The organism is Achromobacter pulmonis (genome assembly GCF_002885955.2).
GTDB lineage: Bacteria > Pseudomonadota > Gammaproteobacteria > Burkholderiales > Burkholderiaceae_B > Achromobacter > Achromobacter pulmonis_A.
This window is the reverse complement of the sequence record NZ_POQS01000002.1, coordinates 912,905-966,514: the sequence shown is the minus strand read 5'-3', so window position 1 is coordinate 966,514 and position 53,610 is coordinate 912,905. Positions and strand designations below refer to the sequence as shown.

Sequence of the window (53,610 nt, the reverse complement as noted above, 5' to 3'; positions counted from 1 at the left end):
GGCAGCCTGTGGCGTCGTCGTAGGGGATGTCGGGGTGGTAGTGCAGACCGCGGTCCGCGGCGGCGCGGCGGGAGCGCTCGAATACTTCCGCGGCGTAGGCGTCGCCGCCGGGAAAATTGGCGCGCGCAGGCGCCGGACGAGAATCGAAGGCCATGGTTTTCCTCGTGGTCAAGAACGTGCAGAAACCCGCGCAGGCCTTGCGGCCACGCGGCGGGACGATGGGGCCGGCCTGTGCGGACGGCCCTCTGGCTGGCGGTCTTGCGGCAGGAGGAGAGCGGCGCGCCGTGGAACTGCCGGGCGGCGCCTTGCCGTCGATGACGTGACGGTATTTTAGGCTTGAAGCATATGGCGGGCAAGACCGCGGTCCGGCTCAGAACACGTAGCGCATGCCAACCCCGAGCGCCCGGATGTCATCGCCGCGCGCCGCCGGCGCGACCGCGGTATCGCTCGACAGCAGCGAGAAGGCGGCGTTTGCGCCGTTGTTGACCATGCCGTAGGACGCGTACAGGGAAAAGCGCCGCGAAAGCGCGTGGATATAGCTCAGGCCCAACACCGTGGCCTCGCCAGGCCGGCTTCTTCCTGGCACGTCCTGCCGCATGCGCTGGACGTTGAACGCCAGCACGCCCGCTCCCAACCGCAAGGACGCGCCTGCCCAGATGTCGCTGCCGTCGCCGCGGCGCCCCGGATGGCGCACCCGGAAGTAGCCACCCGCCACGGTGTAGTCGCCGCTGGCGTACTTGAGCCCGACCAGCATGTCGCGGCGCAGTCCCGTGGCGCCGGTGTAGGCGGCCGGCGAGCCCGCGATCTCGGGCAGGCGCAGCAGCTGATAGGCGCCGTTGAGCGTCAGCCCATCCTGCGTGTAGTCCACGGATGCGCCGATCATGCGGCTCGCGCTGCGGGGCGGGCCGTCCGACGCGCTGCGCGCGGCAGCGGGGCCCAGGCTCGCCATCAGCCGGCCCCGCAGTCCGGCGACGCGGGGCGAGGTGTAGAAGACGGCGTTGCTGGCGCGCCCGAACCGGTCCGAGCCCGTGCCGGACAAAAGCACGATCTGCTGCATGTTGCCGTAGGACCCGAGCTTCAGCGGGTCGCTATCCAGCACCGCCCAGTACAGCGGCGTGTAGTCGCGGCCCAGTTGCAGCATGCCGTAGCGGCCTTCCAGGCCGACGAACGCGCGGCGGTTGAATCCCTTGCCGGGTGCGCCATTGGGCGCTTGCGCAGTGGCGCTCGACGGATCGCCGAAGTAGGGCTTGTAGGCGCCGGAATTGGATTCGAAGCTGGCCTCGAGCTGGAACACCGCGCGTAGCGAACCGCCCAGATGTTCCGTGCCGCGCAGGCCGAACTGCGATCCGCTGATGATGCCGGACTTCATGGAGGCGGACCTCGCCGATCCGTTGTCGATCAGGTTCAGGCCCGCGTCCACGACGCCGTACAAGGCCAGCCCGGGTTCCGCATGGCTGGCCGCGCCGGCGGCTGCGAAGGCGAGCGCCGCGATTCTCAGGACGCGCCGTTTCATGGCCTGGCGCCCGTTTTGCTGGCGGCCGGCATCAGGCCGCCGCGGGCCGGTAGCCGCTGTACTGTTCGCGCAACTGCTTCTTGAGCACCTTGCCTGTCGCGCCCAGCGGCAGAGAGGGCAGGAACAGCACGTCATCGGGCATCCACCACTGGGCGATGCGCCCTTCGATGAAGCGCAGCAGTTCCTGCTTGCCGACGTCGGCGCCTTCGCGCGGCACCACCAGAAGCAGGGGACGTTCGTCCCATTTGGGATGCGCGATGGCGATGCATGCGGCCTGCTGCACGCCAGGGTGTTCCATGGCGGCGTGCTCGATCTCGACCGAGCTGATCCACTCCCCTCCGGACTTGATCACGTCCTTGCTGCGATCGACGATCTGCATGTAGCCGTCGGCGTCGATCGTGGCTACGTCGCCGGTGGCGAACCAGTCCGCCCCGGTCGCGGCGGCGCTGTCGTCGTCGCCGAAGTAGCGCTCCATCACCCACGGACCTCGCACCAGCAGCTCGCCCCGGCTCTTGCCGTCCCAGGGCAGTTCGCCGCCGCCGCCGTCCACGATCTTCATGTCCACGCCGAAGACGGTGTGCCCCTGCTTGCCCAGAACGGCCAGCCGTTCGTCCTCCGACAGCGCGAGGTGCCGGCGCTGCAGCACGGCGGTCGTGCCCAGCGGCGACAGTTCCGTCATGCCCCACGCGTGCAGCACTTCGACGCCGTAGCCGTCGCGCAGGCTGCGCAACAGCGCAGGCGGGCAGGCGGCGCCGCCGATGACCGCGTGGCGCAGGCCCGACAGGCTCAGGCCGTTGCGTTCCGCATGGCCCAGCAGCCCCAGCCACACGGTCGGCACGCCGGCCGCCGACGTTACGCCTTCGTCCTTTATCAGCGCATGCAGCGAGGCGCCGTCCAGCGCGGGACCGGGCAGCACCAGCTTGCAGCCGGCGAGCGGGGCGGCATAGGGAATGCCCCAGGCATTGACGTGAAACATGGGCACTGCAGGCAGCACCGCCGTGCGCGAAGAAAGGTTGAGCGCGTCGGGCAGCGCGACCGCATAGGCGTGCAGTACCGTGGACCGGTGCGAGTACAGCACGCCCTTGGGCTGGCCCGTGGTGCCGGACGTGTAGCACAGTCCGCAGGCCGATTCCTCGTTCAGTTCGGGCCAGTCGTAGCTTTCGGGCTGGGCCGCCAGCAGGTCCTCGTAGCACAGCAGCCCCGGCAGGGCGGCGGACGAAGGCATGTATTCCCGGCTGCAAAGGGCGACATAGCCCCGCACGCCGGGGCATCGCGCCGCCACCGATTCTAGGAGCGGCAGAAAGCCCACGTCGAAGAACACGTACTGGTCGTCCGCGTGGTTGAGCAGGTAGGCCACCTGGTCGGCGTGCAGCCTGGGGTTGACGGTATGGATCACGGAACCGGCGCCGGACACGGCGTAATAGAGCTCCAGATGCCGGTAGCCGTTCCAGGCCAGGGTGGCCACACGCTGGCCCGGGCGCACCTCCAGCGCCGCGAGCGCGCGGGCCAGGCGCTGGCTGCGCCGATGGCAGTCGGCGTAGGTGTAGCGGTGCACGTCTCCCTCGACGCGGCGCGACACGATTTCGATCGTGCCGAAGTGGCGGGCGGCGTGGCGTAGCAATTGGGAGACGAGCAGAGGCTGGCGCATCATCAGGCCGGCGAGCGCGGGCGGGGGATTCCGGGTCATCTAGAGCTCCATATCGTGAGGCGGCGCGCAGGCGCGCCTGGGCCGGCGGCATCCGGGCCGGCGCCGGCTTGGCAAAGGAGGGCGGACGCGGCGGGGCCGCGCTTTCAGGGAGGGGGCGGCTGTTCGGCGCGCAGCGCCTCGTAGGGCTCGCGCGAGAGGTCCAGCAGCATTTGCGTGATCGCGGCCGTCTCCCGTCGCATGCGGCCGTAGTCCACCTTGTCGGCAGTGGTGACGTCGTAATTCAGCAGGTAGTCCGGCCCGGTGATGTAGTTGAGCGTGGGCAGGCGGGCGCCACCCCAGAAATACTGGCCCTCGCCCGGCCACGTGGCCGTGTTGGGGCCGCCGTCGCCGTCCGGATTGAGCGGAGGCATGACGAACGCGGGCGCAGCCTGTGCATTGCGCAGCATGGCCGACGCGGCGCGCACCAATGCCGGGACGCGCGGCAGGAAGATCGCGGCGGGCTCGTCGCGGCCCGTCGGCGCCAGGCGGCCGTCGGGTCCGGGCAGCCATTCCGTGGCGCCCAGGTGTTCTATCGTGACGATGCTGGCGATGCGGCCGCGCAGGCCGTCCTGGCGATGCCGCGCCAGAAAGTCCTGTATGCCCACGCCGCCGGCGAAATGGCCGCTGGAGAGCATGATCATGATGCTGCGCGGCAGCGCCTCGCGTGGCAGGCGCGCCAGGTACTGGGCAATGTCGACGATGGCGTTGGGACCGTTGTCCTCGATGCCGTTGGTGCCGTCGGTATGGCTGTTGATGACGGTCAGCTCGCTGCTGGCGCCGGGAATGATGCCGATCAGGTTGCGCGTGACGACAGCCTCGGTATCGGCATCCAGCACCAGGCGCAGCCGGGCGCCGGCGCGCGCCAGCGCCTTCAGGCGGGCGCCGGCCGCCCGGTCCACGTAAACGCCTGGCAGTTTGCGCAGTTGGCGGTCGTACGGGGCGTACAGGCCCGCGGCGATATCGGCGGGTTCGTCCAGGACCGCGACCACGCCGGCGGCGCCCGCGGCCTGCAGCGCTTCCAGTGTCTGCACCAGCGCGTCGATTATCTGGTAAGGACGCGCATAGGGCGCGCCCGGTGGCAGCGTGTTGTCGGGATCGTGTTTGTACAGCGCCATGGCATGGAAGAAATCGCTGGTCAGCGACGGCCTGGGCAGTTCCACCACCACGATGCTGCCCGCCACGCTGCGGTCCGGTCGCCGGCCGACCGGCAGATAGCGTATCGGCGCCACCAGCCCCTGCGCGCCGGTGCTGCCGGAGTAGGGGATATAGCCAGCCGTCGGAATCCGGTCGGCGCCATCGGCCAGCTCCAGCGACCAGCGCCGCGCCGCCCACCGGGTCATGGCCACCGGTTCGAAGTACAGATCCGCCACGCCGGCCTCGCGCAGGCGTTCGTACAGCGCGTCGACGTAGGCCTCATGCGCGGGCGAGCCCGTGTCGCGCAGCCCGCGACGGTCCAGGTCTTCCTGCCATGCGCGCAGACGGGCTTCCGGATAAAACTGCGTCCGGTCCACCTCGACCGCCGCTTGCGGCGGCAGCGCGCCCGCCGGCGCGCGGGATTCCTGACGTGCGGCGCAGGCCGTCAGGCCGGCAATCAACAAGGCCGCGCCCGCCGCGCGGCGCAGGCGCCAAGGCTGCCCTGGTGCGTAGAGCATGCGTGTCTCCGTTGTCTCGTGTTGTTTTCGCTGGCGCGCCGTCGAGGGCGCACAAGCCGATTATTCCCGCCGCCGGCTGTCGGGGGCAGACCTCCAAGGAGGGGTATTGCCCCCCCGAAAGCGGGAATCACAAGTTCCGCGCCGTTCAGGAGGGCGGCGCGATCAGGCCGAGCTTGATGGCGCAGGCGACCGCCTCGGCACGCCGCCTTGCGTTCAGCCGCTGCATGATCTTCTTGACGCTGTCCTTGACCGTATGCGGGCTGCGGCAGATGATGTCCGCGATCTCGCCGTTCGAATGCCCTTGCGCCAGCAGTCCCAGGATGCGCAGGTCGGCCACGGAAAGGCCGTGCTTCTGGGCGGCGAGCCGGTCGAACGCATGCTGCACTTCCTGCAGCATCTCGCCGCCCGCCGACCCAGCGCCGGGGTCGGCGTAGACGAGTTCGGCGATGCGCGCGTACATCGCCATCGCGATGCGCGTGCGCTCTTCCAGCAGCGTCACGCGCTGCGACTTCTCCGTCACCAGCGTCTGCAGCGCCTTGATCGCATTGATGTCCCGGGCGATGCCCTGCCTGCCCACCATCTCGCCATCGCGGATCAGCGCGCCGGCGCGCACTTCCAAGTGCACGACGCCGCCGTCGGGCCGGCGCGCCTCCACTTCGAAGAAGGGCGTCCGTTCCTGGCCGAGCAGGCCTTGCTGGTAATGGCGCGTCGCCACTTTTGCGGACTCCTCGGTCAGGATCTCCGTAAAGTGACGGCCCAGCAGGGCGCAGGGCTCATAGCCCAGCACCTGTTCGAACGCCCGGTTCATGTAGGTGAAGCGTCCTTCGAAGTCCAGGGTGTAGATGAGATCGCCTGCGGCTTCGATCAGCGCCTCGAAGTCGGGCGTCTGGAAACGCCGCGGTTGGCCGGCAAGAGAGCGGGGCTGCGTCATAAAGCGGTTCTTCATGGCTTGTGGCCCGGGCGAAAGCGCGGGGCTGGCGCTACTTGTACCCCAACTGACGTTGCCCGGGCAAAGCACCTGCGATAAATTCGGCGAAACGATATTGTCGGTTTGGCCTGTGAGAAAGGGCTGCAGATCGTTGGAGTCAGCGAATGGATATCCTCGAGACCATCACTTCGCACATAGCTGCACTGAGGCTTCCGCTGTACGCCGTCAGCGCGACCGCTACACAGAAATCGGACACGCCGATCATCCTGATCCTGCACTGGCACGGATTCCACCGTGATGAAAGGGCGGCCGGCGCTTTGCACTCCGTCGCGGGTTCTGCGCTGCAGATCAACCAGCGCTGGCGCGACTATGCCGTCATCGACCGCGCAATGCTGGAGGCGGCATGGAGACTCGGCGCCTGGGATGTGGAGCGTGTGGCCAGGCCCGGATGGTGGCGCCTCAATGCGCCGGTGTCCGAAGCGCTCGCCTGCCGTAGGGCGTTCGCGGATTATTCCGACGCGCGCGAGGCGAACCGGGCGGTCGTCGTCGAGGCTCCGGACCAGCAGGCCCTGCTCGATCTCGCCGCTCGCCGCGGCTACGTCCGCTGGCTGTTCCGGCCTCGCAAGGGCGGCCTGTGGAGTCAAATGGACGGCGACGACCGCACGCTGGATGCCGATGGCGGACGTTCCGCGCCTTGTCCCGTTGCGCTGCTGCCGGACGGACGCGAGCTGCGTCGAAAGGTCGTGTACCGCCTGGGGCGGGGAAGGGATATTCTGATTCATTAAGTTTCATTTTGAATCAATTTCCGCTCTTGAAGCGGCTTGGCGGCGCCCATAATTTTTTTCCGCACCCATCACGGGCTGTACGGCGCACGCCGCCTCGCCATGTCGCTGCAGTGCGCCGGCATTCACTTTTTGATGATCAAGACTTCAGGAGATAGAGTCATGAAGATCCGTCCCCTTTACGACCGGATTATCGTCAAGCGAATCGAACAGCAGCGCAAGACAGCTTCCGGCATCGTCATCCCAGACTCGGCGGCGGAAAAGTCCGAACAGGGAGAGGTCCTCGCGGTCGGCCAGGGCAAGCGCAACGCAGATGGCTCGCTGCAGGCGCCCGAGCTCAAGGTCGGCGACCACGTTCTCTTTGGCAAGTATGCCGGCCAGACCGTCAAGGTCGACGGCGAAGAACTGCTGGTCATGCGCGAAGAGGATGTTTTCGCCGTGCTCACGTCGCAAGACGCTCAACTGAAGAAGGCGGCCTGACGCCGCCAGCCTATGGATTGAGGAGCTAGAAATGAGTGCGAAGGACGTTAAGTTCCACGACGGCGCCCGCAGCCGCGTAGTCAAGGGCGTCAATATCCTGGCCGATGCCGTAAAGGTGACGCTCGGCCCGAAGGGCCGGAATGTGCTGCTCGAACGCAGTTTCGGCGCGCCGGTCATTACCAAGGACGGCGTCTCGGTGGCCAAGGAGATCGAACTGAAGGACAAGTTCGAGAACATGGGCGCACAGATCGTCAAGCAGGTCGCATCGAAGACGGCCGACGTCGCGGGCGATGGCACGACCACCGCCACGGTGCTGGCGCAGGCGGTCGTCCAGGAAGGCATGAAGTACGTGGCCTCCGGCATGAACCCCATGGATCTGAAGCGGGGCATCGACCAGGCCGTCTCCGGTGTGGTGGAGGCGCTGCGCAAGATGTCCAAGCCCATCTCCACCAGTAAAGAGACGGCGCAAGTCGCGGCGCTGTCGGCCAACGCCGACGAGGCGATCGGCAAGATCATTGCCGACGCGATGGACAAGGTCGGGCGCGAGGGCGTGATCACGGTGGAAGATGGCAAGTCGCTGGACAACGAACTGGATATCGTGGAAGGCATGCAGTTCGACCGCGGCTACCTGAGCCCATACTTCATCACGGACCCGGAGAAGCAGGTCGCTCAGCTCGATGACCCGTTGATCCTGCTGTACGACAAGAAGATCTCCAACGTTCGCGAGCTTCTGCCGGTGCTGGAAAGCGCCGCCAAGGCGGGCAAGCCGCTGCTCATCGTCGCCGAGGACGTGGAAGGCGAGGCGCTTGCCACCCTGGTGGTCAACTCCATGCGCGGGGTGCTGAAGGTCACCGCGGTGAAGGCGCCCGGCTTCGGCGATCGCCGCAAGGCCATGCTGGAGGATATTGCGGTCCTCACCGGCGCGACCGTGATTTCGGAAGAAACGGGCAAGCAGTTGGACAAGGCCACGCTGGAAGACCTCGGAAGCGCCAAGCGGATCGAAGTTCGCAAGGAAGAGACCATCATCATCGATGGCGGCGGCAAGCAGGAGGCCATCGATGCGCGCGTCAAGTCGATCCGCAAGCAGATCGACGACGCCACCAGCGACTACGACCGCGAAAAGCTGCAGGAGCGTGTCGCCAAGCTGGCGGGCGGCGTCGCCGTCATCCGGGTGGGCGCCGCAACCGAAGTCGAAATGAAGGAGAAGAAGGATCGCGTCGATGATGCGCTGCATGCGACCCGCGCGGCGGTCGAGGAAGGCATCGTGCCCGGCGGCGGCGTTGCGCTGCTGCGGGCCCGGGCGGCGATACAGGATATGAAAGGCGCCAATGCCGATCAGGATGCGGGCATTCGCATCATCCTGCGGGCGCTCGAGGCTCCGCTGCGCGCCATCGTCGCCAACGCAGGCGAAGAGCCTTCGGTGGTCGTGGCGAAGGTGATGGAAGCCAAAGGAAACTATGGCTATAACGCCGCCACCGGCGACTATGGCGACCTGGTCGATATCGGCGTCGTCGATCCGACGAAGGTCACGCGCACCGCATTGCAGAACGCGGCTTCGATCGCGGGGCTCATCCTGACCACCGCCGCCACCATCGCGCAGGTTCCGGAAGAAACCAAGCCGCAGGCCGCCGCGGCCGAGGCGATGGACTTCTGACGGCGGAATAACGGCCAAGCCATCCAGTCTGCTCTGAGGGCATCGCGCTGGCGGCGCGATGCCCTTTTTTGTCGTTGCAACGGGCCGCAGAAAAAATCTATAGCGCCCGGGACCGCCATTTTTTAAATCAAAGGACCCGGACTCTTGAATCCGCGCGGTTGAATCCTATATCCGCATTGAAGCGATCGAGTGCCGGTCGCTCTTGCGGCGACGTGGCGCGGTCTCGGTCCTTCCAGACGAACTTGGGAGGTAATTATGGCCAACTACCCTTTTAGCGACAGCGGTTTCGATTCTCTCTTTGACGCGGTCCAGGAGCAGATGGACCGGATCTTTCGCAGCGCGGGCTTGCCGGCCACATTGCGGTCGTTGCCACGCGGACGCTTCCCGCCCGTCAACATCGGGGTTTCGGATGACGCCGCTGTGGTCGTCGGTTTCGTCCCCGGCATCGAACCCGACGCCTTGAAAGTATCCATAGAGAAGGGGCTGCTCACCATCAGCGGCACGCGGAGCATGCCGCCCTTGCCGGATAACGGCCGTTACTACGCTCGGGAACGCGCCGAGGGGAATTTCACGCGCGTCATCGAGTTGCCCGGCGACGTCGATCCGGACAAGGTCGAGGCGCGGTACATCGACGGCTGCCTGCTGATATCCATCAAGAAGAAAGAGTCGTCGAAGCCGCGGCTTGTTGCAATCCAGTGATGCAAGCTTCCCCTCATCCTACTCAGGAGGAACGATCATGAACGAGCGTAACGAACTTGTTGAACAGGGCGGCCGTTCCAATGAGCAACGTCCCGCCAATCTGCCCGCGGTCGACATCTTTGAAGACGCTGCGGGCGTCACCGTCCTGGCGGACCTGCCTGGCGTCACGAAGGACAGGTTGAGCGTCAAGGTGGAATCGGAGGTGCTGGTCATCGAAGGCGAAGCCGCGGTTCCGGTTCCCGCCGGTGTCCGGCTGATCCATGGCGAACTGCGCGAACCGCTGTTTCGCCGCTCCTTCAGGCTGGGGCCGGAGTTTGACAAGGAGGCGATCCAAGCCAGCCTGCGGCAAGGCGTGCTGACGCTGCGAGTGCCCCGCATTCGCGAAGCGCAGCCGCGCCAGATTCCGGTGACGATGGCGTGATGCATTGCGCGCGCCGCGGCGGCTCTGCACCGCCGCGGCGCGCCGGAGCCGCTCCATGAATGACCTTGTCCTTACCGAACACAAAGGATTCCGCCTGGGCGTGCGCGCCGTGCCGTTACGCTGCCTGGAACAGCGCGGCACGCTTCCCGAGGGCTTTCTGCCGCTCGTCCAGGTCACGCGCTCCACCTTGGTTCTCGTGGATTGGTGCATTCCATGCCCGCTTACGCCCCGCGATACGCCGGCTAGCGCCATCCAGGAGGGAACGGCCTATCTGAAACTGCTGATCGATTCGGGCAGGATCAGTCAGCGCGTCGCGGCGCCGTAAGGCCGCCCTGCCAAAAACGGCGCTATGTCGCCAACCAGGACGCCGTTCTGCGGTTCGCTTACCGGCCGGGCCAGACCAGGGCGGACGGCCCGCGGTCGTCCGGTAGGCGTGACGGTCGATCCGAAAGGCGCGCTGATCGTCGCCGACGATCTCTCGAACACGTTCTGGCGCATAACGCCGACGCGCAACGTCCAGCCGCGCTAGGCGGCCGAGCGGCCGTCGTTCTTGACGGGGGCTTCGTCGTCCGCGATCAGGCGCAGGCATTTCACGAAGAGACTCCGGTATTCCTCGGGCAGCCGGGCGAGTAATTGGTCTTCCACCGTGGCGTCTCGCGGCATGACGCGGCACAGCAGCTCCACGCCGGCCGGCGCAATGTAAAGCTGATAGGCGCGCGCGTCCGTGGGCGAGGGCCTGCGCTCTATGAGCCCGCCGCGGTGCATGCGCTTGATCATCTCGGCGACGGTGTTGCGGTCCATGGCGAGCCGTTCGGCCAATGCGTTCTGGCTGAGTCCGGGATCTTGATGGAGCAGGATCAAGGCCGCTTTCTGTCTTGGCGTGACGCTTTCGCGGGAAAAGGTGTTGGCGAAGATCTCTTCGGCCTTGAAATGCGCGCGCCGCAGCAGATGGGACGGCACATTTTCGAGCCGGAAGTTCTGCAATAGGACCTGCACTTCCGGCGTGATCATCGGACGCGAAGAACCCGCGCGAGCGGGACGGACTGGATGTTTTGGAGGCATCGTGCTGGGCTTGTTTCCAGGGTGGTGAGCCATATTACGCTGGGACCCAGCATTGTTGCCGCAATCGACTAAAGGGTAACTACCATGTTCCGAGGAAATTTCTCTTTCGATAAGATAGTACGTACACATCTTAAATGGCGGTAGCGTCAGGAAGTCATCGAGTTCCAGCCATCAATTCAAGGAGATTCGCCATGAGCGAAGGAGTGATTGTCGCCGGCTTCCTGGCGCCGCATCCGCCCCACTTGGTGTATGGCGAAAACCCGCCGCAGAACGAGCCGCGTTCGCAGGGCGGCTGGGAACCGTTGCGATGGGCCTATGCGCAGGCACGCGAGAGCATCGAGCGTCTGAAGCCGGATGTGCTGCTGGTCCATTCGCCGCACTGGATCACCCAGGTTGGCCATCATTTCCTGGGGGTTCCCCGGCTTGCCGGCCGCTCGGTCGATCCCATCTTTCCCAACATCTTCCGCTATGACTTCGGCATGGACGTCGATGTGGAGCTGGCCGAAGCATGCTGCGACGAGGCCGCCAAGGCCGGCCTGGTCAGCAAGATGATGCGCAACCCGAAGTTCAGGCCGGATTACGGAACCATCACCACGCTGCACATGATCCGGCCGCAATGGGACATCCCGGTGGTGGGAATCTCCGCCAATAACACGCCGTACTACCTCAACACCAAGGAGGGCCTGGGCGAGATGGACGTACTTGGCCGCGCCACGCGCGAGGCCATTCGCAAGACGGGACGCCGGGCCGTCCTCCTGGCCAGCAACACCTTGTCCCACTGGCATTTTCATGAAGAGCCGGAACTGCCCGAAGACATGACCAAGGAGCATCCGGAGCGCTACGACGGCTACAAATGGGATGTGCGCATGATCGACCTCATGCGCCAGGGCCGCATGAAGGAAACCTTCCAGTTGCTGCCCCAGTTCATCGACGAAGCTTTCGCGGAGGTGAAATCGGGCGCCTTCACGTGGATGCACGCGGCGATGGGGTATCCGGAGCTGGCCGGAAGGCTGCACGGATACGGAACCGTCATCGGCACCGGCAATGCGGTCATCGAGTGGGATCTTCAGGCAGCGGGTCTTTCAAGCCTGCAGCCCGCGGGGCAGGCCGCCTGACGGCACGCAAAGAAAAGGGGAGATCTCATGTCCATCGTATCGGCATTACTGGTTCCGGGCAGCCCGCTGCCGCAGCTGCGGCCCGACATCGCGCCCTGGGGACGCCTTCGAGACGCCTTGGCCACAGTCGGCGAATCGCTTGCCGCATCCAGACCCGATTGCGTGCTGGTCTACTCCACTCAGTGGTTCGCGGTGCTGGACCAATTGTGGATTACCCGGCCGCGCAGCACGGGCCTGCATGTCGATGAAAACTGGCACGAGTTTGGCGAGCAACCGTTCGACATCCATTCGGAGCCCGCACTGGCGCAGCGCTGTATCGATGCCTGCAACGGTGCGGGAATCAAGACGCGCGGCGTGGACTACGACCAGTTTCCGATCGATACCGGCACGATAACCGCCGCCACGCTGATGGGCTTCGGAACATCTGCGCTTCCCATGGTCGCCGCCGCAAACAATCTTTACCACAGCGGCGAGCAGACCGAGCAACTGGGCGCCATCGCCGCCGCCGCCTTGCACGACAAGCGTGTCGCCGTCGTGGGTATCGGCGGTTTGTCCAACAGCATGTTCCGGGAAAACATCGATCTCCGGAAAGACCGCTACGTGTCCGAAAACGACGACGCGTGGAATCGCCGGCTGCTCGCGCTGATCGAAGGCGGCGATGTGGATGCGGTACGCGCCATCCTGCCCGAATACGCCGAGCAGGCACGCCCGGACATGGGCCTGAAGCACTTTCACTGGCTGCTGGGCGCGATGGGCGGCGGTTTCAGGCAGGCTGTCGTGCATGAATATGCGCCGCTATATGGGAGCGGGGGCGCTGTCGTGGAGTTCAGGCTTCCGTAGTGGGTGTCGCATAGGCAAGTTTTAGCGGTACTCATCGGCGTATGTGGGAGCGGGGCCCCGCCCCGGGGCCGGAAACGGCTACCGACCACAAGCTTCTCCGTGCCGCGTACCCCAATTCCGCGGGCCAAGACCGTTACGCCCGTTCATCGCGCTCGCCAAGAAGGTCGCCTTCCTTCAGCCCGCGGCTCGTCCGTCCGCGCAGAACAGAACAAATCGTCGTCCTCCCCATTGGCGCGTCTTCCCCGCCAAAGCCAAAAACGGACTCCAACGAATAACCGACCCCTATCCCACCCCTCAGGGATTTCCCCTGCATCGTTTCGCTTGCGGAAAATCAATGTTCTATAGGACACTTTGTGTCATCGCAAACATGATTGCGGCATAAAGGGGATCGACATGGGGTTCAAGAGCATGGCCAGCGCGCTGGCGCTGGCGGCGGCAGTGGCGGGCGGAAGCGGCGCGCAGGCGGCGGCGTATCCGGAGCGGCCGATACGGCTGGTGGTGCCGTTCGGCGCGGGCGGGATCACGGATATCGTCGCGCGGCAGGTCAGCCAGGGGATGGGCGAAGCGCTGGGGCAGGGCGTGGTGGTCGAGAACCGGCCGGGCGCGGGCGGGGTGATCGCGGCGCAGTTGGCGGCCACGGCGCCGGCCGACGGCTATACGATCTTCATGGGCACGGTGGGCACGCAGGTGGTGAATCCGCTGATCTACCGCAAGCTCGGCTACGATGCGGACAAGTTCGTACCCGTGGGCATGGTGTCCGGCTCGCCGTACCTGCTGGCGGTGCGGGCCGGGCTGCCGGCGGCGACGTTCGGCGAATTCGTGGCCTACGCGCGGGCCAATCCGGCCAAGCTGAATTTCGGCTCGGCGGGCAACGCCAGTTCGCCCCATCTGGGCCTGGAGCTGCTGAAGCTGACGGCGAACGTGGACGTGATGCACGTGCCGTTCAAGAGCGGCAGCGAGGCGGTGAACGCGGCGATCGGCGGGCAGGTGGACGTGGTGATGGACGCCAGCCCGGTGATCATGCCGCATGCGGCTTCGGGCAGGCTGCGCGCGCTGGCGGTGGCCGCCGACCAGCGCCTGCCGTCCGCGCCCGACGTGCCGACGGCGGCCGAGGTGGGCGATCCGGGGCTGCAGATCAGTTCGTGGAACGCGTTTTTCGCGCCGTCGGGCACGCCGCCCGCCGTGCTGGAAACCTTGAACGCGGCCTTGCAGAAGACGCTGGCCTCGCCCGAGCTGCGGCAGCGGCTGGCTGCGCAGGGCACGCAGCTGTATACCGGCACGCCGGACGAGTACCGGCGCTTCATCGCCGGGGAGAAGGCCAAGTGGGCCGAGATCGTCAAGCGCGCCGACATCAGGATGGACTGACCGATGAACCCGATTCCTCATCCCCTGGCGGGCAAGCCGCTGGAGCTGGCCGACACATTGCGCTCCGGCAACGCCTGGAAGGTACGGCTGGCCTGCGGCTACATGGGGCTGCCCATCGTGCGGCGCACGTTCGACATCGTGCAGGGAGACCTGGAGACCGAGGCCTTCGCGCGGCTCAATCCGTGGCGCCAGGTGCCGGTGCTGCTTACGCCGGAGGGCCAGTGGCTGGCCGAGTCGCAGGCCATACTCTGGTATCTGGGGCAGGGCACGCCCTGGCTGCCGGCCGGGCGGCTGGCGCAGGCGCAGGTCAGCAGCTGGCTGAGTTTCGAGCAGACCCAGCACATGCATGCCTTCGCGCAGCCGCGGCTGCTGATCCATCTGCGCCGCACGGCGCAGGTGGACGATCCCGCCATGCGGGCATGGCGCGAGATCGGCATGAAGGCGGCGGCCTGGATGGACGCGCACCTGGCGGGCCGGGACTATCTGGTCGGGAGCGCGCCCACCATCGCCGACATCGCGCTGTTTCCCTATACCAGCATGGCGGCGGAGGGCGGCTACGACCTGTCCGCCTTCACCCATATCGACGCCTGGCTGGCGCGCATGCGCGCCTTGCCGGGCTTTACGCCGTTGATCGAAGCGGCATGACGACTCAATCCGATGGAGCAATGATGGCCGATACGATGCACTTGGGAAAAGATGAACTGATCGCGCGCGCGCAAGCCGAGATGCAGCGCCAGTTCGAGACGCCCGACTGGAGCCTGCGCGAGAAGCTGGCGCTGACGTGCCGCATCCTGTTCGACGGCGGCCACGACTCGGGCCTGGCCGGGCAGATCACCGCGCGTGCGCCGGAGCCGGACCGCTATTTCACGCAGCGGCTGGGCCTGGGGTTCGACGAGATCACCGCCAGCAATCTGCTGCTGGTCGATGAGGACCTGCGCGTCCAGGAGGGCGGGGGCATGCCGAATCCGGCCAACCGCTTCCACTCGTGGATCTACCGCGCCCGTCCGGACGTGAACTGCATCATCCATACGCATCCGTTGCATGCCGCGTCGCTGTCGATGCTGGAGGTGCCGCTGGAGATTTCGCACATGGATAATTGCCCGCTGTACGACGACGTGGCCTTCCTGAAGGACTGGCCGGGCGTGCCGGTGGGCAATGAAGAGGGCGAGATCATCTCGGCCGCGCTGGGCGCCAAGCGCGCCATTCTGCTGTCGCACCACGGCATGCTGGTGGCGGCCGGGTCGGTGGAAGAGGCCTGCGTGCTGGCGCTGCAGTTCGAGCGCGCGGCGCGCATGCAGCTGCTGGCCATGGCCGCCGGCAAGATCCAGCCGATCCCGCCGGCGCTGGGCCGCGAGGCCCACGACTGGATCCTGACGCCCAAGCGTTCACAGGTGGGGTTTTCGTATTTCGCGCGGCGCGCGCTGCGCGCGCACCCCGACGCGCTCGCCTGAAAGCGACGCGGCGGCTCGACGGGCGGGCCGGTTTAGGGCATTCTTTGCGGTTGGATTTTCGCAACCCTTTTGTCCATGATCGACCTGCCGCATCGCCTGCGCGCCCTGCGGCGCCAGCAGTCCCTGTCCCTGGAACAGCTGGCGCAGCGCACCGGATTGACCAAGAGCTACCTCTCGAAGCTGGAGCGGGGCCTGAGCGAGCCGTCCATCTCGACCGTGCTGAGGCTGGCCGAGGCCTATGGCGTGGGCGTGTCCCAGCTGGTGGGGTCGGAGCAGGCCGCGCAGGACGAGGTGGTCAGCGTGGTGCGGGTGGCCGACCGCGAGGCGCTGCAGCGCCGCGGCCTGGGCAGCGCCTACCACTACGAATCGCTGGCCGGGCGCCGCAAGGTCAAGGCGATGGAGCCTTTCGTGGTGCATCCGCCGCGCGAGTTCCCGGACGACGCCGCGGTGTTTCCGCATCCCGGCGAGGAATTCCTGCTGGTGCTCAAGGGCGCCGTCGAAGTGCGCGTGGGCGAACGCCAGTTCCGCCTGGAAACCGGCGATTCCGTGTATTTCGACTCGGAATTGCCGCACCGCATGCGCACCGTCAGCCGGGCAATGGCCGAGGTGCTGGTGGTGGCGGCGCACTGAAGCGTTCCGGTCTGCCGCATAATGCTGATACAGATACAGCAGACACAGGAAATGCCATGAAAAACGATCAATCGCGGCTGGTCCGCATCGATGCCGGCCCCATGAGGAACCCGGTGCCCGGCAAGCCGCGTCGCCCGATCTCGGGCGACGCCGCCTTCCGCACCGTGACCGCCTTCGAAGGCAACGCCGGCAAGGCCGAGGCCGGCGTGTGGGAAAGCACGGCGGGCGTGTTCCAGTCCAACACCACCGGCTATATCGAGTTCGGCTACATCGTCGAGGGCTCGGCCCGGCTGGTCGATCCGGACGGCACGGTGCACGAACTCACCGTGGGCGAGGCTTTCGTGATGCCGGAAGGCTATACCGGCCGCTGGGAAGTGGACCAGTTCGTCAAGAAGATCTATTTCGTCACCCGCATGGCGTAACGCCCTGCCAGGAGAGCAAGCCCCATGACCGCCATCGCCGCTGGCCCGCAACCGGGGGCCGAGCTGCCCGCCGTCACCGTGCAGGTGGACGTTGTTTCGATCCAGTCCCAGGTCGTCTACGGATATGTCGGCAACAACGCCGCCATGCCGGTGTTCCGCAAGGCGGGCCTGCGCGCGATCGCGCTGCCTACCGTCATTCTCAGCAATACGCCGCATTACCCCACGCTGCATGGCGGGGCCACGCCGCTGGACTGGTTCCAGGGGTTGTTGCAGGGGCTGGACGAGCGCGGCGTGACCAAGGTGGCGCGCGCCGTGGTCTGCGGCTATCTGGGCCAGCCGGGGCAGGCCGGCCTGCTGGCCGCCTGGCTGCCGGCGCTGCGCGCCGCGCGGCCCGGGGTCCGCGTGTACATCGACCCGGTCATGGGCGACCGCAACGACGGCCTGTACGTGGACGCGGGGCTGGTGGCGCAATACCGCGACCTGCTGGTGCCGCTGGCCGACGGCATGACGCCGAACCATTTCGAGCTGGAGCAGATGGCCGGCCGCACGCTGTCGTCCATGGACGAAGTGGTGGCCGCGGCGCGCGAACTCATCGCGCTCGGTCCGCAGTGGATCGTGGTGACCAGCGCCGCGCCGATGGCGGCCGAGCCCGGCACGCTGCGGTTGGCGGTGGTCACGCGCGACGCCGTCAGCGTCGTGACCCATCCGGAGATCGCCATCCCGCCGTCGGTGCACGGCACCGGCGACGTGTTCATGGCTGCGGTTACGGCCGGGCTGCTGAAGGGCGTGGAGCTGGTGCAGGCCGTGCGCGATGCGGCCGGCCAGGTCACCGCGGCGCTGCAGCGCACGCGTGAACTGGGGTGGGAGGAGTTGGCGGTGGAGGGCTAAGGTGCACGGGCCTGGCGGCCCGCGCGCGTTACGGCACCAGCGACAACCCGATCCGGAACTGCGATTCGTTGCGCTGGTTGTAGCCCAGCAGCGTTTCGCCGTAGCCGTTGAAGTACTGCAGGTGCAGGTAGCCGTTCATGTTCAGCCAGGTGCGCTGCAGCGGCCAGGCGAAATCCAGCTGCGTGGTGCGGCGCTTCTGGTCGCCCTGGCGGTACAGGGCGGAGACCACGGCGCCGTTGTCCTGGGCCCAGCGCAACTGCCAGTCGACGTGGCCGGCGTAGTCGGAGTAATCGCTGTTTTCTTCGGCCACGCCGAAGTAGGCCTTGACCCGCGGCGCGAAGGTCAGCGTGCTGCCGCCGTCGAAGCGGTAGTGCAGGCGCGGTTCGATGTAGCCGTCGTTCACCGACCGGGAGTCCTCGCCGTCCTTGCCGTTGGAGCTGTGCTCGACGCCGGTGTTCATACCGAAGCGCCAGTTCTGGCTGGCGGAGGACCAGATATTGTCGGACAGCCAGAACGCGCTGGGGTTGAAGGTGGTGTCGATGAAGGGCATGGAGTCTCCCTCCAGGTCCCACAGCGAGGTCTGGGTATAGGCCAGGTAGAAATTCTCGTCCCAGGTCGCGGGCCGTCCGCCCTGGGGGCTGAAGAGGCGGTACTTGGCGCTGATCTGAAAGCGGGCGGTGGTCTGCCCGCGCGTGCCGATGTCGAAATACACCGGCTTGTATTCGGAAACCGAGCTGCGGAAACGGTCGAACGCGGTCTGCTGCTGCACCGTGGGCACCGCGCTGGCGTCGGGCGAGGGGCCGCCTTCGGGCGCCGCGCCGACCGCGGCCACCGCCGCCGGCGGCACCGGTTCGCCGCTGCGCGCGTCCACCACCGGGCCTTGCGCGGGCGTGCTGGCCAGCGTGCCGCTGTCGCGGCCGGTGGCGTCCAGCGCCATCATGGCGGGCTGGCCCTCGATGGACACGGCCTGCAGGCCGTGCGCGCTGGACGGGACCTCGGCCGTCCAGGCGATGCGCGCGAAACTGTTGACCGGCACGCTGAAACTGGCCGGGCCGCCGCGCAGCCTGGCCAGGCTGCGCACGATCTGGCCGTCCTGGCCGCGCCATTGCAGCACCAGCTCGGGCGGGGCTTCCCAGGTGACGCGGGCCGTGTCTTCGTTGAAGTAAACCGCTTCGATGGTGACGGTCTCGCCGGGGGCGGCCGAGGGGCGGTCCAGCCGGTATGACACGCCCGCGGCGGCGCTGCCGGCTGCGCCCAGGGCCAGGGCGGCGGTCAGGGCGCGCAGGAACGGGACGGGGCGTGCGGAACGGCTTGTATGCATAGGGACATGACTTGGTTTTGTGACGAGGAAATGTAGCACCGACCCCCGAAACAGTTTGTAAGGCTGACCAAGCGTATGTAGAAAGCGTAAGCCCCCGCGCGTCGCGGACGACGCGCGGGGGCGGGAAGGCAGGGCGCGAACGCGGCTTATTCGCCGAACTTGATGCCCTGGGCGAGCGGCAGCTGGCGCGAATAATTGATGGTGTTGGTGGCGCGGCGCATGTAGTTGCGCCACGCGTCCGAGCCCGATTCGCGGCCGCCGCCGGTTTCTTTCTCGCCGCCGAACGCGCCGCCGATCTCCGCGCCCGAGGTGCCGATGTTCACGTTGGCGATGCCGCAGTCCGAGCCGGCCGACGACAGAAAGGTCTCGGCCTCGCGCAGGTCGTTGGTGAAGATGGCCGAGGACAACCCCTGCGGCACGCCGTTGTGCAGGGCCAGCGCCTCGTTGAACTCGGTGTAGCGCATGACGTAGAGAATGGGCGCGAAGGTTTCGTGGCACACCACGTCGGTCTGGCCGGGCATTTCGGCGATGGCCGGGCGCACGTACCAGGCGTCGGGGTACTGCTCGGCCAGCACGCGTTCGCCGCCGGTCACCTGGCCGCCCTGTTCGCGCGCCGCCTTGAGCGCGGCCTGCATGGCGTCGAACGAAGCGCGGTCGATCAGCGGCCCCACCAGCGTGGACGCCTCCAGCGGGCTGCCGATGGTCGCGCTGGCGTAGGCCTTTTTCAGGCGGCGCAGCAGCTCGTCGGCCACGCTGGCGTGCACGATCAGGCGGCGCGTGGTGGTGCAGCGCTGGCCGGCCGTGCCGATGGCGCCGAACACGATGCCGCGCGCGGCCATGTCCAGGTCGGCCGTGGGGCCGACGATGATGGCGTTGTTGCCGCCCAGCTCCAGCAGCACGCGGCCGAAACGCTGCGCCACGCGCGGGCCGACCTGGCGGCCCATGCGGGTCGAGCCCGTGGCCGACACCAGCGCCACCGCGTGCGAATCCACCAGCGCCTCGCCGATGTCGCGCCCGCCGATGAGCACTTCGGACAGGCCGGCCGGCGCGTCGCCGAAGCGCTGCGCGGCCTCGGCGAAAAGCGCCTGGCAGGCCAGCGCGGTCAGCGGCGTTTTCTCCGAAGGCTTCCAGACCACGGCATTGCCGCAGACCAGCGCCAGCGCGGCGTTCCAGGACCACACCGCGACCGGGAAGTTGAACGCGCTGATCACGCCCACCACGCCCAGCGGATGCCAGGTCTCCATCATGCGGTGGCCGGGGCGCTCGGACGCGATGGTCAGCCCGTAGAGCTGGCGCGACAGGCCGACGGCGAAGTCGCAGATGTCGATCATTTCCTGCACCTCGCCTTCGCCTTCGGCCAGGATCTTGCCGGCCTCCAGGCTGACCAGGCGGCCCAGTTCGCGCTTGTGCTGGCGCAGGATGTCGCCGAACAGGCGCACCAGTTCGCCGCGCCGCGGCGCCGGCACGTCGCGCCACGCCAGGCTAGCCTGGCGCGCGCGCGTGATGGCCGAATGCGCCTGCGCCACCGTGTGCTCGTGGACCTGCGCCAGTTCGGCGCCGTCTATCGGACTGCGCGCGCTCAGCGTGCCGCCGGCGAGCGCCTCCGGCTTCAGCCCGAGCGCGCGCAAGATGTCTTGGGGATTGTCCATGCTGGTTCCTTCGCTTAAGGGTTATGCCTAGCTGGCGACGCTGGAAAAAAATTTACTATACGAAACTCCAGCCTGAAATGCGAAACCTTTTTGGCCGCGCTCGCCGGCCGCACTTTGCATAGGTGAAACCGTGGCAGAACCCTTGCTGGTTGTCCAGGCAGTCACCAAGACCTATCAGCGCGATGGGCAGGCCCCGCATCGCGCGCTCGACGGCATCGATTGCCAGCTCGGGCGCGGCGAGGTCATGGTGGTGGTGGGGCCTTCCGGCTCCGGCAAGAGCACGCTGCTGCGCACCCTGAACGGCCTGGAAAGCATAGACAGCGGCGCCATCCGCGTGGACGGCGTGTCGCTCACGGACCCGGGCACCGACCTCAACCGCTGGCGCACCGAGGTCGGCATGGTGTTCCAGCACTTCAATCTGTTCCAGCACCGCACGGCGCTGGACAATGTGGCGCTGCCTCAGCGCGTGGTGCGCGGCCGCGGCCGCGCGCAGGCCGAAAGCTATGCCCGCGAACTGCTGGGCAGGGTCGGCATGGCCGACTACGGCGAGCGCTATCCCAGCCAGCTGTCCGGCGGCCAGCAGCAGCGCGTGGCCATCGCCCGCGCGCTGGCCATGGACCCCAAACTGATGTTGTTCGACGAAGCCACGTCCGCGCTCGATCCCGAAACCGTTGGCGGCATCCTGGAACTGATGCGTGCGCTGGCGCGCGACGGCATGACCATGGCCGTGGTGACCCACGAAATGGGCTTCGCCCGCGACGTGGCCGACCGTGCGCTGTTCATGGACGCCGGGCGCATCGTCGAGGCGGGCACGCCCGAAGAGGTGTTTTGCCGTCCCAGGCAGGCGCGCACCCGCGCCTTCCTGGAGCGGATTCTGTAGGGCCGGGCGCCGCGCCCGGATTCACCAGGTCCATTCACCACAAGGGGTTAGACATGCTGAAAATCAAACAATGGCTGGGCGTGGCGGGCTTTGCCCTGGCCGCCGCCGCGGCCGCCGCGCCGGCGCAGGCCGACGAGCTGGCCGACATCCTCAAGCGCGGCGAGCTGCGCGTCGCCGTGCAGACCTCGGGCCCGCTCATGAGCTTCATGGACAAAAGCGGCAAGCGCACCGGCCTGGCCGTGGAAGTGGCCAAGCGCATGGCCGACGACCTGGGCGTAAAGCTGGTGCTGCAGGACTACGAATGGAAGGGCCTGATTCCGGCGCTGCTCTCGGGCAAGGCCGACATGGTGGCCGCCGACATGACGCCCACGCCGCAGCGCGCGGCCCAGGTGCTGTTCTCGGCCCCGATGTTCTACGCCGAGACCGTGGCCGTGGTGCCCAAGGATTCTCCCTACAAGTCGTACGCCGAACTCGACAAGGAAGGCGTGACCGTGGGCGTGCTGGGCGCCAGCACCTATGCGGAAGTGGGCAAGAAGATGCTGCCCAAGGCCACCATGAAGGAATACTCCGGCGGCAGCGCGCCGGTGGGGCAGGCCCTGTCCAGCGGACGGCTGGACGCCGGCATCATGTCGATGTCGACCGCCAACCAGTTCCTGGTGGACTTCGGCAACCTGCGGGTGCTCGACGGCATCATGGTGCGCGAGCCGCTGGCCTTCGCCGTCGGCCCCAACGCCTTCCGCCTGAAGTTCTGGCTGGATAACTGGCAGACCCTGAAGACGGCCGACAACACCTTGCCGGAACAGGTCAAGTACTGGTACTCCACCGACTGGAAGAAAGACCACTAGCCCCATGGACTGGCTGATCGACTTCTACAACTGGCGCATCGTCAGCCAGTACGCGGGCCAGTTCGCCACCGGACTGGCCAACACCCTCATCGCCGCGGGCGCCAGCCTGGTGCTGTCGGTGCTGGCCGGCATTCCGATCGCGCTGGCCCACATGTCGCCGCGCGGCGCCGTCTGGCGCCCCGTGGCGGCCTATGTGCAGTTCATCCGCTCGACCCCGCTGCTGGTGCAGATCTACCTGGTCTATTACGCCGTGCCCGCGCTGGTGCCGGGGGCCAAGGGGTGGAGCGAGATGGCGCTGGGCATCATCGCCATGACCCTGCACCACGCCGCCTACATGAGCGAAATCATCCGCGTCGGCATCGAGTCTGTGCCGCGCGGCCAGATCGAAGGCGCCAAGGCCTGCGGCATGGACTACCAGCAGCGGCTGCGCTACGTGGTGCTGCCGCAGGCCTTCGCCAACACGCTGCCGCCGCTCTTGGGCCAGACCGCCGTGCTGATCAAGGACACCTCGCTGCTGTCCCTGATCACGGTATTCGAACTGGTCGCCGCCGGCGTGCAGATGAACAGCGACCGCATCGTGCCCAACGAAAGTTTCCTCACCATCGCGGCCGGCTACCTGCTGATCTACGGCTGCATGCTGCTCTTGTCGCGCGGCGTGAGCCTGTGGCTGGCGGGGCCCGCCTGGAACACGAGGTAAGCATGCTGGAGTCCTATCTTTCCACCGCCGGCGTCGTGCTGCCCTTCCTGCTCAAGGGGTTCTGGGAAACGCTCAAGATCTCCTTCGTGGCCATCATCGCCGGCTCGCTGCTGGGCTTCGTCATCGGCGTGATCCGCAGCTACCGCATCCGCGGCGTGCATCAGCTGCTGGGGCTGTACATCCACATCCTGCGCGGCACGCCGTTCCTGGTGCAGCTCTATATCTTCTACTTCGTGCTGCCCAGTTCCGGCATCGCGCTGCTGCACTGGGATTCGGCCACCGCCGCCTTCGTGTCGCTGTCGGTCTACACCTCGTGCTACGTCGCGGAAATCGTCATGGGCGCGATCCAGGCCGTGCCGCGCGGCCAGACCGAAGGCGCGATGACGCTGGGCCTCAAGCCCTTCCAGATCCTCAGATTGGTGGTGCTGCCGCAGGCCATGCGCCTGATCGTGCAGCCCATGAGCGGCGTCTACGTCATGCTGATCAAGAGCACCGCCATCCTGTCGGTGGTGGGCATCACCGAACTGACGCGCCAGGGCGAGGTCTTCATCATCACCTTTCCGGCCAAGTCGCTTTTCATCTACGGCATGATCGCGGCGATCTATTTCATCTACTGCTATCCGCTGCTGCGCCTGGCCAACTGGCTGGAGAAACGCCTGACCGGCGGCCTGCAGGGCGCGGGCCTGCACTGACACGGAGCATCATGGCATCCGAGTACATCGACACCTACTATCGGCGCACGCTGGCCGACGCCGGCACCTACTATCCGCCGCTGACGGGGGCGGACAGCGCCGACGTGTGCGTGGTGGGAGGCGGGCTGGCCGGCCTGTCGACGGCGCTGGAACTGGCGCGGCGCGGGCGCGGCGTCACCCTGCTGGAAGGGCGGCGCATCGCCTGGGGCGCCTCGGGCCGCAACGGCGGTTCGGTGTCGCCGGCTTTCTCGGCGGGCGCCGACGCCATCCGCCGCCACGTCGACGAAGACCATTACCGCCAGCTCTACCGGTTGTCCATGGAGGGCGTGGAGATCATCCGCGCCAACATCCGCGAACTGGGCATCGAAGAGGCCCGCAAGGTCGACGGGCGCCTGCGGGTGGTGCGCTACGAAGCCACCGACGCGCTGCGGCAATGGTGCGACGAGCAGCAGCGCGAGTTCGGCCGCGACGTGCGCTTCCTGACCCGCGCCCAGGTCCGCGAGCGGCTGCTGTCGGACGTCTACTTCCAGGGCATCGAGGACCCCACCTCGTTTCATTTCCATCCCCTGAACTACGCGCGCGCGCTGGCGCGAGAATGCGTCCGGCTGGGCGTGCGCATCCATGAAGACTCCGCCGTGGTCGAGGCCCGGCTCGACGGCGCGGTCAAGCGCCTGCGCACCGGCCAGGGGCAGGTCGACGCCCGCAGCGTGGTGCTGGCCACCGGCGGCTATACCGATGGCGTGGTGCCGGCGCTGCGCCGGGCGATGCTGCCGATCGCCACCTACATCATGCTGACCGAGCCGCTGGGAGAACGGGTCCGGGAGGCCATCCGCAGCACCGCGGCCATCGGCGACGACCGCCGCGCGGGCAACTACTATCGCGTGCTGGACGGCGGCCGTATCGGCTGGGGCAGTAGAATCACCACCCGTGTCGACGATCCGCCCGACCTGGCCGAGTCGCTGCGCCGCGAACTGCTCTCCGTCTATCCCCAGTTGAAGGGGGTAAAGGTGGAAGCGGCGTGGTCCGGACGCATGGCCTACGCGCGCCACCTGATGCCGCAGATCGGCCGGCTGGCGCCCGACGTCTGGTATTGCACGGCGTTCGGCGGACACGGCATGAACACCACCGCGATCGGCGGGCGCGTCGTGGCCGAGGCGATCGCGGGCGATACCCAGCGCTACAAGCTATTCGCACCCTTCGGCCTGGCCTGGAACGGCGGCGGCTTCGGCACGGCGGCGGTTCAACTTACTTATTGGTCTTACCAGGCGCGCGACTGGTGGCGGGAACGGCGGTCGCGGGCATGACAGGGTGTACAGATGGAAGGCAACAAACAAAGCGCGCTGGCGCTACGGCTGCGGGCCCTGCGCCAGGCGCGGGAGTGGACCCTCAAGCAGGCGGCCGCGGCCACCGGCGTGTCCGCCTCCACCCTGTCCAAGATCGAGAACGGCCTGCTGTCGCCCACCTATGACAACCTGATCAAGATCGCGGCCGGCCTGGAACTGGACGTGGCCGAGTTGTTCACCGCGCCCGACGCCCACATGGGCACCGGCCGGCGCAGCCTCAGCCGCCAGGGCGAGGGCCGCCAGTACGAAACCCCGTACTACGACCATCGCCTGCTCTGCACGGCGCTGTCGCACAAGCGCATGATGCCGTTCCACACCCGCGTCAAGGCCCGCGCCTTCGAGGAATTCCACGACTGGAGCCGCCACCAGGGCGAGGAATTCGTCTATGTCCTGGAAGGCGAGGTCGAGCTCTACACCGAGTTCTACGAGCCGGCCCGCCTGAAGGCCGGCGAGAGCTTCTACATCGACAGCCGCATGGGCCACCGGGTGATCAGCCTGAGCAAGAAAGATGCGGTCGTGTTGTGGGTCTCCACGCACGCGGACATAGGGGAAGAAGTGGACGCCAACCCGGCCGCCGGCCGCCCGCCGCCCAAACCGTCCGCAACAAGGTAAAATGCGGCGCCCGGACCGCTTCCGGGGTCGCGCGGCAGTAGCTCAGCTGGATAGAGCACGGGCCTTCTAAGCCTGAGGTCGGGGGTTCGAGCCCCTCCTGCCGCGCCAGAATAGTCCTATAGCGCGATCAGGGTGGTTTCTTCCGGTAGCTCAGTTGGCTAGGGCAACAGCGCACCTCTCCTACTGGCGGGCCGCCGCCGCGTACACCTCGATCCGGTTTCGCCCGTTGCGCTTGGCCGCGTACAACGCCTGATCGGCGCAATCCAGCACCGTATCCACCTCCGCGGCATCCTCCGGCCAGAAGGCGACGCCGATCGAAAGCGTAATGTGGCCCACCCCGTCCGGCATTTCGGTGCTCTCGACCGTGGCGCGTATCCGCTCGGCCACGACGGCGGCAATGGCCCGGTCGGCGCCCGGCATCAGCACCAGAAATTCCTCGCCGCCCGCACGAAACGGCAGATCTCCTCCCCGGATGGACTGGCGGATGATCGAGGCCAGGGCGATGAGCACTTTGTCGCCGGTGGCGTGGCCGAACTTGTCGTTGACCCGCTTGAAATGATCCAGGTCCAGGGCCAGCACCGAGAACGGCTGCCGCGTTTTGGGCAGGCGCTGCAATTCCTGCGCCAGGCCGCGGCGGTTCATCAGCTGCGTCATCGCATCGGTCATGGTCTCGGTGCTGAGTGCCTCGATTTTCTGTTCGTGCTGTGCCTGCGCAATCTTCACGGCCTCCTTGAGCAGCTGGGCTTCCGCGTAGCGGCAATCGATGCGATCCAGATCGCCGGGGTCGGTCGTGTTGCCCCGCATGCGGGCGGCCAATTGGGCCAGGGGCCTGGAAATCCACATCGCCGACGCCACCACCAACGCCAGGCCGAGCAGGGCAGTGGGAATCGAATAGAGCAAAGTGCGTTTGAGCAGCAGGCGCTGCGGCGCTTCCAGCACTTCGATCGGCGTCTGGACGACCACTCCCCATTTCCCCACGGTCATGGGGGCATAGCCGGCGAAGAAGCGTTCGCCCCGATAGTTGGTGATGTCCATGGCGCCGGTCTCCCCGCGGGCCAGCGCCTGGACGGCCTCGCCAGCGAGGTTGCGGGTGCCGATCCGGCTGGTGTCCTGATGAGCAAGCACCAGGCCGGTATCGTCCACGACATAAATGGAAGAGCCGTCGGAATGGAAGTGGTCGCTGAGAAGACGGTCGAACGCGCTCTTGCGCTGCAGGAGTATGACCGCGCCGACCAGGCCGGAAAACTTTCCATCGGCCTGGGCGATCGGCTCCGAGAACGCGACCACCAGCTGCCCGTTGGCCAAACGGTAGGCAAGTACATTGCCCGACTGCCGCGTGCTCGTGGCGTCCAGGCGGTTGAGCGTGTCCAACCGATCGGTGAGTTCCGGCGCGGCCGAGGCAAAGGCCATCAAGCCGTTATCCGCATCCACGATCAAGGCGGCGGTGATCCCATCCGATTGGCTGACCAGACGCTTCACTTCGTTCTCCAGCGCTTCAGGCGAATGGAGCAACGCGGGCGCCAGCTTCGCGCTCACCTGCAACTGGCGCTGGATCGACAGCAGGTATTCATCGATCGAGGCGGCGAGCTTGACGGCGTAGGCACGGTTGGCCTCGTACTCGGTGTGCGTCAATTGCTCTTTCTGCACCATATGGCCGACGATCAGCGCATTCAGGAAGGTTGCGCCGCTGGTCAAGGCCGCCAAGGTCAGGATTAGCGCCAGCAAGGTCACACGCGATGATTTCAAGTTGTCCTCGTCGAACGGGCCTTGCACACTTGATGGGAGATCTCAATTTTTACCGCAGCAGGGTCTGACTCATCGATCGGGCGCCGGCAAAGAGTCGGGTATTCGCAGGTTTGTTGCCGTTCCGCCACACCGTACGACGGGGGAGGATTGCGGTTTCTATTCGAATCCGGGCAGGAAATGCCGCTATCATCTGCGCGGACGCCAGGGGGGCAGCAGGGCTGCCGCCAGCCTGAAAAAGGAAAGCACCATGGAATTGCGCCGCGCGCAGCTCGTGCCCGAGTTGCTCGTCTCCAACCTGGAAGCGAGCAAGAAATTCTGGATCGACCTCTGCGGATTTTCCGTCGCTTACAGCCGCGACGCGGAAGGATTCGTCTATCTGGATCTGGGCGGGGCCCAGGTCATGCTGGTCGAAGTGCGCGGCGACGGCTATTGGGTGGTCGCGCCGCTGGAGGCGCCGCGCGGGCGCGGCATGAATCTCGAAATCAAGGTGCCTGCCGTGGAACCCGTGCTCGAGGCCTTGGCGGCGGCGCGCTGGCCGCTGTTCGAAGGGGTTTCGGAACGGTGGTACCGCAGCGGCGGCACGGAATCGGGTGTGCGCGAGTTCCTGGTGCAGGACCCCGACGGTTATCTGCTGCGATTTTCCGCCTTGATCGGGGAGCGGCCGTATCGCGGTTAGCTGAAAACCCTTTTCCCACGATACCGTTCCGCTATCGCCACCCCGTTGTTTCTGTATTAGACAAAGCTCCCCGTTGTTCGCAGAATGCGCGCTGAGTTACCTCGCCGCCATTGCGCAGTGATGCGTCAGGCGGCCGCAATAGATTGCCGATGTAGCAAAGCACTCATGACTGCCAACAAAGCGGGGAGACGAAGATGGGCTTTAGCAACAAAGTGAAGGTGATTGCGCTGGCCGCGGGTTTGTCGATGGCGGGGGTATCGCAGGCGCAGTCGCCCAAGCCGGTGAACATAGGCGTGATGACCGACATGTCCGGCCTGTACTCGCAGATCGGAGGGCGCGGGTCGGTGGTGGCGGCCCAGATGGCGGTGGACGACTTCGGCGGCGAGATATTCGGGCGTCCCATCAAGGTGTTGTCGGCGGACCACCTGAACAAGCCCGATGTGGCCGCGGCGCGGGCGCGGGAGTGGGTGGACCGCGACGGCGTGGTCATGATGACGGATGTGCTGGGCTCGGCGACGGGGCTGGCGGTCCAGAATCTGCTGGCGGAGAAGGACTTCGTCATCATGAACACGGGCACGGCGACCTCTGCCATTACCAACAAGAACTGTTCTCCCTACAGCACGCACTGGTCGTACGATACGCAGGCGATCGCCGCGGCCAGCGCCACGGCGACGCTGGCCGAGCAGGGCGACAGCTGGTATTTCATCACGGCCGATTATGCGTTCGGCCACATGCTGCAGGCCGATTCCACGAAGGTGCTGCTCAAGGGCGGCGGCAAGGTCGTGGGCACGGTGAAGCATCCTTTGAACAGCGGCGATTTTTCTTCCTACATCCTGCAGGCCCAGGCCTCGGGCGCCAAGGTGATCGTGCTGGCTAATACGGGCGGGGACGCCACCAACGCGCTCAGGCAGGCCAAGGAGTTCGGCGTCATCGACGCCGGGCAGAAGGTGGTGCCCCTGCTGATTTTCGACTCGGACATCAAGGCCCTGGGGCTGGATGCCGTGCAGGGCGTGAAGTACACCACCGGCTTCTACTGGGATTTCGACGACCGCACGCGTGAATGGTCCAAGCGCTTCTTCGCCAAGCACAACGCGCAGGCCAGCATGGTGCAGGCGGCCACGTATTCGGCGACCTTGAATTATCTGAAGGCGGCCAAGGCGGTGGGCAGTTTCGATCGCGACAAGGTGATGGCGAAGCTGCGCGAGACGCCGGTCGACGATATGTTCGCGCGCAACGCAACCCTGCGAGACGACGGCCTGCTGGTGCATGACATGTACATGGCGCAGGTCAAGCGGCCGTCTGAGTCGAAGAGCGAATGGGATATCGCCAAGGTCATCAAGGTGATATCGGGCAAGGACGCCTTCGCGCCGATTTCGGAAAGCGAGTGTCCCTACCTCAAGAACAAGAGCTGAAAGCGCGCTGTCCGGATTTCGCAACGAGGAGAGAGGCAATGGAGAAGATAGGCTTTATCGGCCTTGGCCGCATGGGCAAGTCGATGGCGTTGAATCTGCGCAAGGCCGGGTTCGACCTGCTCGTGCTGGATATCAACCCCCAGGCCGCGCAGGAACTGGTCGCCGCCGGGGCCGTCCAGGCCCGGGACGTGGCGGAGCTGGCGCGCGCGTGTGGCATCGTCATCACGATGCTGCCTTCGTCCAAGGAAGTGGAGGCCGTGGTGCTGGGCGAGGACGGCGTGCTGGCGCACGCCAGGGCCGGCGCGCTGATCATGGACATGAGCACGATCGATCCGCTGGCGACCGACAGGCTGCATGCGCTGGCGACGGCGCAGGACCTGCACTGGGTCGATGCGCCGGTCGGCCGGCTGGCCGAGCATGCCGACCGCGGCGAGTCCCTGTTCATGGTGGGGGCCGGCGATGCGCAGTTTCAGCGCGTCAAGCCGCTGCTGGAAGCGATGGGCACCACGATTTATCACTGCGGCCCGGTCGGTTCGGGCGGGCGGACCAAGCTGGTCAATAATTTCGTGGCCGTTTCGCTGTGCCAGATCAATGGCGAGGCGCTGGCCCTGTCGCAGCGTTTCGGGCTGGACATCACCAAGACGCTGCAAGTGCTGTACGGGACGTCGGCCACCAACGGCCAGCTCCGAATGAACTTTCCCAACAAGGTGCTGATCGGGCGGACCGAGCCGGGCTTTACGATAGACCTGGCCCACAAGGATATGTCCCTGGTGCTGGCCGCCGCGCATGCGTCCAGGGTTCCCATGCCGGTGGCGGCCGCGGTGCACGAGTCGTTCAGCCTGGCGCGGGCGGCGGAATTCGGCGGGCAGGATTTTTCGTGTATTGCCGATGCGCTGTGCCAGTTGGCCCATATCGACCGGGCGCGCGTTCCGGAAGGATGGAAGCCGGGCTGATCGGGTTTTCCCTTTTTCCGTCCTCCAGACAGAGCGAAGCCCCGGATCCGGAGATGGACAGACCGGGGCTTCTGGCCGATTCGCGCTTCCTCAGACCCTTGGCAGGGTTGCTCCCTTCGTACTCGCGTATCGGTTAGAGTCGAGCGTAGTTGCATTGCCGCCGCCTGTCAGTTGACCGATATCAAGAAATGGGCGGCTCAGCGGCCTATCGGTCCTAGAAGGAAAACGGCGCCCGAATCATGAGTTTCAACAGTACCCTGAAGGCCTGGGCCAGGCGGATCAAGCGGGATGGCGTGACGCTGTGGTTCGCGGGCAGGCATCCGGATACGCCCTGGTATGCGAAGGCGCTGGGGATTTTCGTGGTGGCCTATGCGCTCAGCCCCATCGACCTGATCCCGGATTTCATACCGGTGCTGGGCTATCTGGACGACGTGTTGCTGCTGCCGGCGCTGATCTGGCTGGCCATCCGCTTGCTGCCGCCGCCGGTGCTGGCGGACTGCCGGCGCCAGGCTGAGGAATGGATGCAGGCCCGCGGTGCCAAGCCGGCCAGCAAGGCCGGCGCGGCGCTGGTCGTGGCGCTGTGGATCGGACTGGCGGTGGCCGCGTGGCGCTGGCTCGGCGCCTAGGCCTTGGGCACAGGCCATGCTGAAACTGCAATATCTCCTTTCAGGAGCGGCCGATATGTCTACCCCCGATCCGCAGGTTCCTTCAAGCGAATCCCGCAAGCGCGCCCGCACTCGCAAGGCGCGCGGCCCCTGGGCCATGCTGGCGTTCTGGCTGGCCGCCGTGGCGGTGCTGTTCTTCGTCGGCGTGCTGGTGCAGTGGCTGCAGTAAGCCGCCGGCGGTACGGCGGTTGCTGACAGGCAATCTCATGTCGCCGGCCGCCGTTCCGGGCGGCCGGGCTTACCGGAGATTGCCATGACACGCCTTTCAGAAATCATGACCGCCGAACCGGCCTATCTCTCCGAAGGAGAGACCGTGAGGCGCGCCGCCGAACTCATGGCCGACCTGGACGTGGGCGAGCTGCCCATCTGCGACGGCCGGCGCCTGGTCGGGGTCATTACCGACCGGGACATCACCGTGCGCTGCACGGCGCGCGGGGTCGCCCCGGATACCGCCAGTGTGAACGACGCAATGTCGGAACGGCCGATATGGTGCTATGACGACGACACCGTCGAGACGGCCAAGGGGCTGATGGAGAGCGAACAGGTCAGGCGCGTGCTGGTGCTCGACCGCAACAAGCAGCTGGTCGGCGTGGTCTCGCTGGGGGACATAGCGGCCAAGGCCGGGGCGGCGGGCAATACGCTGGCCGAGGTGTCGCAGCCGTCGCAGCCGGCGCGCTGAAGCGGGCGGGGCGGCACGTAGGAGCCGCCCCGGGGCCGCTGCCGCGGCTTACTTCGAGCCGCCGGTGTTGGGGTAGCCCGGAGGCGGCGTGGCGCCGCTGCCCGGCGTGGCGGGCACGTTCTCGTTGGGCTCCCGGCGGCGCTCCGATTTGCCATTTTTCATGTGCTTGTCGGACTTCATCTGGTCATGCCTGTCCAGGTTGGGCGGGTTGGTCGGCGTGGTCGAGCCGGCGTTGGGCGCGGGCGCCTTCTGTCCCGGCGGCACCGGCTGGTTGGGCGGCACGGCGGTGCTGTCGTTCGGCGTGTTGGACGGCGAGGTGGGCGTGGCGGACTGGGCCAGGGCCACGCTCGAGGCCAGTCCGACGGCCAGGGCCAGTGCATGGGTGAGAACTCGGATCTTCATGTGTACGCTCCTTGCGTGGGAATGGTCGGCGAAGTTCCGCAAGCGCCATGCCCACCCGCGCCAGCGGCGCGGCATTTTTTGATGCGCGCCATGCGCGGCACGGCGGTTGCTGGTGCGCTGCCCATCTTCGATCCGTCGCGCAATCCCATGGAAACGCCTGCCGTCCATCCCGCCGTTGGCGAGCCGCGCTGCCTGCCCGGCGCCTTCGTCGTGGTTTCGCCGCACCTGGACGATGCGGTCTTCAGCTGCGCCGGCCTGCTGCGCGCGCACCCGGGCAGCGTCGTGATCACCGCTTACACAGGCTTGCCGCAAGCCGCGCACATGTCCACCGACTGGGACCGCCGTTGCGGATTCCCGACCGCGGCCGATGCGATGGCGGCGCGCCTGGCCGAGGACCGCTTGGCGTTGGCGCAGGTCGGCTGCATGGGGTTGGGCCTGGGTTTCGTGGATTCCCAGTATGGCGAGCAGCCGCCGGACGGCCAGGCGCAGTTGGCCGACAGCCTGGTGCGCGTGTTGGCGGGGCTGGGCGCGGATCGGGTGGCGCTGCCGCTGGGCCTGTTCCATGACGATCACGTCCGGGTCAGCGACGCGGGGCTGGACGCCTCGCGGGCCTGTCCGGGCCTGTCCTGGTTTTTTTACGAGGATGTGCCTTACCGTAAGCGGCCGGGCGCGGTGCAGGCGCGGCTGGCGCAGCTGCGCGCCCGCGGCGTGATGGCGACGCCCGCGCCGCTGAAGACCGACCTGGCCGGCAAGGCCGACGCGGTGTCGGCCTATGCGTCGCAACTGCGCGGCCTGGGCGGCCTGCCCGACGCCGGCGCACAGGCCGAGAGCTACTGGCGGGTAGCCGGCGGCGAGGAGCCGCGGGCGTGAGCGACCCGGCCATATCGCCCCGCGTATCCGTCGTGGTGCTGACCCATAACCGCTGCGAGGAACTGTGCCGCAGCTTGCGCCGGCTGCCTGGCCATCATCCGCTGTTCGTGGTCGACAACGGCAGCACCGACGGGACCGCGGCGCGCGTGGCGCAGGCGTTTCCCCATGCGGTGCTGATCCAGGCCGGCGCCAATCTGGGCGCGGCCGGGCGCAACCTGGGCGTGGCGCGGGTCGCGACCCCGTATGTGGCGTTCTGCGACGACGACACCTGGTGGGCCGCCGGCGCGCTGGAACTGGCCGCGGACCTGCTGGACGCGCATCCCGAGGTGGCGGTGCTCAATGCCGGCATCGCGGTGGGGCCGGAAGAAAGAACCGACCCGGCCTGCGCGGCGATGGCCGACAGCCCGCTGCCGGCCATCGCCGGGGTCGGGCCGGAGCTGACGGGCTTCATGGCGGGCGCCTGCGTCATGCGGACCGCCGCCTTTGTGCAGGCGGGCGGCTATTGGGAGGCGCTGTTCATCGGCGGCGAGGAAGAGCTGCTGGCCATGGACATCATGGCGCGGGGCGGTCGGATCGCCTACGCGCCGCAGCTGCGCGTGCATCATTGGCCTTCGGCGGCGCGGGACCGGCCATTGCGCCGCCGGATGCTGGCGCGCAACGCGCTGTGGACGGCATGGCTGCGCCTGCCCGCGAGGCTGGCGCTGGCGCGCAGCGTGGCGGCCCTGCGCGCGCTGCCGGGCTGGGCCGCCAGGGCGCGGGCCTGCCGCGACGCGCTGGCGGGCTGGCGGCTGATCCGCGCCCGTCGCCGGCCGCTGGACGCGGCCGTCTGCGAGCGGCTCGAACAGGTCTGGCGGGGACGGTTTCCCCGGGAACGCGACTTGCGCGCGGCTCGCGCCACGCGGCGCTAGCGCCTGCCAAACGGAGGATGCCCATGAACCCCATACCCCTGGCCGCCTACTGGGAGCGCGACGCGGCCGCCCAGGCCGTGCGCCTGGCGCTGCCCATGCTGGAGGCCGCGCGCGCCGACCCGCGGGTGGGCGAGAGCGGTTTTTTCCATGTGGTGATCATGAATCCGCTGGCGCGCCCCGGCGCCTGCGATTTCGCCGACGCCATCCTGTACCAGGAAAGCATCGGCGATCCTGAACAATGGGACGCCGACTACGGCGCCTATGCGCGCGGCAAGGCGCGCCTGAGCTGGCGCACCGGCCTGTCCAGCCATGAGGTCCTGGCGCTGCGGCCGCACCTGCTGCACGCCAAGGACACGCGGGTCTGGGGCAGCGTGGCGATGGACGGCATCGTGGTCGCGGTCAGCGGCGCCAATCCGTGGTTCGACGAGGCGTTCGCGGCGGCGGTCGCGCACTTGTTCAAGGCGGTGGTCCAGGGGCGCCAGGAGCAGGGCTGATCCTGCCCGCGGAATGGCGTTTGCTGGCCCGGCGCGGATCGCCCTGGAGGCCGCGCCATGAACCCACCCGAGAACAACGACCCAGACTTCGCCCGCAAAGAGGTCACGCGCAGTATTGCGCGCGCGCTGTGGAAGTACCGCCGCCGCACGGCCGCGGCGGTGGGGCTGCTGGTGGCGGCCAAGCTGCTGATGGTGCTGGTGCCAGTGGTGCTCAAGCTGATCGTGGATACGCTCGGCGCGCCCGGCGCGCTGACGCTGCCCGTGTTCCTGCTGCTGGGCTACGCGCTGATCCGCTTCGGCGGCAGCGTGTTCACGGAGCTGCGCGACGTGGTCTTCGTGCGGGTGGCGCAGCGCACCGTGGCCGATTTCACCGTGCGCGTGTTCGAGCAGCTGCAGCGGCTGGGGGCGCGCTTTCACGGGGCGCGCCAGACCGGCGGCCTGGCGCGCGACGTGGAGCGCGGCACCGCGGGCGTGGGTTTCCTGCTGGGCACGGGGCTGTTCACGCTGCTGCCCACGCTGATCGAGATCGTGTCGGTGGTGCTGATCCTGGTGATGGGATACAGCGTCTGGTTCGCGCTCATCGTCACGGTCACGTTCGTGGCGTATTTCAGCTACACCACGGTGCTGGTGCGCAAGCGCGTCGTCTACCAGCGGCGGCTCAACGAGCTGGACTCGCGCGCCAGCGGCAGGATGGTGGACAGCCTGCTCAATTACGAGGCGGTCAAGGTCAACGCCAACGAAGCGCTGGAGTCCGAGCGCCTGTCGAAGGTGCTGCGCGAATGGACCGACGTCGGCATCCGCAACCAGCGTTCGCTGTCGCGCCTGCACGTCGGCCAGAGCGGGATCATCGCCTGCGGCGTGGCGGCGGTGATGCTGCTGGCGGGCCAGCAGGTCGTCAGCACGCAGATGAGCGTGGGCGACCTGGTGCTGGTGAACGCCTACATCATCCAGATCTGCCTGCCGCTGAACACGCTGGGGCTGATTTTCCGCCAGGCCAAGGAGGCCTTCGTCAACGCCGAGCGCGTATGCGACCTGCTGCGCTATCCGCCCGAGACCGGCGACGACGCGCGCCTGCCGGCGCTGGAGCCGGGCGCGGGCGAGATCCGCTTCGAGAACGTGGGCTTCGGCTACCAGCCCGGACGCCAGATCCTGTGGGACATCGACCTGGCGGTGCCGGCGGGCACCACGCTGGCGGTGGTGGGCGGCAGCGGTTCGGGCAAGTCGACGCTGGCGCGCCTGCTGCTGCGCTTCTATGACGCCGACAGCGGCCGCATCCTGATCAACGGCCAGGACCTGCGCACCGTGAACGTGCGCAGCCTGCGGCGGGCGCTGGGCATCGTGCCGCAGGACACGCTGCTGTTCAACGAGACCATCGCCTACAACATCGCCTACAGCCGGCCCGAGGCCACGCGCGACCAGATCGTGCAGGCCGCGCGCGGGGCGCGGGTGCACGATTTCATCGAAAGCCTGCCCGACGGCTACGAGACGCCAGTGGGCGAGCGCGGCGTGAAGCTGTCGGGCGGCGAGCGCCAGCGCATCGCCATCGCGCGGGCGATCCTGAAGAACCCTTCCATCCTGGTGTTCGACGAGGCCACGTCGGCGCTGGACACGCGCACCGAACGCGCCATCCAGGCCGAACTGGAACGGCTGTCGCGGGGGCGCACCACGCTCATCATCGCGCACCGTCTGTCCACCATCGTGCATGCGCACAACATCGTGGTGCTGGACCGCGGCCGCATCGTCGAGCAGGGCCGCCACGACGATCTGCTGGCGCGGCAGGGCATGTATGCGCAGATGTGGGCGCTGCAGCGCCAGCAGTCCGCGCTGGATGAAGCGCGCGACCGCGAGACGCGCCAGCCGGTCAACCTGATGGCCGTGGTGGCCGGGGTGCTGGACGCGCTGCGCGACGCCGCGCAGCAGAAGGGCGTCAACCTGTACACGCTGATCGGCAGCGAGGCCGCGCGCATCACGGGCGATCCCAGCTCCTTGCAGCAAGTGGTGTGGGACCTGTGCCTGCACGCCATCGCGGTCACGCCGCCGGGCGGACGGATAGAAATCCGCCTGCACCGCGAAGGACCGATGACGCGGCTGGCCGTGACCGACGGCCGCACCGGGCGCGCGGACGAAGAACCGTCCGCCGAAGCTGACGTTGCGCTGAACGTTCCCGATTCCATCCGCGCCGCGGCCGCGCTGGACCCGGCGCAACTGGCCGCGCGCGTGCAGCGCCAGGGCGGGGTCTTCCATAGCGTGTCCGCCGCCACCGGCGGGTTGACGTATTCCGTGGACTTTCCGGTGCGCGCCGTGGAGCCCGCGGAGATCCGCCCCGACATGCATCTATCGACCTTGCAGGACGCCTACGTCATGGTGGTGGACGACCAGCCCGAAGCGCGCGAGATGCTGGCCGAAATACTGCGCGACAACGGCGCGCGGGTGGCCGAGCACAAGGATGGCGAGCAGGCGCTGGCGGCCTTCGAGGCCTTGCCGGTGGAGCAGTGGCCGCAGGTGCTGATCTGCGACCTGACGCTGGGCGACATCGACGGCTACGAAGTCGTGGGCCGCATCCGCGCGATGGAGGCCGAACGCGGCGCGGCGCTGGCCCACCGGCTGCCGGCCATCGCGCTGTCCGGCCACGTCAGCCAGGAAGCGCGGCTGCGCAGCCTACTGGCGGGATTCCAGGTGCATCTGTCCAAGCCGGTGGACCCCAACGAATTGCTGGCCACGGTCGGATCGCTGCTGCCCGCGAGGCGGCCGGGCACTTCTTACACGCGCGGGTAAGAAGTGCCGGGTACATCGCGCGGCCGTCCATCGCGCCCGTACAGAACCGTTTCGGCACATCACTTGCTTCTCCCCGATGCGTAAGCCTGCCAGCCGCCCGGCGGCTCGCGATTTCGCAACAGGGAGAAGACGATGAAGCAAGATCCAAGGCAAGCGCCGTGGCACGACGCCGACGACTACGACAGGGACCCCGGCCGGGAAGCGTCCCGCGGCGGCCCCTATCGGCCGGCTTCGCAGCGCGGATGGCGGCCAAGCGAGCCGGACCCTGACCGCGACCGCGACCGGTCCGGTCCCGCCGGACGCCGCGAGCCGTGGCGCGATCCGGCGCCGTCCTACGGCTACCAGGGCGAAGGCACGCGCAGCCCCGGCGCCCGCATGACCCGCGGCGGCCTGCGCAGCCGCAGCGCCGATCCGGGGCAGAGCAGCTACGGCGGCTTCAGCCGCGAAGATCCCTCGTTCCAGCGCCAGCAGGTCTACGGTTCGCGCGAGCCGTCCTATAGCGGGCCGACTTCCTACGGCGACGAGGAAGGCGGTTATTACGGGGACCGTCCCGTATGGGAAGACGAGCCCGATCTGTCGTTCGAGACCGCCGAGCGCGGCGGCTATGACCGCGGCCTGCAGGCCTGGCGCGACCGCGGTTCGCGGCGTATCGACCCCAAGGGCTATGTGCGCACCGACGAACGCGTGCGCGAAATCGTGTGCGAGTACCTGGCCCACAGCGGCCTGGACGTCAGCGACGTTTCGGTCAGCGTGTCCGAAGGCTGCGTGACGCTGGAAGGCACCGCGCCCGACCGCCGCACCAAGCATCGCATCGAAGACAGCGTGGACGCCTGCCCCGGCGTGCGCGACGTCGACAACCGCATCCGGATCGCCAGCCCAGGAGCCGCATCATGAAGAAAATCGCCCTCATCAGCGAACACGCATCGCCGCTGGCGGTCGCCGGCAGCGTGGACAGCGGCGGCCAGAACGTCTATGTGGCGCACGTGGCGCGCGAACTGGCGCGCGCCGGCGTGCAGGTCGACGTGTTCACCCGCAAGGACAATCCGGCGCTGGAGCCCGAACATGCCTGGCTGCGCAATGTGCGCGTGATCCATGTGCCGGCCGGGCCCGACGCCTATCTGCCCAAGGAGCAACTGCTGCCGCACATGGACGCGTTCTCCGACTATCTGATGCACTACTTCGGCGCCCAGGCCCGCAGCTACGACGCCATCCACGCCAATTTCTTCATGTCGGCGATGGCCGCGCTGCCGGTTTCGCAGCGCTACGGCATCCCGCTGGCGGTGACCTTCCATGCGCTGGGCAAGGTGCGCCGCCAGCACCAGCAGGAGGCGGACCTGTTTCCCGACAGCCGCTTCGACATCGAGGAAGAGATCATCCGCCGCGCCGACCGCATCATCGCGGAATGTCCGCAGGACCGCCGCGACCTGATGGAACTCTACGGCGCCGACCCGCGCCGCATCGCCATCGTGCCCTGCGGCTACGACGCCGCCGAGATGATGCCGCAGACCCGCGCCAGCGCGCGCGCGGCGCTGGGCTGGGACGACGGCGCGTTTACGCTGCTGCAGCTGGGCCGCATGGTGCCGCGCAAGGGCGTGGACAACGTGATCCGCGCGCTCGGCCGGCTGCGCCGCCGCCACGGCGTGGACGCGCGGCTGTGCGTGGTGGGCGGCAATACCGACGACGCCGACGAAACCGCGACGCCGGAGATCGGCCGGCTGCGCCGCATCGCCGAAGAGGAACAGGTGGCGCCGTGGGTGGAATTCACCGGCCGCCGCCATCGCGAAGCCCTGGCCACTTACTACAGCGCCAGCGACGTGTTCGTGACCACGCCGTGGTATGAGCCTTTCGGCATCACGCCGGTCGAGGCGATGGCCTGCGGCCGTCCGGTGGTGGGTTCGGACACGGGCGGCATCCGCAGCACGGTGGTGCATGGAAAGACCGGCTTTCTGGTGCCGCCGCGCGACCCCGACAGCCTGGCCCGCCGGCTGGCCGAGCTGGCCGTGGATTCGACGCTGAGGGCGCGCATGGGCGAGGCCGGCAGGCTGCGCGCGCGCCGTCTGTACACCTGGAAGCGCGTGGGCGAGGATCTGCTCGCCATCTACCGGCAGATGGAGCCGGGCGCGACGCAGGCGCTGCGCCACGCCGCGCGCATCGCCGCCTGAAGGAGGCCGACATGCATGAATACGAAACCCTGGACGGACGCGTGGTGCTGGTGACCGGCGGCGGCAGCGGACTGGGCGCGGCCCTGTGCGAGATGCTGGCGCGCGAAGGCGCGCGCGTGGCGGTGGCCGATATCGACGAGCAGCGCGCGCACGCGCTGGCTTCCCGGCTCAAGCAGGACGGCGCCGACGCGATGGCCTGCATCATGGACGTGGGCGTGGTGGCCGACGTGCGCGAAGGACTGGACGCCGTGGTGCGCCAGTTCGGCAAGCTCGACGCCATCGTCAACAGCGCCGGCGTGGACGTGACGGCGCCCATCGATCAGCTCGACGCGGACGTCTGGGAGCGCGTGCTGCGCACCAACCTGACCGGCCCGTTCCTGATGGCCAAGCTGGGCAAGGACCGGCTGACGCCGGGCGGCCATATCGTGAATATCGCGTCCACGGCGGCGCGCCGCGCCTGGCCCAACGCCAGCGCCTATCACGCCAGCAAGTGGGGCTTGATGGGCCTGTCGCATGCGCTGCACGCCGAATTGCGCGGCGCCGGGCTGAAGGTCAGCGCGGTGATCGCCGGCGGCATGCGCACGCCGTTCCTGCTGGACCGCTTTCCCGACATCGACACCGGCACCTTGCAGGACCCGGCCAACGTGGCGCGCGCCGTGCGCTTCGTGCTCACGCAGCCGGGCGAGACCGTGGTGCCGGAGGTGATGGTGCTGCCCATGAAGGAAACGTCATGGCCCTGAGGCCCGCCGTATTCCTGGACAAGGACGGCACGGTGCTGGCCGACGAGCCCTACAACGTCGATCCCGGCCGCATGGCGTACGCGCCGCAGGCGTTCGCGGGCCTGGCGCGCCTGGGCGCGGCCGGCGCGGTGCTGGTCGTGGTGAGCAACCAGCCGGGCGTGGCCAAGGGCCTGTTTCCGGCCTCGGCGCTGGAGCCGGTGCACACCCGGCTGGCCGCCATGTTCCGCGCGGCCGGCGCGCACCTGGACGGGTTCTATTGGTGTCCGCACCATCCCGACGGCGTGGTCGAGGGCTATGCCGGGGCCTGCGATTGCCGCAAGCCGCGGCCCGGGCTGCTGCTGCGCGCCGCGCGCGAACTCGGCCTGGACCTGCGGGCGTCCTGGCTGATCGGCGACATACTCGACGACGTCGAAGCCGGCAATCTGGCCGGCTGCCGCAGCATCCTGCTGGACGTGGGGCACGAGACCGAATGGCGCGCCGGCCCGCAGCGTGTGCCGTTCGGCCGCGCGCCCGACCTGGATGCCGCCGCCCGCATCGTGCTGGCCGCCGCGGCCGGGGAGGCCTGAGATGGCCTGGGACTGGCGCGAATGTCCGCACGTGCTGTGCGTGCGGCTGGACAATATGGGCGACGTGCTGATGTGCAGCCCCGCGCTGCGCGCGCTCAAGCAAAGCGGCGCGCGCCGCCTGTCGCTGCTGACTTCCACGGCGGGGGCGCGGCTGCAGCCGCACCTGCCCGACGTGGACACTGTGCTGGCCTACGACGCGGCCTGGATCAAGAACGACACGCAGGGACGCGAGCAGGACGAGCGCATGATCGCGCGGCTGCGCGCGCTGCGTCCGGACGCGGCGGTGATCTTCACCGCCTACAGCCAGAGCGCGCTGCCGGCCGCGCTGCTGTGCCATCTGGCCGGCGTGCCGCGCGTGCTGGCCCACAGCCGCGAGAATCCCTACCGCCTGATCACGGAATGGGTGCGCGAGACCGAGCCGCAGGCCGGCATCCGCCACGAAGTTCGGCGCCAGCTCGACCTGGTCGCCAGCATAGGCGCGCGCTGCGCGGACCAGCGCATGTCGTTCCAGGTGCGCGCCGAGGATCGCGAATCGCTGCGGCACAAGCTCGACCACGAAGGCGTGACCGAGACCGGCGGCTGGATCTGCGCGCATGCCGGGGCCAGCGCCGCATCGCGGCGCTACCCCGCGCAGCAGATGATGCAGGCGCTTGTCGGCCTGCGCGCCGAAGGCCGCCGCGTGCTGCTGCTGGGCGGGCACGAGGACCCGGCGCTGGAGGATGCGCTGGCGCACGCGCGCCGCCTGCTGCCCGGCCTGATCGACCTGTCCGGCCGCCTCACGCTGGGCGAACTGGGCGCGGCGCTGGAGGCGGCCGCCGTGCTGATCTGCAACAACAGCGGTCCGGCGCACGTCGCGGCCGCGCTGGGCGTGCCGGTGGTGGATCTGTACGCCCTGACCAATCCGCAGCACACGCCCTGGCAGACCCCCGCCCGGGTGCTTAACCGTGACGTGCCTTGCAAGTACTGCTATCGCAGCGTCTGCCCCGAAGGCCACCAGGCCTGCCTGGCGGGCGTCGAGCCGTCCAGCGTCGCCGAGGCGGCGCGCGAACTGATGGCCGCAACCGGCAGGGCGCGCGCCGCCCAGGAGGAATTCCCATGTTCACTTTAGGCATCAACGCGGCCTACCACGATTGCGCCGCGGCGCTGGTCGCCGACGGCGTCGTGCTGGCGGCGGCCGAGGAAGAGCGCTTCACCCGGGTCAAGCACGGCAAGCGCCCGGTTCCCTTCACCACCTGGCAGCTGCCGTACTACGCCATCGACTACTGCCTGTCGGCGGCCCACATCAACCTGCGCGACGTGGATCACATCGTGTATTCCTACGATCCGGCGCTGCTGGCCGAAGGCCGGCCGCCCGGCGCGGACATCCGCCTGCCGCTGGAGCCGTCGCGCGCCGGCGCGGGCGAGGAAGGCAGATCGCCCTGGGATCCGCTATTCCTGTCGTACCTGGTGAACGCGCCGCGCCAGCTGCTCGACGGCGCGCCCCATCACCTGAAATCGCCTCGCTTCGACGGCCTGACGCTGCAGCACATCATGGACCGCTGGGTCTACCTGGACCATCACCTGTCGCATGAGGCCAGCGCCTTCCTGGCCGCGCCCTGCGCCGAGTCCGCGGTGCTGACCATGGATGGCCGCGGCGAGCGCACGACCACCAGCTACGGCAATTTCAGCAACGGCGAGTACGCGCGGCTCAAGCAGATCGACCTGCCGCATTCGCTCGGCCTGCTGTACGAAGAGGTCACCAGCTATCTCGGCTTTCTGCACTCCAGCGACGAGTACAAGGTGATGGCGCTGGCCTCTTTCGGCAAGCCGACGCTGCGCAAGGAGTTCCGCGAGATCCTGCAGCTGGAGGAAGAGGGCGGCTACTCGCTGCATCCGGCGCGCCTGGCCGAGCGCTTCGGCCCGCCGCGGCGGCGCGGCGCGCCCTTCGAAGAGCGCCACAAGAACATCGCCAGTTCGCTGCAGTACGTGCTGGAGGAAACCGCGCTGCACATGGTCCAGTGGCTGCACGAAAAGACCGGCGCGGCCAACCTGAGCATGGCGGGCGGGGTGGCGCTGAACTGCGTCATGAACGCGCGCATCGCGCGCGACGGCCCGTTCGACAGCGTCTGGGTGCAGCCGGCCGCGGGAGACGCCGGCACCGCGCTGGGCGCGGCCCTGTACGTGGACTACCACCGGCGCGGCGGCAAGCGTGAATGGACGATGGAGCACGCGTACCTGGGGCCGTCCTATCCGGACGAGGAGATCGAGCGCTTCCTGTATGCGTCGCGCCTGGATTTCCGGCGGCTGGACGACGTGGCCGGCGAGGCCGCGGCCCTGCTCGCGCAGGAGAAGATCCTGGGGTGGTTCCAGGGGCGCATGGAATTCGGGCCGCGCGCGCTGGGCGCGCGCTCCATCCTGGCCTCGCCGCTGGACGGCGCCATGCAGGCGCGGCTCAACGGGCTGAAGGACCGCGAGGACTTTCGCCCGGTCGCCCCTGTGGTGATGGAAGAGCGCGCGGCCGAGTGGTTCGACGGCCGCGGCGGCTCGATCTGCGCGCCGTTCATGCTGTTCGTCTATGACGTGCTGGCGCACCGGGCGCAGCAGATTCCGGCGGTGCGGCACATAGACGGCACGGCGCGGGTGCAGACGGTGCGGCGCGACCAGAACCCGCGCTACTACGACCTGCTGGCCGCGTTCGAGCGGCTGACCGGCGTGCCGGTGCTGGTCAACACCTCGTTCAACACCCGCGGCGAGCCCGTGGTCTGCACGCCGCGCGACGCCGTCGAATGCTTCTGGACCTCGCCGCTGGACGCGCTGGTGATCGGCCCCTACCTGATCGAGAAACCCCGATGAGCCGCGTCCCCGCCCAGCCCTTGGTATCGGTCGTCGTGCCTACGTACAAGCGGCCGGACCTGCTGGCGCGCTGCCTGGAGGCCCTGGCGCGCCAATGCTACGCCCTCGACGACTACGAAGTGCTGGTCTGCGACGACGCGGCCAGCAGCGCCACCGAGCGCCAGGTCGGCGAACTGCGCCAGGCCTGGGGCAACCGGCCGGCGCTGCGCTACCTGCCCGTGACCGGCACGCGCGGCCCGGCCGGCGCGCGCAACCTGGGCTGGCGCAGCGCCAAGGCGGAGATCATCGCGTTCACCGACGACGACACCATCCCCGAGCCGGAATGGCTGGGCAACGGCGTGCGCGCGCTGGCGCCGCAGCTGGCGGCCGTGGCCGGCGCCACCGAGATGCCCATCCCCGACCCGCCCAGCGACTACGAACGCGACGCGGCCGGCCTGACCCGTTCCGAATTCATCACCGCCAATTGCTTCGTGCGGCGTTCGGCGCTGCTGGCCGTGGGCGGCTTCGATCCGCGCTACGCCATGGCGTGGCGCGAAGACTCCGACCTGCATTTCGCCTTGCTGGACCACGGCCTGAAGGTGCGGCGCGAGCCGCGCGCGCGGGTGCTGCATCCGCTGCGCGGCCAGCGTTTCGCGGCCGGGCTGGGCATGCAGAAGAAGGCCATGTACGACATGCTGCTGCGCCGCAAGTATCCGTCGCTGTACCGGCGCCGCATCCGTTCCACGGCCTGGCGCTATTACCTGGTGGTGGCGGCGGCCTTTGTTTCGGCCGTGGCGCTGGCCGCGCTGGGCCATGCGCAGGCCGCGCTGGCGGCGGCGGTGCTGTGGGCCGGGCTGAGCGTGAATTTCTTTGTCCGCCGCCTGCGCGGCACGCGCCGCGGCGTGCGCGAGGTGATCGACCTGGCCGTGACGTCGGCCTGCATTCCGCTCTTGTCGATCTGGTGGCGCTGCGTGGGCTGGGTCCGCTACGCGGGCGTGCGCAGCGCCGGGAGGCGCGCATGACGCCGCTGCTCGATCCCGCCTCTCCGCCGGCCAGCATCGCGGTGTTCCGCGCGCTGCAGCTGGGCGACATGCTGTGCGCGGTGCCCGCCCTGCGCGCGCTGCGGCGCGCATTTCCGCAGGCGCACGTCGCGCTGGTGGGGCTGCCCGGCGCGCGCGAATTCTGCGCGCGCTTCCACGCCTATGTGGACGAACTGATCGAGTTCCCCGGCATCCCGGCGTTTCCCGAGCAGCCGGCGCGGCCGCAGGCGCTGCCGGCGTTCTTTCGCCGCATGAGCCGCAGCGGCTACGACGTGGCCCTGCAGATGCATGGCAGCGGCGCGCGCTCCAATCCACTGGTCGAACGCCTGGGCGCGCGCCGCTGGGGCGGCTTCGTGGCCGAGGCCGCCGCCGAGATCCCCGGCCAGCGTCTGGCCTGGCCCGACGGCCTGCCCGAGCCGCGGCGCTATCTGGCGCTGCTGCGCCATCTGGGCCTGCCGGCCGAGGACGACGGCCTGGAGTTTCCCATCGGCGAAGCCGACCGGAACGAGGCGCGGCGCCTGCTGCGCGAGCACGCGCTGGACCCGGCCAGGCTGGTGCTGATGCACGTGGGCGCGCGCTTGCCGTCGCGGCGCTGGCCGCTGGAGCGCTATGCGCAGGTCGCGCAGGCGCTGGCCGGGCAGAGCTGGCAGGTCGCGCTGACCGGAACCGAGGCCGAACGCGGCATGACCGCCGAACTGCGGCGGCGGGCGGGCGTGCCGCTGGCCGATCTTTGCGGCGCGACCGCGCTGGGCGGCCTGGCCGCGCTGGTGGCCGGCTGCCGCCTGCTGGTGTGCAACGACACCGGCATCTCGCACGTGGCCGCCGCGGTCGGCGCGCGCAGCGTGGTGATCGCCTGCGGCAGCGATGCGGCGCGCTGGGCGCCGCTGGACCGGCGCCGCCACGCGGTGCTGGCGGCCGACGCGCCTTGCCGGCCGTGCGCCTACGAAACCTGTCCGATCGGCCATCCCTGCGCCCTGGCCGTGAGCGTGCCGCAGGTGCTGGCCTGCGCGCGGGCGCAACTGGGGAGGGTTGAACCATGATGCCGACAACAACGCCGCGCGCCGCGCGCCGCCTGCGCATCCTGACCTGGCACGTGCATGGCAATTACCTGTATGCGCTGGGCCACGTGCCGCACGATTTCATCGTGCCGGGGCTGCCCGGCGGCCCGCCGGGCTACGGCGAACTGGGCCGGCGCATCCCGTGGACCGGCAACGTGGTCCAGGTGCCCGCGCAGGACCTGCGCTCGCTGCGCTTCGACTGCGTGCTGTACCAGTCGCGCCAGAACCTGGACGACGCCCGGCTGCTGCTGGACGACGAGCAGCGCGCCTTGCCCTGCGCGTATCTGGAGCACAATCCGCCGGCCCCGCATCCCACCGACAGCGTGCATCCGTTTCGCCACGAGCGCGGCCTGACCGTGCACGTCACCCCGTACAACGCGGCGATGTGGGACTGCGGCGACATGCCGGTGCGCGTGGTCGAGCACGGCGTGCCGCCGCCCGCGGCGCACTACGACGGTTCGCTGGCGCGCGGCGTCGTCGCCATCAACCATCTGGCGCGGCGCGGCAGGCGCATCGGGCTGGACCTGTTCGAGGACATGCGCGCGCGCACGCCGCTGGACCTGATCGGCATGGGGGCGGAGGAACTGGGCGGCCTGGGCGAGGTGCCCAATATGGAAGTCGGCGCGTTCATGGCGCGCTACCGGTATTTCTTCAGCCCGATCCGCTACGCCAGCCTGGGGCTGTCGCTGGTGGAAGCCATGCTTTGCGGCGTGCCGGTGGTGGGCTTCGCCGCGACGGAACTGCCCACCGTCATCAGAAGCGGGGAGAACGGCTACGTGGACACCCGTCCCGAGCGGCTGGCGCAGGCGGCGCGCGCGCTGCTGGAGCAGCCAGAACTGGCGCGGCAGTGGGGCGCCCGGGGCCGCGAGACCGCGCTGGCGCGATTCGGCATGGAACGATTCGTGTCCGACTGGGTGGACGTCTTCGATACGATCCTGGAGGCTGCATGATGGACGATACTGTACGGACCGGCCGCGCGCTGGTCGCCGGCGGAGCCGGCTTTCTGGGCTCGAACCTTTGCGCCCGCCTGCTTGCCGACGGCTGGGAAGTGGTGTGCGTGGACAATTTCCAGACGGGGCGGGCGCGCAACCTGGCCGGCTTCGCCGACCAGCCGCGCTTTTCGTGCCTGCGGCATGACGTGGTCGAACCGCTGGCCGGCATCGAAGTCGACCGAATCTACAACCTCGCATGCCCGGCCTCGCCGGTCCACTACCAGGCCGATCCGCTGAAAACGCTGCGTACCTGCGTGCTGGGCTCCATGCAGCTGCTGGAGCTGGCGCGGCGCTGCGGCGCCCGCGTGCTGCAGGCCTCGACCAGCGAGGTCTATGGCGACCCGCTGGAGCATCCGCAGCGCGAGGGCTACTGGGGCCACGTCAACCCGATCGGGCCGCGTTCCTGCTACGACGAGGGCAAGCGCTGCGCCGAGACCATTTTCATGGAGTACGCGCGCCACGAAGGCGTGGTCGTGAAGATCGCGCGCATCTTCAACACCTACGGTCCGCGCATGGCGCCCGACGATGGCCGCGTGGTGTCCAACTTCATCATGCAGGCGCTGGCCGGCCAGCCGCTGACCATCTATGGCGACGGCACGCAGACGCGCTCCTTCTGCTATGTGGACGACCTGATCGACGGCCTGGTGCGGCTGATGGAAAGTCCGGCCGAGATGGCGCGGCCGGTCAACCTGGGCAATCCGGCCGAACTGACCATGCTGCAGATGGCGGACATGGTGCGCGTGCTGACCGGCGCGCAGGTGCCGCTGGTGCACCGCAACCTGCCGGTGGACGATCCGACCCAGCGCTGCCCGGACATTTCGCTGGCGCGGCGCTGCCTGGGCTGGTGGCCGCGCGTCGACCCGGCCGAGGGCATCGCGCGCACGGTGGCGTACTTCAGCGCGGAACGGGAGCTGACGGCGCGCGCGCGCCGCCGGCCGCCGGACACGGCGGCGTGGCGGCAGCTGTACGCGCCCGGTTCCCTGGCGCGCCGCTAGGGGCAGGCGCATGGCCGCTTCCAGACCGCCGCCCGAACCCCGGCCCGACGACGTCGACCCGCAGCAGCGCCCCAGAACGCTGAAGGCCTGCCGGCGCTGCGGGCTGTGGCGCAACGCCACCCAGCCCGTGCCCGGGGCCGGCGCGCGCCGCGCCGCCATCATGCTGGTGGGCGAACAGCCGGGCGACAAGGAAGACCTGGCCGGCCTGCCGTTCGTCGGACCGGCCGGCGCGTTGCTGGACCGGGCCCTGGAACAGGCGGGCGTGGCGCGCGAAGCGGTCTACCTGACCAACGCGGTCAAGCATTTCAAATGGCAACTGCGCGGCAAGCGCCGCATGCACAAAACGCCGGCGCAGGCCGAGATCCAGGCCTGCGCCTACTGGCTGGACAAGGAACTCGAAACCGTCCGGCCACGCGTCATCGTGGCCCTGGGGGCGACCGCGCTGGGCGCAGTGGTGCGCGGCCGCGGCCAGACCCTGGCGGCGGCGCTGGGCCGCACGCTGGCGCGCGATGGCATACCGGTGCTGGCGTCCTACCATCCCTCGTACGCGTTGCGCAATCCGGACGAGCAGGGCCGCCAGGCCGTGTACCGGACCATTGTGGACGCGCTGGTCCGCGCCAGGAAGCTGGCCGGCGGCTAGCGTCCGGTCCGGCGGAAATCCGCGGCATTCGGAAAAAAGTACCGACAGGGTGGAATATCTGCGCCGCTCAGTCGTCCTCCTCCAGCGTGGAGGCGTCTCCCTTGTTGGCGTCGGACGCGCGGATCACGCTGAATTCGCCGGTGGTCTCCAGATACGCCCGGTGGACCTCCGACAGGCTGGCCACGCCCTTGAGGCGCAACTGCTCCATCAGTTCGCTGCGCGTGATGTGTTCCTGCTTCAGGCCCTTGGCCAACACGCGGCCGGATTTCACCAGGCAGACCCGCTGCGGTTCGAGCAGGCGGCGCAACGGCGGGATGTAATAGCTGAGACGGTCCAGCAGATAGCTCCAGCCCACGATGGTGGCGACCACGATGATGCCGTCGCCCATGGAGTAGGAATCTCCCGACATGGCGTTGCCGGCGGCGTCGGCCACCAGCACCAGCACCAGCATGTCGGCCATGCCCAGAGAGCCCAGGTCGCGCCTGCCGGAAATGCGCAACAAGGCGTAAAGCACCCAGTACATCGTGGTGCCGCGTATCAGCATTTCGGCGAAGCCGGCCTGCAGCGCGAAGATTTCGATGAACTTGTCCATGGCGCAGCCCAAGCAAGCGCCGTGCCGGGAGGGGCTTGCGGGCATGGGGCTTGCTGCCTGGACACCATCCGGCATACCCGAGGAAGTCCGCCATGAAACCCAAAGACAGCAAGCCCAACCCGTCGGCCGACGACACCGCGCGCGAAACCCAGGCCAGCCACCGCGACGTGCAGAACCGGACCAAGAAGGAAGGCCACGTCAGCCAGGTCGGCACCGGCCAGGACCAGCAGAGCCAGCGCAACCGCGGCGGCGGCGCGCGCAGCAGAAGCTAGCGCAGCGTATCGAGAAACGCCGCGATGTCGCGCGCGTCCTGCTCGCTCAGGCCCAGGTCCGGCATGGCCGACCCGGGCTTGATGCTGTCCGGCGCAAGCAGCCAGCGCTGCATATTGGCCTGCGTGTAGGGCAGGGTGCCGGCGATGTAGGGGCGGCTGGCCAGGCCGGCCAGCGGCGGTCCCACGTGATGGTTGGCGCCCGCCACGCCGGGTATGGCGTGGCAGGTGGCGCATAGGTATTGCTGCAATGCGTCGCGCCCGGCCGCGGCGTCGCCCACGCGCGGCGCGACCGCTTGCGGGCGCGCCGTCGGACCGGCGGCGTCGGCCTGCGCCCGGTAGTCGCGCGGCGACAGCGCCGGCAGCACGCGCATGAACGCCACCACGTCCCAGATTTCGGCATCCGTCAGGCGGTAGCGCCAGGCCGGCATGCCGGTCATCCGGATGCCTTCGCGCACGATCCAGTAAATGTCGGCGGCCGGGCGCTCGCGCGCGCTGCCGACCAGCGCGGCGGGAGCCGGGTTCAGCCCCAGCGCATAGGGCTCGGGCGCGACGCCCGGCGCGCCGTGGCACTGCACGCAATGGGCCTGGTAGAGCGCCAGGCCGTTGCGCGCGCGGACCGGATCGTCCAGATCGGGGACTTCGATGTCCGCCGCGCGCCGTCGCACCGCCTGCATCTGCGTAATGTCGAGCAGGCGGTGCACGGCGATGGTGTGCGAGGCGGTGGCGCTGACGTCGTACCAGCCCCAATAGACGGCGGCCGCGCCCAGGCAGGCCCCGCCGGCGGCGCCGGCCAGCACGGTCAGGGCGGCGACTTTCCAGTTTTTCATGGCGCGCGTCCCCCGGATGAGGCGGGGGCCAGCAGAAACGCGGCGATGTCCGCGGCCTCGGCCGGCGTCAGGTCCATGTCGGGCATGGCGGTGCCCGGGTTGAAGGCGGGCGGGTCCAGCAGCCAGCGCGCCAGATTGGCCGGCGTGTTGGGCAGCGCGCCGCCCAGATAGGCGCGCCGCGCCAGGTCCTCCAGCGGCGGCCCGACGTTCGAGCGCGGCCCGCGCACGCCAGGGACCGTGTGGCAGGCGACGCAGCCGCGCGCGGCCACCAGGCCGCGGCCGCGCGCCGGGTCGGCCTGCGCCGCGGCGGGGCCGGCCGGCGCCAGCGGCGGACGTCCGTCCTCGCACCCGGCCAGCAGCGCGAGGGCGGCGGCGCCCAAGAGCGCGGCGATGGGGCGGGCATGAGCTTGCACGGCGGGCCTCCTGGCTGGCGCGTCCAGCAAGTCTTATGCCCCGTGCGGCGGGCACGCCGCGTGCTGGGCACGGGCGGCGCGGCGTCCGCCTGCGGCTGCTCGCGTCTTGGCCGGACTTCCGCTTTCTCATATGGCGCCCATCATTGCCTTCCTGCTTGCCGTCGCGCTGCCGGCCGCGTCCCGGGCGCAGACCCATTCCGTGCTGCAGCCGCAGGGCGAGGACGCGGCCCGCATCGCCGAAATCGGCTGGGTGCTGTACCTGGGCGCCGCGGCGATCTTCGTGTTGGCGGCGCTGCTGCTGGGGCTGGCGATGTACGGTCCGGCGCGGGCGCGCCGGCTGTTGGGCCGCCCGGCGCTGATCGTGGCCGCCGGCGTCGCGTTTCCGACGGCGGCGCTGACGGCCCTGCTGGTCTACGCCTTGCAGGCGGCCGCCGCCATGGCGCGCGGACCCGAGCCGGCCCTGCGCATCGAAGTGGCGGGCGAACTGTGGTGGTGGCGCGTGCGCTACCGGGACGCGGGCGGCGGCCTGCTGTTCGAAACCGCCAACGAGATCCGGATTCCGGCCGGCGTGCCGGTGGAGTTCCTGCTGCGTTCCGACAACGTGATCCACAGCTTCTGGGCGCCCAGCCTCGCCGGCAAGCTGGATCTGGTGCCCGGGCGCGTCAACCGGCTGCGCGTGCTGGCGCCCGGGCCCGGCGTGTTCCGCGGTTTCTGCGCGGAGTACTGCGGCGCCCAGCACGCCAATATGCGGTTCGAGGTGCAGGCGCTGGAGCCGGCGCGTTTCGAGCAATGGATGCAGGCGCAGCGCCGCCCGGCGGCCGCGGCCGCGCCGGCGCTGCGCCTGGGCGAGCGCGTGTTCCAGCGCGATTGCGCCCAGTGCCACGCGGTGCGCGGCACGGCGGCGGCCGGGACGCTGGGGCCGGACCTGACCCACGTGGGCAGCCGGCCCATGCTGGCGGCCGGCGCGCTGTCCAACAACGTGGGNAGCAGGCGGTGCACGGCGATGGTGTGCGAGGCGGTGGCGCTGACGTCGTACCAGCCCCAATAGACGGCGGCCGCGCCCAGGCAGGCCCCGCCGGCGGCGCCGGCCAGCACGGTCAGGGCGGCGACTTTCCAGTTTTTCATGGCGCGCGTCCCCCGGATGAGGCGGGGGCCAGCAGAAACGCGGCGATGTCCGCGGCCTCGGCCGGCGTCAGGTCCATGTCGGGCATGGCGGTGCCCGGGTTGAAGGCGGGCGGGTCCAGCAGCCAGCGCGCCAGATTGGCCGGCGTGTTGGGCAGCGCGCCGCCCAGATAGGCGCGCCGCGCCAGGTCCTCCAGCGGCGGCCCGACGTTCGAGCGCGGCCCGCGCACGCCAGGGACCGTGTGGCAGGCGACGCAGCCGCGCGCGGCCACCAGGCCGCGGCCGCGCGCCGGGTCGGCCTGCGCCGCGGCGGGGCCGGCCGGCGCCAGCGGCGGACGTCCGTCCTCGCACCCGGCCAGCAGCGCGAGGGCGGCGGCGCCCAAGAGCGCGGCGATGGGGCGGGCATGAGCTTGCACGGCGGGCCTCCTGGCTGGCGCGTCCAGCAAGTCTTATGCCCCGTGCGGCGGGCACGCCGCGTGCTGGGCACGGGCGGCGCGGCGTCCGCCTGCGGCTGCTCGCGTCTTGGCCGGACTTCCGCTTTCTCATATGGCGCCCATCATTGCCTTCCTGCTTGCCGTCGCGCTGCCGGCCGCGTCCCGGGCGCAGACCCATTCCGTGCTGCAGCCGCAGGGCGAGGACGCGGCCCGCATCGCCGAAATCGGCTGGGTGCTGTACCTGGGCGCCGCGGCGATCTTCGTGTTGGCGGCGCTGCTGCTGGGGCTGGCGATGTACGGTCCGGCGCGGGCGCGCCGGCTGTTGGGCCGCCCGGCGCTGATCGTGGCCGCCGGCGTCGCGTTTCCGACGGCGGCGCTGACGGCCCTGCTGGTCTACGCCTTGCAGGCGGCCGCCGCCATGGCGCGCGGACCCGAGCCGGCCCTGCGCATCGAAGTGGCGGGCGAACTGTGGTGGTGGCGCGTGCGCTACCGGGACGCGGGCGGCGGCCTGCTGTTCGAAACCGCCAACGAGATCCGGATTCCGGCCGGCGTGCCGGTGGAGTTCCTGCTGCGTTCCGACAACGTGATCCACAGCTTCTGGGCGCCCAGCCTCGCCGGCAAGCTGGATCTGGTGCCCGGGCGCGTCAACCGGCTGCGCGTGCTGGCGCCCGGGCCCGGCGTGTTCCGCGGTTTCTGCGCGGAGTACTGCGGCGCCCAGCACGCCAATATGCGGTTCGAGGTGCAGGCGCTGGAGCCGGCGCGTTTCGAGCAATGGATGCAGGCGCAGCGCCGCCCGGCGGCCGCGGCCGCGCCGGCGCTGCGCCTGGGCGAGCGCGTGTTCCAGCGCGATTGCGCCCAGTGCCACGCGGTGCGCGGCACGGCGGCGGCCGGGACGCTGGGGCCGGACCTGACCCACGTGGGCAGCCGGCCCATGCTGGCGGCCGGCGCGCTGTCCAACAACGTGGGCGCGCTGGCGGGCTGGATCGCCGGCGGCCAGCACATCAAGCCCGGCAACCGCATGCCGGCCTTCGACCATTTGAGCGGGCCGGAACTGCGCGCCGTGGCCGGCTACCTGGACGGCCTGAAATGAGGCCGCCGCCCAATCCGCTGCCGCGCCCGGACGGCGAACTGCAGGGGCTGGAGCGCGCCTGGCGGCGTCCGACCGGCTGGCGCGCGCTGACGGTGGTGAACAACACTTCCATCGGCCTGTTGTATATCGCCACGGCGCTGCTGTTCTTCCTGCTGGCCGGCGTGCTGGCCTTGCTGATGCGCACCCAGCTCGCCGTGCCGGATAACGCGCTGATCGGACACGCGCTCTACAACCAGCTGTTCACCATGCACGGCACCGTGATGATGTTTCTGTTCGCGGTGCCGGCGGTCGAGGCCGTGGCGGTGCTGCTGCTGCCCAACATGCTGGGCGCGCGCGACCTGCCGTTCCCGCGCCTGTCGGCCTACGCGTACTGGGCCTACGCCATCGGCGGCCTGGTGTTCTTTTGCAGCATATTCGTGGGGCTGGCCCCGGACGGCGGCTGGTTCATGTATCCGCCCTTGACCAGCACGGCGTATTCGCCGGCGCTCAACGCCGACCTGTGGCTGCTGGGCATAGGCTTCATCGAGATCTCGGCGATCGCCGGCGCCATCGAGCTGGCGGTGGGCATTCTGCGCACCCGCGCGCCCGGCATGACGCTGGACAAGATGCCGGTGTACGCCTGGGTGATGCTGGTGTTCTGCGGCATGG

The 53,610-nt window shown here is 68.7% G+C and carries 60 protein-coding genes and 1 tRNA gene (1 of these 61 running past the window's edge); 47 read left to right on the top strand and 14 right to left on the bottom strand.

What is annotated here, in order from left to right:
• Positions 1–154, bottom strand: partial view of an alpha/beta hydrolase gene (locus C1I89_RS10755; RefSeq protein ID WP_102772717.1) — the start only. It extends 728 nt beyond the left edge of the window; 154 of the gene's 882 nt are visible here — the first part of the coding sequence; its start codon is at positions 152–154; its stop codon lies beyond the left edge, outside the window.
• On the opposite strand from C1I89_RS10755, the gene C1I89_RS34480 reads away from it, so the two are divergent.
• Positions 153–323, top strand: a complete 171-nt coding sequence (locus tag C1I89_RS34480) for a hypothetical protein (protein WP_181390923.1) — start codon at positions 153–155, stop codon at positions 321–323. The genes C1I89_RS10755 and C1I89_RS34480 overlap by 2 nt on opposite strands.
• A 47-nt stretch (positions 324–370) precedes the next feature.
• Here C1I89_RS34480 and C1I89_RS10750 read toward each other — a convergent pair whose 3' ends face one another.
• The 4 genes from C1I89_RS10750 to C1I89_RS10735 form a co-directional block, all read right to left on the bottom strand.
• Positions 371–1,513, bottom strand: coding sequence for a porin (locus tag C1I89_RS10750; RefSeq protein ID WP_168202323.1), 1,143 nt, complete (start codon positions 1,511–1,513; stop codon positions 371–373).
• A gap of 31 nt (positions 1,514–1,544) precedes the next feature.
• Positions 1,545–3,200, bottom strand: a complete 1,656-nt coding sequence (locus C1I89_RS10745) for a 3-(methylthio)propionyl-CoA ligase (protein ID WP_102772715.1) — start codon at positions 3,198–3,200, stop codon at positions 1,545–1,547.
• A 104-nt stretch (positions 3,201–3,304) separates the two neighbouring features.
• Entirely contained in the window at positions 3,305–4,852 is a 1,548-nt protein-coding gene (locus C1I89_RS10740; RefSeq protein ID WP_102772714.1) for a PA domain protein, read from the bottom strand.
• 145 nt (positions 4,853–4,997) lie between these two features.
• Positions 4,998–5,783 carry a helix-turn-helix transcriptional regulator gene (locus C1I89_RS10735; protein WP_168202324.1) on the bottom strand — a complete coding sequence of 262 codons (786 nt, stop codon included), beginning with the start codon at positions 5,781–5,783 and terminating at the stop codon, positions 4,998–5,000.
• 161 nt (positions 5,784–5,944) lie between these two features.
• Here C1I89_RS10735 and C1I89_RS10730 point away from each other — a divergent pair, with 161 nt between their 5' ends.
• The 6 genes from C1I89_RS10730 (at position 5,945) to C1I89_RS10705 (ending at position 10,141) form a co-directional block, all read left to right on the top strand.
• The gene (locus tag C1I89_RS10730; RefSeq protein WP_102772712.1) at positions 5,945–6,565 is read left to right on the top strand and encodes a diguanylate cyclase; all 621 of its coding nucleotides are present in this window, start codon (positions 5,945–5,947) and stop codon (positions 6,563–6,565) included.
• Positions 6,566–6,724: 159 nt separating this feature from the next.
• Positions 6,725–7,042, top strand: a complete 318-nt coding sequence (locus C1I89_RS10725) for a co-chaperone GroES (protein ID WP_102772711.1) — start codon at positions 6,725–6,727, stop codon at positions 7,040–7,042.
• A 31-nt stretch (positions 7,043–7,073) separates the two neighbouring features.
• Positions 7,074–8,696, top strand: coding sequence for a chaperonin GroEL (gene groL / locus C1I89_RS10720; protein WP_102772710.1), 1,623 nt, complete (start codon positions 7,074–7,076; stop codon positions 8,694–8,696).
• A 255-nt stretch (positions 8,697–8,951) separates the two neighbouring features.
• Positions 8,952–9,395, top strand: a complete 444-nt coding sequence (locus C1I89_RS10715) for an Hsp20/alpha crystallin family protein (RefSeq protein ID WP_102772709.1) — start codon at positions 8,952–8,954, stop codon at positions 9,393–9,395.
• A gap of 37 nt (positions 9,396–9,432) precedes the next feature.
• Positions 9,433–9,816, top strand: coding sequence for an Hsp20/alpha crystallin family protein (locus C1I89_RS10710; protein WP_102772708.1), 384 nt, complete (start codon positions 9,433–9,435; stop codon positions 9,814–9,816).
• 55 nt (positions 9,817–9,871) lie between these two features.
• Positions 9,872–10,141, top strand: coding sequence for a hypothetical protein (locus tag C1I89_RS10705; protein ID WP_102772707.1), 270 nt, complete (start codon positions 9,872–9,874; stop codon positions 10,139–10,141).
• Positions 10,142–10,341: 200 nt separating this feature from the next.
• Here the strand turns inward: C1I89_RS10705 and C1I89_RS10695 are convergent, their stop codons facing one another.
• Positions 10,342–10,827, bottom strand: a complete 486-nt coding sequence (locus C1I89_RS10695; RefSeq protein WP_258231384.1) for a MarR family winged helix-turn-helix transcriptional regulator — start codon at positions 10,825–10,827, stop codon at positions 10,342–10,344.
• A gap of 242 nt (positions 10,828–11,069) precedes the next feature.
• On the opposite strand from C1I89_RS10695, the gene cnbCb reads away from it, so the two are divergent.
• From cnbCb to pdxK, 8 genes are all read left to right on the top strand, one after another.
• Entirely contained in the window at positions 11,070–11,993 is a 924-nt protein-coding gene (cnbCb, locus tag C1I89_RS10690) for a 2-aminophenol 1,6-dioxygenase subunit beta (protein WP_102772704.1), read from the top strand.
• A gap of 27 nt (positions 11,994–12,020) precedes the next feature.
• Positions 12,021–12,833 (top strand): tRNA U-34 5-methylaminomethyl-2-thiouridine biosynthesis protein, encoded by an 813-nt coding sequence (locus C1I89_RS10685; RefSeq protein WP_102772703.1) that lies wholly within the window; start codon positions 12,021–12,023, stop codon positions 12,831–12,833.
• A 393-nt stretch (positions 12,834–13,226) separates the two neighbouring features.
• Positions 13,227–14,198: a Bug family tripartite tricarboxylate transporter substrate binding protein gene (locus tag C1I89_RS10680; protein WP_258231383.1), complete on the top strand. Its 972-nt coding sequence runs from the start codon at positions 13,227–13,229 to the stop codon at positions 14,196–14,198.
• A gap of 3 nt (positions 14,199–14,201) precedes the next feature.
• Positions 14,202–14,843, top strand: a complete 642-nt coding sequence (locus C1I89_RS10675) for a glutathione S-transferase family protein (RefSeq protein ID WP_102772702.1) — start codon at positions 14,202–14,204, stop codon at positions 14,841–14,843.
• Positions 14,844–14,866: 23 nt separating this feature from the next.
• A complete protein-coding gene (locus C1I89_RS10670; protein ID WP_102772701.1) occupies positions 14,867–15,649 on the top strand; it encodes an aldolase in 783 nt (260 codons plus the stop codon).
• Positions 15,650–15,724: 75 nt separating this feature from the next.
• Positions 15,725–16,279: a helix-turn-helix domain-containing protein gene (locus tag C1I89_RS10665; RefSeq protein WP_102772700.1), complete on the top strand. Its 555-nt coding sequence runs from the start codon at positions 15,725–15,727 to the stop codon at positions 16,277–16,279.
• A 56-nt stretch (positions 16,280–16,335) separates the two neighbouring features.
• Positions 16,336–16,701, top strand: a complete 366-nt coding sequence (locus C1I89_RS10660) for a cupin domain-containing protein (RefSeq protein WP_102772699.1) — start codon at positions 16,336–16,338, stop codon at positions 16,699–16,701.
• Between the two features lie 24 nt (positions 16,702–16,725).
• Positions 16,726–17,589 (top strand): pyridoxine/pyridoxal/pyridoxamine kinase, encoded by an 864-nt coding sequence (gene pdxK / locus C1I89_RS10655; protein ID WP_102772698.1) that lies wholly within the window; start codon positions 16,726–16,728, stop codon positions 17,587–17,589.
• A 28-nt stretch (positions 17,590–17,617) separates the two neighbouring features.
• On the opposite strand, the gene C1I89_RS10650 is transcribed toward pdxK, so the two are convergent.
• Complete coding sequence (locus C1I89_RS10650; RefSeq protein WP_102772697.1) at positions 17,618–18,910, bottom strand: phospholipase A; 1,293 nt, start codon at positions 18,908–18,910, stop codon at positions 17,618–17,620.
• 146 nt (positions 18,911–19,056) lie between these two features.
• Positions 19,057–20,559 carry an L-piperidine-6-carboxylate dehydrogenase gene (amaB, locus tag C1I89_RS10645; RefSeq protein ID WP_102772696.1) on the bottom strand — a complete coding sequence of 501 codons (1,503 nt, stop codon included), beginning with the start codon at positions 20,557–20,559 and terminating at the stop codon, positions 19,057–19,059.
• 130 nt (positions 20,560–20,689) lie between these two features.
• Between amaB and C1I89_RS10640 the strand changes: the two genes are divergently transcribed.
• From C1I89_RS10640 to C1I89_RS10610, 7 genes are all read left to right on the top strand, one after another.
• Positions 20,690–21,439 (top strand): amino acid ABC transporter ATP-binding protein, encoded by a 750-nt coding sequence (locus tag C1I89_RS10640; protein WP_102772695.1) that lies wholly within the window; start codon positions 20,690–20,692, stop codon positions 21,437–21,439.
• Positions 21,440–21,492: 53 nt separating this feature from the next.
• Positions 21,493–22,284, top strand: a complete 792-nt coding sequence (locus C1I89_RS10635; RefSeq protein WP_102772694.1) for an ABC transporter substrate-binding protein — start codon at positions 21,493–21,495, stop codon at positions 22,282–22,284.
• A gap of 4 nt (positions 22,285–22,288) precedes the next feature.
• Positions 22,289–22,981: an amino acid ABC transporter permease gene (locus C1I89_RS10630; RefSeq protein WP_102772693.1), complete on the top strand. Its 693-nt coding sequence runs from the start codon at positions 22,289–22,291 to the stop codon at positions 22,979–22,981.
• Between the two features lie 2 nt (positions 22,982–22,983).
• Complete coding sequence (locus C1I89_RS10625) at positions 22,984–23,673, top strand: amino acid ABC transporter permease (RefSeq protein ID WP_102772692.1); 690 nt, start codon at positions 22,984–22,986, stop codon at positions 23,671–23,673.
• An 11-nt stretch (positions 23,674–23,684) separates the two neighbouring features.
• Positions 23,685–24,977, top strand: a complete 1,293-nt coding sequence (locus tag C1I89_RS10620) for an NAD(P)/FAD-dependent oxidoreductase (protein ID WP_102772691.1) — start codon at positions 23,685–23,687, stop codon at positions 24,975–24,977.
• Positions 24,978–24,989: 12 nt separating this feature from the next.
• Complete coding sequence (locus C1I89_RS10615; RefSeq protein WP_102772690.1) at positions 24,990–25,628, top strand: helix-turn-helix domain-containing protein; 639 nt, start codon at positions 24,990–24,992, stop codon at positions 25,626–25,628.
• 31 nt (positions 25,629–25,659) lie between these two features.
• Positions 25,660–25,736, top strand: a tRNA-Arg gene (locus C1I89_RS10610).
• Positions 25,737–25,808: 72 nt separating this feature from the next.
• Here the strand turns inward: C1I89_RS10610 and C1I89_RS10605 are convergent.
• Complete coding sequence (locus C1I89_RS10605; RefSeq protein WP_146196890.1) at positions 25,809–27,374, bottom strand: GGDEF domain-containing protein; 1,566 nt, start codon at positions 27,372–27,374, stop codon at positions 25,809–25,811.
• A 247-nt stretch (positions 27,375–27,621) separates the two neighbouring features.
• Between C1I89_RS10605 and C1I89_RS10600 the strand changes: the two genes are divergently transcribed.
• The 6 genes from C1I89_RS10600 to C1I89_RS10580 all read left to right on the top strand — a co-directional run bounded on the left by C1I89_RS10600 (position 27,622) and on the right by C1I89_RS10580 (position 31,759).
• Positions 27,622–28,050, top strand: a complete 429-nt coding sequence (locus tag C1I89_RS10600; RefSeq protein WP_102772688.1) for a bleomycin resistance protein — start codon at positions 27,622–27,624, stop codon at positions 28,048–28,050.
• 194 nt (positions 28,051–28,244) lie between these two features.
• On the top strand, positions 28,245–29,462 hold the full coding sequence (locus C1I89_RS10595; protein ID WP_102772687.1) for an ABC transporter substrate-binding protein: 1,218 nt from the start codon (positions 28,245–28,247) through the stop codon (positions 29,460–29,462).
• Entirely contained in the window at positions 29,366–30,415 is a 1,050-nt protein-coding gene (locus C1I89_RS10590) for an NAD(P)-dependent oxidoreductase (protein WP_102772686.1), read from the top strand. The genes C1I89_RS10595 and C1I89_RS10590 overlap by 97 nt, the downstream gene beginning before the upstream one ends.
• 239 nt (positions 30,416–30,654) lie before the next feature.
• Entirely contained in the window at positions 30,655–31,041 is a 387-nt protein-coding gene (locus tag C1I89_RS10585; protein WP_102772685.1) for a YkvA family protein, read from the top strand.
• 55 nt (positions 31,042–31,096) lie between these two features.
• On the top strand, positions 31,097–31,249 hold the full coding sequence (locus C1I89_RS34475; RefSeq protein ID WP_168202325.1) for a hypothetical protein: 153 nt from the start codon (positions 31,097–31,099) through the stop codon (positions 31,247–31,249).
• Positions 31,250–31,333: 84 nt separating this feature from the next.
• Complete coding sequence (locus C1I89_RS10580; protein WP_102772684.1) at positions 31,334–31,759, top strand: CBS domain-containing protein; 426 nt, start codon at positions 31,334–31,336, stop codon at positions 31,757–31,759.
• 48 nt (positions 31,760–31,807) lie between these two features.
• Here C1I89_RS10580 and C1I89_RS10575 read toward each other — a convergent pair whose 3' ends face one another.
• Positions 31,808–32,161, bottom strand: coding sequence for a hypothetical protein (locus tag C1I89_RS10575; protein ID WP_102772683.1), 354 nt, complete (start codon positions 32,159–32,161; stop codon positions 31,808–31,810).
• A gap of 81 nt (positions 32,162–32,242) precedes the next feature.
• On the opposite strand from C1I89_RS10575, the gene C1I89_RS10570 reads away from it, so the two are divergent.
• From C1I89_RS10570 to C1I89_RS10500, 15 genes are all read left to right on the top strand, one after another.
• Positions 32,243–33,031 (top strand): PIG-L family deacetylase, encoded by a 789-nt coding sequence (locus C1I89_RS10570; protein WP_102772682.1) that lies wholly within the window; start codon positions 32,243–32,245, stop codon positions 33,029–33,031.
• Positions 33,028–33,939, top strand: a complete 912-nt coding sequence (locus C1I89_RS10565; RefSeq protein ID WP_102772681.1) for a glycosyltransferase family 2 protein — start codon at positions 33,028–33,030, stop codon at positions 33,937–33,939. The genes C1I89_RS10570 and C1I89_RS10565 overlap by 4 nt, the downstream gene beginning before the upstream one ends.
• A 17-nt stretch (positions 33,940–33,956) precedes the next feature.
• Positions 33,957–34,433: a hypothetical protein gene (locus C1I89_RS10560; RefSeq protein WP_102772680.1), complete on the top strand. Its 477-nt coding sequence runs from the start codon at positions 33,957–33,959 to the stop codon at positions 34,431–34,433.
• Positions 34,434–34,490: 57 nt separating this feature from the next.
• Entirely contained in the window at positions 34,491–37,208 is a 2,718-nt protein-coding gene (locus C1I89_RS10555) for an ATP-binding cassette domain-containing protein (RefSeq protein ID WP_102772679.1), read from the top strand.
• 132 nt (positions 37,209–37,340) lie between these two features.
• Entirely contained in the window at positions 37,341–38,102 is a 762-nt protein-coding gene (locus tag C1I89_RS10550) for a BON domain-containing protein (protein WP_102772678.1), read from the top strand.
• A complete protein-coding gene (locus C1I89_RS10545; RefSeq protein ID WP_102772677.1) occupies positions 38,099–39,370 on the top strand; it encodes a glycosyltransferase family 4 protein in 1,272 nt (423 codons plus the stop codon). The genes C1I89_RS10550 and C1I89_RS10545 overlap by 4 nt, the downstream gene beginning before the upstream one ends.
• Positions 39,371–39,381: 11 nt before the next feature.
• A complete protein-coding gene (locus tag C1I89_RS10540) occupies positions 39,382–40,110 on the top strand; it encodes an SDR family oxidoreductase (RefSeq protein WP_102772676.1) in 729 nt (242 codons plus the stop codon).
• Positions 40,101–40,676, top strand: coding sequence for a D-glycero-alpha-D-manno-heptose-1,7-bisphosphate 7-phosphatase (locus tag C1I89_RS10535; protein ID WP_102772675.1), 576 nt, complete (start codon positions 40,101–40,103; stop codon positions 40,674–40,676). The genes C1I89_RS10540 and C1I89_RS10535 overlap by 10 nt, the downstream gene beginning before the upstream one ends.
• Before the next feature lies 1 nt (position 40,677).
• Complete coding sequence (locus tag C1I89_RS10530) at positions 40,678–41,784, top strand: glycosyltransferase family 9 protein (protein WP_102772674.1); 1,107 nt, start codon at positions 40,678–40,680, stop codon at positions 41,782–41,784.
• Positions 41,772–43,508, top strand: coding sequence for a carbamoyltransferase family protein (locus C1I89_RS10525; protein ID WP_102772673.1), 1,737 nt, complete (start codon positions 41,772–41,774; stop codon positions 43,506–43,508). Before C1I89_RS10530 ends, C1I89_RS10525 begins: the two co-directional genes overlap by 13 nt.
• Complete coding sequence (locus C1I89_RS10520; protein WP_102772672.1) at positions 43,505–44,509, top strand: glycosyltransferase family 2 protein; 1,005 nt, start codon at positions 43,505–43,507, stop codon at positions 44,507–44,509. Before C1I89_RS10525 ends, C1I89_RS10520 begins: the two co-directional genes overlap by 4 nt.
• Positions 44,506–45,567 (top strand): glycosyltransferase family 9 protein, encoded by a 1,062-nt coding sequence (locus C1I89_RS10515; RefSeq protein ID WP_102772671.1) that lies wholly within the window; start codon positions 44,506–44,508, stop codon positions 45,565–45,567. Before C1I89_RS10520 ends, C1I89_RS10515 begins: the two co-directional genes overlap by 4 nt.
• Positions 45,564–46,535 (top strand): glycosyltransferase, encoded by a 972-nt coding sequence (locus C1I89_RS10510; RefSeq protein ID WP_258231382.1) that lies wholly within the window; start codon positions 45,564–45,566, stop codon positions 46,533–46,535. The genes C1I89_RS10515 and C1I89_RS10510 overlap by 4 nt, the downstream gene beginning before the upstream one ends.
• Positions 46,535–47,572, top strand: a complete 1,038-nt coding sequence (locus C1I89_RS10505) for a UDP-glucuronic acid decarboxylase family protein (protein ID WP_102772871.1) — start codon at positions 46,535–46,537, stop codon at positions 47,570–47,572. Before C1I89_RS10510 ends, C1I89_RS10505 begins: the two co-directional genes overlap by 1 nt.
• Before the next feature lie 10 nt (positions 47,573–47,582).
• A complete protein-coding gene (locus tag C1I89_RS10500; RefSeq protein WP_102772669.1) occupies positions 47,583–48,212 on the top strand; it encodes a UdgX family uracil-DNA binding protein in 630 nt (209 codons plus the stop codon).
• Between the two features lie 67 nt (positions 48,213–48,279).
• On the opposite strand, the gene C1I89_RS10495 is transcribed toward C1I89_RS10500, so the two are convergent.
• A complete protein-coding gene (locus C1I89_RS10495) occupies positions 48,280–48,804 on the bottom strand; it encodes a DUF421 domain-containing protein (protein ID WP_102772668.1) in 525 nt (174 codons plus the stop codon).
• 92 nt (positions 48,805–48,896) lie between these two features.
• Between C1I89_RS10495 and C1I89_RS10490 the strand changes: the two genes are divergently transcribed.
• Positions 48,897–49,076: a hypothetical protein gene (locus tag C1I89_RS10490; RefSeq protein ID WP_102772667.1), complete on the top strand. Its 180-nt coding sequence runs from the start codon at positions 48,897–48,899 to the stop codon at positions 49,074–49,076.
• Here the strand turns inward: C1I89_RS10490 and C1I89_RS10485 are convergent.
• A complete protein-coding gene (locus C1I89_RS10485; RefSeq protein ID WP_102772666.1) occupies positions 49,073–49,903 on the bottom strand; it encodes a c-type cytochrome in 831 nt (276 codons plus the stop codon). The genes C1I89_RS10490 and C1I89_RS10485 overlap by 4 nt on opposite strands.
• The gene (locus C1I89_RS10480; RefSeq protein WP_102772664.1) at positions 49,900–50,316 is read right to left on the bottom strand and encodes a c-type cytochrome; all 417 of its coding nucleotides are present in this window, start codon (positions 50,314–50,316) and stop codon (positions 49,900–49,902) included. The genes C1I89_RS10485 and C1I89_RS10480 overlap by 4 nt, the downstream gene beginning before the upstream one ends.
• 130 nt (positions 50,317–50,446) lie before the next feature.
• Between C1I89_RS10480 and C1I89_RS10475 the strand changes: the two genes are divergently transcribed.
• On the top strand, positions 50,447–51,364 hold the full coding sequence (locus C1I89_RS10475; protein ID WP_102772665.1) for a cytochrome c oxidase subunit II: 918 nt from the start codon (positions 50,447–50,449) through the stop codon (positions 51,362–51,364).
• 73 nt (positions 51,365–51,437) lie between these two features.
• Here the strand turns inward: C1I89_RS10475 and C1I89_RS10470 are convergent, their stop codons facing one another.
• Entirely contained in the window at positions 51,438–51,854 is a 417-nt protein-coding gene (locus C1I89_RS10470; RefSeq protein WP_102772664.1) for a c-type cytochrome, read from the bottom strand.
• 130 nt (positions 51,855–51,984) lie between these two features.
• Between C1I89_RS10470 and C1I89_RS10465 the strand changes: the two genes are divergently transcribed.
• Positions 51,985–52,962 carry a cytochrome c oxidase subunit II gene (locus C1I89_RS10465; protein WP_102772663.1) on the top strand — a complete coding sequence of 326 codons (978 nt, stop codon included), beginning with the start codon at positions 51,985–51,987 and terminating at the stop codon, positions 52,960–52,962.
• Positions 52,959–53,610: cbb3-type cytochrome c oxidase subunit I (locus C1I89_RS10460; protein ID WP_181390922.1), on the top strand; the 652-nt coding region annotated here is incomplete at its 3' end. The genes C1I89_RS10465 and C1I89_RS10460, both read left to right, overlap by 4 nt.

Bases quoted from the DNA above. Each gene is read 5' to 3' on its own strand.
- C1I89_RS34480 (WP_181390923.1), top strand. From the start codon at position 153: ATGGTTTTCCTCGTGGTCAAGAACGTGCAGAAACCCGCGCAGGCCTTG.
- C1I89_RS10750 (WP_168202323.1), bottom strand. From the start codon at position 1,513: ATGAAACGGCGCGTCCTGAGAATCGCGGCGCTCGCCTTCGCAGCCGCC.
- C1I89_RS10745 (WP_102772715.1), bottom strand. From the start codon at position 3,200: ATGACCCGGAATCCCCCGCCCGCGCTCGCCGGCCTGATGATGCGCCAG.
- C1I89_RS10740 (WP_102772714.1), bottom strand. From the start codon at position 4,852: ATGCTCTACGCACCAGGGCAGCCTTGGCGCCTGCGCCGCGCGGCGGGC.
- C1I89_RS10735 (WP_168202324.1), bottom strand. From the start codon at position 5,783: ATGACGCAGCCCCGCTCTCTTGCCGGCCAACCGCGGCGTTTCCAGACG.
- C1I89_RS10730 (WP_102772712.1), top strand. From the start codon at position 5,945: ATGGATATCCTCGAGACCATCACTTCGCACATAGCTGCACTGAGGCTT.
- C1I89_RS10725 (WP_102772711.1), top strand. From the start codon at position 6,725: ATGAAGATCCGTCCCCTTTACGACCGGATTATCGTCAAGCGAATCGAA.
- groL (WP_102772710.1), top strand. From the start codon at position 7,074: ATGAGTGCGAAGGACGTTAAGTTCCACGACGGCGCCCGCAGCCGCGTA.
- C1I89_RS10715 (WP_102772709.1), top strand. From the start codon at position 8,952: ATGGCCAACTACCCTTTTAGCGACAGCGGTTTCGATTCTCTCTTTGAC.
- C1I89_RS10710 (WP_102772708.1), top strand. From the start codon at position 9,433: ATGAACGAGCGTAACGAACTTGTTGAACAGGGCGGCCGTTCCAATGAG.
- C1I89_RS10705 (WP_102772707.1), top strand. From the start codon at position 9,872: ATGAATGACCTTGTCCTTACCGAACACAAAGGATTCCGCCTGGGCGTG.
- C1I89_RS10695 (WP_258231384.1), bottom strand. From the start codon at position 10,827: ATGATCACGCCGGAAGTGCAGGTCCTATTGCAGAACTTCCGGCTCGAA.
- cnbCb (WP_102772704.1), top strand. From the start codon at position 11,070: ATGAGCGAAGGAGTGATTGTCGCCGGCTTCCTGGCGCCGCATCCGCCC.
- C1I89_RS10685 (WP_102772703.1), top strand. From the start codon at position 12,021: ATGTCCATCGTATCGGCATTACTGGTTCCGGGCAGCCCGCTGCCGCAG.
- C1I89_RS10680 (WP_258231383.1), top strand. From the start codon at position 13,227: ATGGGGTTCAAGAGCATGGCCAGCGCGCTGGCGCTGGCGGCGGCAGTG.
- C1I89_RS10675 (WP_102772702.1), top strand. From the start codon at position 14,202: ATGAACCCGATTCCTCATCCCCTGGCGGGCAAGCCGCTGGAGCTGGCC.
- C1I89_RS10670 (WP_102772701.1), top strand. From the start codon at position 14,867: ATGGCCGATACGATGCACTTGGGAAAAGATGAACTGATCGCGCGCGCG.
- C1I89_RS10665 (WP_102772700.1), top strand. From the start codon at position 15,725: ATGATCGACCTGCCGCATCGCCTGCGCGCCCTGCGGCGCCAGCAGTCC.
- C1I89_RS10660 (WP_102772699.1), top strand. From the start codon at position 16,336: ATGAAAAACGATCAATCGCGGCTGGTCCGCATCGATGCCGGCCCCATG.
- pdxK (WP_102772698.1), top strand. From the start codon at position 16,726: ATGACCGCCATCGCCGCTGGCCCGCAACCGGGGGCCGAGCTGCCCGCC.
- C1I89_RS10650 (WP_102772697.1), bottom strand. From the start codon at position 18,910: ATGCATACAAGCCGTTCCGCACGCCCCGTCCCGTTCCTGCGCGCCCTG.
- amaB (WP_102772696.1), bottom strand. From the start codon at position 20,559: ATGGACAATCCCCAAGACATCTTGCGCGCGCTCGGGCTGAAGCCGGAG.
- C1I89_RS10635 (WP_102772694.1), top strand. From the start codon at position 21,493: ATGCTGAAAATCAAACAATGGCTGGGCGTGGCGGGCTTTGCCCTGGCC.
- C1I89_RS10630 (WP_102772693.1), top strand. From the start codon at position 22,289: ATGGACTGGCTGATCGACTTCTACAACTGGCGCATCGTCAGCCAGTAC.
- C1I89_RS10625 (WP_102772692.1), top strand. From the start codon at position 22,984: ATGCTGGAGTCCTATCTTTCCACCGCCGGCGTCGTGCTGCCCTTCCTG.
- C1I89_RS10620 (WP_102772691.1), top strand. From the start codon at position 23,685: ATGGCATCCGAGTACATCGACACCTACTATCGGCGCACGCTGGCCGAC.
- C1I89_RS10615 (WP_102772690.1), top strand. From the start codon at position 24,990: ATGGAAGGCAACAAACAAAGCGCGCTGGCGCTACGGCTGCGGGCCCTG.
- C1I89_RS10600 (WP_102772688.1), top strand. From the start codon at position 27,622: ATGGAATTGCGCCGCGCGCAGCTCGTGCCCGAGTTGCTCGTCTCCAAC.
- C1I89_RS10595 (WP_102772687.1), top strand. From the start codon at position 28,245: ATGGGCTTTAGCAACAAAGTGAAGGTGATTGCGCTGGCCGCGGGTTTG.
- C1I89_RS10590 (WP_102772686.1), top strand. From the start codon at position 29,366: ATGGGATATCGCCAAGGTCATCAAGGTGATATCGGGCAAGGACGCCTT.
- C1I89_RS10585 (WP_102772685.1), top strand. From the start codon at position 30,655: ATGAGTTTCAACAGTACCCTGAAGGCCTGGGCCAGGCGGATCAAGCGG.
- C1I89_RS34475 (WP_168202325.1), top strand. From the start codon at position 31,097: ATGTCTACCCCCGATCCGCAGGTTCCTTCAAGCGAATCCCGCAAGCGC.
- C1I89_RS10580 (WP_102772684.1), top strand. From the start codon at position 31,334: ATGACACGCCTTTCAGAAATCATGACCGCCGAACCGGCCTATCTCTCC.
- C1I89_RS10575 (WP_102772683.1), bottom strand. From the start codon at position 32,161: ATGAAGATCCGAGTTCTCACCCATGCACTGGCCCTGGCCGTCGGACTG.
- C1I89_RS10570 (WP_102772682.1), top strand. From the start codon at position 32,243: ATGCGCGCCATGCGCGGCACGGCGGTTGCTGGTGCGCTGCCCATCTTC.
- C1I89_RS10560 (WP_102772680.1), top strand. From the start codon at position 33,957: ATGCCCATGAACCCCATACCCCTGGCCGCCTACTGGGAGCGCGACGCG.
- C1I89_RS10555 (WP_102772679.1), top strand. From the start codon at position 34,491: ATGAACCCACCCGAGAACAACGACCCAGACTTCGCCCGCAAAGAGGTC.
- C1I89_RS10550 (WP_102772678.1), top strand. From the start codon at position 37,341: ATGAAGCAAGATCCAAGGCAAGCGCCGTGGCACGACGCCGACGACTAC.
- C1I89_RS10545 (WP_102772677.1), top strand. From the start codon at position 38,099: ATGAAGAAAATCGCCCTCATCAGCGAACACGCATCGCCGCTGGCGGTC.
- C1I89_RS10540 (WP_102772676.1), top strand. From the start codon at position 39,382: ATGCATGAATACGAAACCCTGGACGGACGCGTGGTGCTGGTGACCGGC.
- C1I89_RS10535 (WP_102772675.1), top strand. From the start codon at position 40,101: ATGGCCCTGAGGCCCGCCGTATTCCTGGACAAGGACGGCACGGTGCTG.
- C1I89_RS10530 (WP_102772674.1), top strand. From the start codon at position 40,678: ATGGCCTGGGACTGGCGCGAATGTCCGCACGTGCTGTGCGTGCGGCTG.
- C1I89_RS10525 (WP_102772673.1), top strand. From the start codon at position 41,772: ATGTTCACTTTAGGCATCAACGCGGCCTACCACGATTGCGCCGCGGCG.
- C1I89_RS10520 (WP_102772672.1), top strand. From the start codon at position 43,505: ATGAGCCGCGTCCCCGCCCAGCCCTTGGTATCGGTCGTCGTGCCTACG.
- C1I89_RS10515 (WP_102772671.1), top strand. From the start codon at position 44,506: ATGACGCCGCTGCTCGATCCCGCCTCTCCGCCGGCCAGCATCGCGGTG.
- C1I89_RS10510 (WP_258231382.1), top strand. From the start codon at position 45,564: ATGATGCCGACAACAACGCCGCGCGCCGCGCGCCGCCTGCGCATCCTG.
- C1I89_RS10505 (WP_102772871.1), top strand. From the start codon at position 46,535: ATGGACGATACTGTACGGACCGGCCGCGCGCTGGTCGCCGGCGGAGCC.
- C1I89_RS10500 (WP_102772669.1), top strand. From the start codon at position 47,583: ATGGCCGCTTCCAGACCGCCGCCCGAACCCCGGCCCGACGACGTCGAC.
- C1I89_RS10495 (WP_102772668.1), bottom strand. From the start codon at position 48,804: ATGGACAAGTTCATCGAAATCTTCGCGCTGCAGGCCGGCTTCGCCGAA.
- C1I89_RS10490 (WP_102772667.1), top strand. From the start codon at position 48,897: ATGAAACCCAAAGACAGCAAGCCCAACCCGTCGGCCGACGACACCGCG.
- C1I89_RS10485 (WP_102772666.1), bottom strand. From the start codon at position 49,903: ATGAAAAACTGGAAAGTCGCCGCCCTGACCGTGCTGGCCGGCGCCGCC.
- C1I89_RS10465 (WP_102772663.1), top strand. From the start codon at position 51,985: ATGGCGCCCATCATTGCCTTCCTGCTTGCCGTCGCGCTGCCGGCCGCG.